The organism is Serratia montpellierensis (genome assembly GCF_020858655.1).
In the GTDB taxonomy this organism is placed as follows: domain Bacteria; phylum Pseudomonadota; class Gammaproteobacteria; order Enterobacterales; family Enterobacteriaceae; genus Serratia; species Serratia montpellierensis.
The window spans coordinates 168,462-226,132 of sequence record NZ_VOSN01000018.1 but is presented as its reverse complement, the minus strand read 5'-3'; the positions used below and the strand labels follow the sequence as shown (position 1 = coordinate 226,132).

The 57,671-nt window shown below is 60.1% G+C and carries 50 protein-coding genes (1 of these 50 only partly in view); 13 read left to right on the top strand and 37 right to left on the bottom strand.

Annotation, left to right across the window (positions count from 1 at the left end; genetic code table 11):
* Window positions 1–60 precede the first annotated feature (60 nt).
* The 3 genes from nrdA (at window position 61) to yfaE (ending at window position 3,811) form a co-directional block, all read left to right on the top strand.
* Window positions 61–2,349 carry a class 1a ribonucleoside-diphosphate reductase subunit alpha gene (nrdA, locus tag FUU19_RS19415; RefSeq protein ID WP_141967620.1) on the top strand — a complete coding sequence of 763 codons (2,289 nt, stop codon included), beginning with the start codon at window positions 61–63 and terminating at the stop codon, window positions 2,347–2,349.
* Between the two features lie 67 nt (window positions 2,350–2,416).
* Window positions 2,417–3,547 carry a class Ia ribonucleoside-diphosphate reductase subunit beta gene (gene nrdB, locus FUU19_RS19410; RefSeq protein WP_019453694.1) on the top strand — a complete coding sequence of 377 codons (1,131 nt, stop codon included), beginning with the start codon at window positions 2,417–2,419 and terminating at the stop codon, window positions 3,545–3,547.
* A 3-nt stretch (window positions 3,548–3,550) separates the two neighbouring features.
* Complete coding sequence (gene yfaE / locus FUU19_RS19405; protein ID WP_025303642.1) at window positions 3,551–3,811, top strand: class I ribonucleotide reductase maintenance protein YfaE; 261 nt, start codon at window positions 3,551–3,553, stop codon at window positions 3,809–3,811.
* A gap of 59 nt (window positions 3,812–3,870) precedes the next feature.
* Here yfaE and FUU19_RS24705 read toward each other — a convergent pair whose 3' ends face one another.
* Entirely contained in the window at window positions 3,871–4,023 is a 153-nt protein-coding gene (locus FUU19_RS24705) for a Hok/Gef family protein (protein WP_004935921.1), read from the bottom strand.
* Window positions 4,024–4,253: 230 nt separating this feature from the next.
* Complete coding sequence (locus tag FUU19_RS19395) at window positions 4,254–5,075, bottom strand: AraC family transcriptional regulator (protein WP_197768153.1); 822 nt, start codon at window positions 5,073–5,075, stop codon at window positions 4,254–4,256.
* 116 nt (window positions 5,076–5,191) lie between these two features.
* Here FUU19_RS19395 and FUU19_RS19390 point away from each other — a divergent pair, with 116 nt between their 5' ends.
* Window positions 5,192–6,400 (top strand): FAD-dependent oxidoreductase, encoded by a 1,209-nt coding sequence (locus FUU19_RS19390; protein WP_230507319.1) that lies wholly within the window; start codon window positions 5,192–5,194, stop codon window positions 6,398–6,400.
* A 3-nt stretch (window positions 6,401–6,403) separates the two neighbouring features.
* Here FUU19_RS19390 and FUU19_RS19385 read toward each other — a convergent pair whose 3' ends face one another.
* The gene (locus FUU19_RS19385; RefSeq protein ID WP_230490660.1) at window positions 6,404–7,600 is read right to left on the bottom strand and encodes a nicotinamide mononucleotide deamidase-related protein YfaY; all 1,197 of its coding nucleotides are present in this window, start codon (window positions 7,598–7,600) and stop codon (window positions 6,404–6,406) included.
* A gap of 245 nt (window positions 7,601–7,845) precedes the next feature.
* Here FUU19_RS19385 and tyrP point away from each other — a divergent pair, with 245 nt between their 5' ends.
* A complete protein-coding gene (gene tyrP / locus FUU19_RS19380) occupies window positions 7,846–9,054 on the top strand; it encodes a tyrosine transporter TyrP (protein ID WP_004935940.1) in 1,209 nt (402 codons plus the stop codon).
* A 41-nt stretch (window positions 9,055–9,095) separates the two neighbouring features.
* Here the strand turns inward: tyrP and FUU19_RS19375 are convergent, their stop codons facing one another.
* The 3 genes from FUU19_RS19375 to FUU19_RS19365 form a co-directional block, all read right to left on the bottom strand.
* Entirely contained in the window at window positions 9,096–10,091 is a 996-nt protein-coding gene (locus tag FUU19_RS19375) for an ABC transporter substrate-binding protein (protein ID WP_230490659.1), read from the bottom strand.
* A 7-nt stretch (window positions 10,092–10,098) separates the two neighbouring features.
* Window positions 10,099–12,276 (bottom strand): TonB-dependent receptor, encoded by a 2,178-nt coding sequence (locus FUU19_RS19370; RefSeq protein ID WP_430726490.1) that lies wholly within the window; start codon window positions 12,274–12,276, stop codon window positions 10,099–10,101.
* A 200-nt stretch (window positions 12,277–12,476) separates the two neighbouring features.
* The gene (locus FUU19_RS19365) at window positions 12,477–13,016 is read right to left on the bottom strand and encodes a YfaZ family outer membrane protein (protein WP_141967611.1); all 540 of its coding nucleotides are present in this window, start codon (window positions 13,014–13,016) and stop codon (window positions 12,477–12,479) included.
* A gap of 338 nt (window positions 13,017–13,354) precedes the next feature.
* Between FUU19_RS19365 and katA the strand changes: the two genes are divergently transcribed.
* Window positions 13,355–14,791: a catalase KatA gene (gene katA / locus FUU19_RS19360; protein WP_230490657.1), complete on the top strand. Its 1,437-nt coding sequence runs from the start codon at window positions 13,355–13,357 to the stop codon at window positions 14,789–14,791.
* A gap of 44 nt (window positions 14,792–14,835) precedes the next feature.
* Here the strand turns inward: katA and menE are convergent, their stop codons facing one another.
* The 8 genes from menE to idnO form a co-directional block, all read right to left on the bottom strand.
* Window positions 14,836–16,221, bottom strand: coding sequence for an o-succinylbenzoate--CoA ligase (gene menE / locus FUU19_RS19355; protein ID WP_230490656.1), 1,386 nt, complete (start codon window positions 16,219–16,221; stop codon window positions 14,836–14,838).
* Window positions 16,209–17,192 carry an o-succinylbenzoate synthase gene (menC, locus tag FUU19_RS19350; RefSeq protein ID WP_230490655.1) on the bottom strand — a complete coding sequence of 328 codons (984 nt, stop codon included), beginning with the start codon at window positions 17,190–17,192 and terminating at the stop codon, window positions 16,209–16,211. Before menC ends, menE begins: the two co-directional genes overlap by 13 nt.
* Entirely contained in the window at window positions 17,192–18,049 is an 858-nt protein-coding gene (menB, locus tag FUU19_RS19345; protein WP_230507310.1) for a 1,4-dihydroxy-2-naphthoyl-CoA synthase, read from the bottom strand. The genes menC and menB overlap by 1 nt, the downstream gene beginning before the upstream one ends.
* Before the next feature lie 11 nt (window positions 18,050–18,060).
* Complete coding sequence (menH, locus tag FUU19_RS19340) at window positions 18,061–18,831, bottom strand: 2-succinyl-6-hydroxy-2,4-cyclohexadiene-1-carboxylate synthase (RefSeq protein ID WP_141967605.1); 771 nt, start codon at window positions 18,829–18,831, stop codon at window positions 18,061–18,063.
* Window positions 18,828–20,504 (bottom strand): 2-succinyl-5-enolpyruvyl-6-hydroxy-3-cyclohexene-1-carboxylic-acid synthase, encoded by a 1,677-nt coding sequence (gene menD, locus FUU19_RS19335; protein WP_230490654.1) that lies wholly within the window; start codon window positions 20,502–20,504, stop codon window positions 18,828–18,830. Before menD ends, menH begins: the two co-directional genes overlap by 4 nt.
* 380 nt (window positions 20,505–20,884) lie before the next feature.
* Window positions 20,885–21,196 carry a stress response protein ElaB gene (gene elaB / locus FUU19_RS19330; RefSeq protein ID WP_025160172.1) on the bottom strand — a complete coding sequence of 104 codons (312 nt, stop codon included), beginning with the start codon at window positions 21,194–21,196 and terminating at the stop codon, window positions 20,885–20,887.
* Window positions 21,197–21,277: 81 nt separating this feature from the next.
* Window positions 21,278–22,309 (bottom strand): L-idonate 5-dehydrogenase, encoded by a 1,032-nt coding sequence (gene idnD / locus FUU19_RS19325; RefSeq protein ID WP_141967599.1) that lies wholly within the window; start codon window positions 22,307–22,309, stop codon window positions 21,278–21,280.
* A 22-nt stretch (window positions 22,310–22,331) separates the two neighbouring features.
* Entirely contained in the window at window positions 22,332–23,096 is a 765-nt protein-coding gene (gene idnO, locus FUU19_RS19320; protein WP_033635314.1) for a gluconate 5-dehydrogenase, read from the bottom strand.
* 268 nt (window positions 23,097–23,364) lie between these two features.
* On the opposite strand from idnO, the gene FUU19_RS19315 reads away from it, so the two are divergent.
* Window positions 23,365–24,348, top strand: a complete 984-nt coding sequence (locus FUU19_RS19315; RefSeq protein ID WP_141967597.1) for a LacI family DNA-binding transcriptional regulator — start codon at window positions 23,365–23,367, stop codon at window positions 24,346–24,348.
* On the opposite strand, the gene FUU19_RS19310 is transcribed toward FUU19_RS19315, so the two are convergent.
* Together FUU19_RS19310 and FUU19_RS19305 are read right to left on the bottom strand one after the other, a co-directional pair.
* The gene (locus FUU19_RS19310; RefSeq protein ID WP_141967595.1) at window positions 24,328–24,837 is read right to left on the bottom strand and encodes a DUF1097 domain-containing protein; all 510 of its coding nucleotides are present in this window, start codon (window positions 24,835–24,837) and stop codon (window positions 24,328–24,330) included. The genes FUU19_RS19315 and FUU19_RS19310 overlap by 21 nt on opposite strands.
* A 130-nt stretch (window positions 24,838–24,967) precedes the next feature.
* The gene (locus FUU19_RS19305; protein ID WP_230490653.1) at window positions 24,968–26,203 is read right to left on the bottom strand and encodes an MFS transporter; all 1,236 of its coding nucleotides are present in this window, start codon (window positions 26,201–26,203) and stop codon (window positions 24,968–24,970) included.
* Window positions 26,204–26,492: 289 nt separating this feature from the next.
* On the opposite strand from FUU19_RS19305, the gene FUU19_RS19300 reads away from it, so the two are divergent.
* A complete protein-coding gene (locus FUU19_RS19300; RefSeq protein ID WP_230490652.1) occupies window positions 26,493–27,368 on the top strand; it encodes a LysR family transcriptional regulator in 876 nt (291 codons plus the stop codon).
* Between the two features lie 59 nt (window positions 27,369–27,427).
* Here FUU19_RS19300 and nuoN read toward each other — a convergent pair whose 3' ends face one another.
* The 14 genes from nuoN to lrhA form a co-directional block, all read right to left on the bottom strand.
* Entirely contained in the window at window positions 27,428–28,885 is a 1,458-nt protein-coding gene (nuoN, locus tag FUU19_RS19295) for an NADH-quinone oxidoreductase subunit NuoN (RefSeq protein WP_033635324.1), read from the bottom strand.
* A gap of 6 nt (window positions 28,886–28,891) precedes the next feature.
* The gene (gene nuoM, locus FUU19_RS19290; protein WP_202669895.1) at window positions 28,892–30,421 is read right to left on the bottom strand and encodes an NADH-quinone oxidoreductase subunit M; all 1,530 of its coding nucleotides are present in this window, start codon (window positions 30,419–30,421) and stop codon (window positions 28,892–28,894) included.
* 95 nt (window positions 30,422–30,516) lie between these two features.
* Window positions 30,517–32,364 carry an NADH-quinone oxidoreductase subunit L gene (gene nuoL, locus FUU19_RS19285; RefSeq protein ID WP_043140059.1) on the bottom strand — a complete coding sequence of 616 codons (1,848 nt, stop codon included), beginning with the start codon at window positions 32,362–32,364 and terminating at the stop codon, window positions 30,517–30,519.
* Window positions 32,361–32,663 carry an NADH-quinone oxidoreductase subunit NuoK gene (nuoK, locus tag FUU19_RS19280; RefSeq protein ID WP_004936014.1) on the bottom strand — a complete coding sequence of 101 codons (303 nt, stop codon included), beginning with the start codon at window positions 32,661–32,663 and terminating at the stop codon, window positions 32,361–32,363. Before nuoK ends, nuoL begins: the two co-directional genes overlap by 4 nt.
* The gene (gene nuoJ / locus FUU19_RS19275; protein WP_197834072.1) at window positions 32,660–33,217 is read right to left on the bottom strand and encodes an NADH-quinone oxidoreductase subunit J; all 558 of its coding nucleotides are present in this window, start codon (window positions 33,215–33,217) and stop codon (window positions 32,660–32,662) included. Before nuoJ ends, nuoK begins: the two co-directional genes overlap by 4 nt.
* A gap of 13 nt (window positions 33,218–33,230) precedes the next feature.
* Window positions 33,231–33,773 carry an NADH-quinone oxidoreductase subunit NuoI gene (gene nuoI / locus FUU19_RS19270; protein ID WP_025160170.1) on the bottom strand — a complete coding sequence of 181 codons (543 nt, stop codon included), beginning with the start codon at window positions 33,771–33,773 and terminating at the stop codon, window positions 33,231–33,233.
* 14 nt (window positions 33,774–33,787) lie between these two features.
* Complete coding sequence (nuoH, locus tag FUU19_RS19265) at window positions 33,788–34,765, bottom strand: NADH-quinone oxidoreductase subunit NuoH (RefSeq protein WP_004936022.1); 978 nt, start codon at window positions 34,763–34,765, stop codon at window positions 33,788–33,790.
* On the bottom strand, window positions 34,762–37,500 hold the full coding sequence (gene nuoG, locus FUU19_RS19260; RefSeq protein WP_130017836.1) for an NADH-quinone oxidoreductase subunit NuoG: 2,739 nt from the start codon (window positions 37,498–37,500) through the stop codon (window positions 34,762–34,764). Before nuoG ends, nuoH begins: the two co-directional genes overlap by 4 nt.
* A gap of 77 nt (window positions 37,501–37,577) precedes the next feature.
* Window positions 37,578–38,924: an NADH-quinone oxidoreductase subunit NuoF gene (nuoF, locus tag FUU19_RS19255; protein ID WP_015378579.1), complete on the bottom strand. Its 1,347-nt coding sequence runs from the start codon at window positions 38,922–38,924 to the stop codon at window positions 37,578–37,580.
* Window positions 38,921–39,472, bottom strand: a complete 552-nt coding sequence (gene nuoE / locus FUU19_RS19250; protein WP_141967590.1) for an NADH-quinone oxidoreductase subunit NuoE — start codon at window positions 39,470–39,472, stop codon at window positions 38,921–38,923. The genes nuoF and nuoE overlap by 4 nt, the downstream gene beginning before the upstream one ends.
* A 2-nt stretch (window positions 39,473–39,474) precedes the next feature.
* Window positions 39,475–41,271 carry an NADH-quinone oxidoreductase subunit C/D gene (gene nuoC / locus FUU19_RS19245; RefSeq protein ID WP_025303662.1) on the bottom strand — a complete coding sequence of 599 codons (1,797 nt, stop codon included), beginning with the start codon at window positions 41,269–41,271 and terminating at the stop codon, window positions 39,475–39,477.
* Between the two features lie 96 nt (window positions 41,272–41,367).
* On the bottom strand, window positions 41,368–42,042 hold the full coding sequence (locus tag FUU19_RS19240; protein WP_004936039.1) for a NuoB/complex I 20 kDa subunit family protein: 675 nt from the start codon (window positions 42,040–42,042) through the stop codon (window positions 41,368–41,370).
* A gap of 15 nt (window positions 42,043–42,057) precedes the next feature.
* Window positions 42,058–42,495: an NADH-quinone oxidoreductase subunit NuoA gene (gene nuoA / locus FUU19_RS19235; protein WP_025303663.1), complete on the bottom strand. Its 438-nt coding sequence runs from the start codon at window positions 42,493–42,495 to the stop codon at window positions 42,058–42,060.
* A gap of 708 nt (window positions 42,496–43,203) precedes the next feature.
* Complete coding sequence (gene lrhA / locus FUU19_RS19230; protein ID WP_197834071.1) at window positions 43,204–44,148, bottom strand: transcriptional regulator LrhA; 945 nt, start codon at window positions 44,146–44,148, stop codon at window positions 43,204–43,206.
* 856 nt (window positions 44,149–45,004) lie between these two features.
* Between lrhA and FUU19_RS19225 the strand changes: the two genes are divergently transcribed.
* Together FUU19_RS19225 and yfbR are read left to right on the top strand one after the other, a co-directional pair.
* Window positions 45,005–46,219, top strand: a complete 1,215-nt coding sequence (locus FUU19_RS19225) for a pyridoxal phosphate-dependent aminotransferase (protein ID WP_025303665.1) — start codon at window positions 45,005–45,007, stop codon at window positions 46,217–46,219.
* Window positions 46,220–46,326: 107 nt separating this feature from the next.
* Window positions 46,327–46,926 carry a 5'-deoxynucleotidase gene (gene yfbR / locus FUU19_RS19220; RefSeq protein ID WP_025303666.1) on the top strand — a complete coding sequence of 200 codons (600 nt, stop codon included), beginning with the start codon at window positions 46,327–46,329 and terminating at the stop codon, window positions 46,924–46,926.
* A gap of 27 nt (window positions 46,927–46,953) precedes the next feature.
* Here the strand turns inward: yfbR and FUU19_RS19215 are convergent, their stop codons facing one another.
* The 4 genes from FUU19_RS19215 to yfbV all read right to left on the bottom strand — a co-directional run bounded on the left by FUU19_RS19215 (window position 46,954) and on the right by yfbV (window position 50,651).
* Entirely contained in the window at window positions 46,954–48,786 is a 1,833-nt protein-coding gene (locus tag FUU19_RS19215; RefSeq protein ID WP_230490650.1) for an SLC13 family permease, read from the bottom strand.
* Between the two features lie 97 nt (window positions 48,787–48,883).
* Window positions 48,884–49,540 carry a sugar phosphatase gene (locus tag FUU19_RS19210; RefSeq protein WP_230507307.1) on the bottom strand — a complete coding sequence of 219 codons (657 nt, stop codon included), beginning with the start codon at window positions 49,538–49,540 and terminating at the stop codon, window positions 48,884–48,886.
* A gap of 17 nt (window positions 49,541–49,557) precedes the next feature.
* Window positions 49,558–50,052 (bottom strand): YfbU family protein, encoded by a 495-nt coding sequence (locus FUU19_RS19205; protein ID WP_016926898.1) that lies wholly within the window; start codon window positions 50,050–50,052, stop codon window positions 49,558–49,560.
* Window positions 50,053–50,195: 143 nt separating this feature from the next.
* Window positions 50,196–50,651 (bottom strand): terminus macrodomain insulation protein YfbV, encoded by a 456-nt coding sequence (yfbV, locus tag FUU19_RS19200; protein ID WP_004936061.1) that lies wholly within the window; start codon window positions 50,649–50,651, stop codon window positions 50,196–50,198.
* 358 nt (window positions 50,652–51,009) lie between these two features.
* Between yfbV and ackA the strand changes: the two genes are divergently transcribed.
* The 3 genes from ackA to FUU19_RS19185 all read left to right on the top strand — a co-directional run bounded on the left by ackA (window position 51,010) and on the right by FUU19_RS19185 (window position 55,303).
* A complete protein-coding gene (ackA, locus tag FUU19_RS19195) occupies window positions 51,010–52,212 on the top strand; it encodes an acetate kinase (RefSeq protein ID WP_025303669.1) in 1,203 nt (400 codons plus the stop codon).
* A gap of 74 nt (window positions 52,213–52,286) precedes the next feature.
* Entirely contained in the window at window positions 52,287–54,449 is a 2,163-nt protein-coding gene (gene pta / locus FUU19_RS19190; RefSeq protein ID WP_147824055.1) for a phosphate acetyltransferase, read from the top strand.
* A 335-nt stretch (window positions 54,450–54,784) separates the two neighbouring features.
* A complete protein-coding gene (locus tag FUU19_RS19185; protein ID WP_230490648.1) occupies window positions 54,785–55,303 on the top strand; it encodes a hypothetical protein in 519 nt (172 codons plus the stop codon).
* 76 nt (window positions 55,304–55,379) lie between these two features.
* On the opposite strand, the gene FUU19_RS19180 is transcribed toward FUU19_RS19185, so the two are convergent.
* The 3 genes in view from FUU19_RS19180 to FUU19_RS19170 are tightly spaced (at most 12 nt apart) and all read right to left on the bottom strand, a layout consistent with a single transcriptional unit that may run on beyond the window.
* Entirely contained in the window at window positions 55,380–56,342 is a 963-nt protein-coding gene (locus tag FUU19_RS19180) for a transketolase family protein (RefSeq protein ID WP_197834069.1), read from the bottom strand.
* The gene (locus FUU19_RS19175; protein WP_230490647.1) at window positions 56,335–57,186 is read right to left on the bottom strand and encodes a transketolase; all 852 of its coding nucleotides are present in this window, start codon (window positions 57,184–57,186) and stop codon (window positions 56,335–56,337) included. The genes FUU19_RS19180 and FUU19_RS19175 overlap by 8 nt, the downstream gene beginning before the upstream one ends.
* Window positions 57,187–57,198: 12 nt before the next feature.
* Window positions 57,199–57,671, bottom strand: the 3' portion of a protein-coding gene (locus tag FUU19_RS19170) for a PTS ascorbate transporter subunit IIC (protein ID WP_004936074.1). The gene runs 907 nt beyond the window's last position; only the last 473 of its 1,380 coding nucleotides appear in the window; its start codon lies off the right edge, out of view — the gene reads right to left on this strand; its stop codon occupies window positions 57,199–57,201.

Genomic DNA, 57,671 nt, shown 5'->3' with positions numbered 1-57,671 from the left:
TACTGAGCAGAGCGACTACACTTCTGCTTAGGGGCACCATACGGACAGGTAAAACACCACATGAACCAAAGTCTGCTTGTAACTAAACGCGATGGCCGTAAAGAGCGCATCAATCTCGACAAAATCCACCGGGTCATCGATTGGGCCGCAGAGGGATTACACAACGTCTCGGTTTCTCAAGTAGAGTTGCGTTCACACATTCAGTTTTATGACGGCATCAAAACCGCCGACATTCACGAAACCATCATCAAAGCCGCAGCCGATCTGATCTCCCGCGACGCGCCGGACTATCAGTACCTGGCCGCTCGCCTGGCGATCTTCCACCTGCGTAAAAAGGCTTATGGCCAATTCGAGCCGCCGAAGCTGCTCGCGCACGTGAGCCGCATGGTCGAGATGGGCAAATACGATAAACATCTGCTGGAAGACTACAGCGCTGAAGAGTTCGAGCAGATGGATTCCTTTATCGATCATTGGCGCGACATGAATTTCTCTTATGCCGCCGTCAAGCAGCTGGAAGGCAAGTATCTGGTGCAGAACCGCGTCAGCGGCGAGATCTACGAAAGCGCCCAGTTTCTGTACATGCTGGTGTCCGCGTGCCTGTTTTCCAACTACCCGCGTGAAACCCGTCTGGACTACGTCAAACGCTTCTACGACGCGATTTCCACCTTCAAGATTTCGCTGCCTACGCCGATCATGTCCGGCGTGCGCACCCCAACCCGCCAGTTCAGCTCCTGCGTGCTGATCGAGTGCGGTGACAGCCTGGACTCCATCAACGCCACCTCCAGCGCCATTGTGAAATACGTTTCGCAACGCGCCGGCATCGGCATCAACGCCGGCCGCATCCGCGCGCTGGGCAGCCCGATCCGTGGCGGTGAAGCCTTCCATACCGGCTGTATCCCGTTCTACAAACACTTCCAGACCGCCGTCAAATCCTGCTCGCAGGGCGGCGTACGCGGTGGCGCGGCAACGCTGTTCTACCCGATGTGGCACCTGGAAGTGGAAAGCCTGCTGGTGTTGAAAAACAACCGTGGCGTTGAAGGCAACCGCGTGCGTCACATGGACTACGGCGTGCAGCTGAACCGTCTGATGTACCAGCGTCTGATCAAGGGCGAAGACATCACCCTGTTCAGCCCGTCCGACGTGCCGGGGCTGTATGACGCGTTCTTCGCCGATCAGGACGAATTCGAGCGTCTGTACACCCAGTACGAGAAAGACGACAGCATTCGCCAGAAGCGCGTGAAAGCGGTTGAGCTGTTCTCTCTGATGATGCAAGAGCGCGCCTCTACCGGCCGTATCTACATCCAGAACGTCGACCACTGCAACACCCACAGCCCGTTCGATCCGCAGATCGCGCCGGTGCGTCAGTCCAACCTGTGCCTGGAAATCGCCCTGCCGACCAAGCCGCTGGAAGACGTCAACGACGAAAACGGCGAGATTGCGCTGTGCACCCTGTCCGCCTTCAACCTGGGCGCGATCGACAGCCTGGACGATCTGGAAGAGTTGGCAACCCTGGCGGTGCGTTCACTCGATGCCCTGCTGGATTACCAGGATTATCCGATCAAGGCTGCGCACCGTGGCGCGATGGGCCGCCGCACCCTGGGCATCGGCGTCATCAACTTCGCTTATTACCTGGCGAAGAACGGCGTACGCTACTCCGACGGCAGCGCCAACAACCTGACGCACAAAACGTTCGAAGCCATTCAGTACTACCTGCTGAAAGCCTCCAACCGTCTGGCTCAGGAACAAGGCGCTTGCCCGTGGTTCAAAGAGACCACTTATTCGCAGGGTATCCTGCCGATCGACACCTACAAGAAAGACCTGGATGCTGTCTGCAACGAGCCGCTGCACTACGACTGGGAAACCCTGCGTAAAGAGATCCAGGAAACCGGCCTGCGCAACTCGACGCTGTCTGCCCTGATGCCATCGGAAACCTCTTCGCAGATTTCCAACGCCACCAACGGCATTGAGCCGCCGCGCGGCCACATCAGCATCAAGGCGTCGAAAGACGGCATCCTGCGCCAGGTGGTGCCGGAGTATGAGCGTCTGAAAGACAACTACGAGCTGCTGTGGGAAATGCCGAGCAACGACGGCTATCTGCAGCTGGTGGGGTTGATGCAGAAATTCATCGACCAGTCGATTTCGGCCAACACCAACTACGATCCGACCCGCTTCCCGGGCGGCAAGGTGCCGATGAAGCAGCTGTTGAAAGACCTGCTCACCACCTACAAGTTCGGTGTGAAAACGCTGTACTACCAAAACACCCGCGACGGAGCGGAAGACGCCCAGGAAGATTTGCAGCCTGCCAAGGCCGGCGATGACGACTGCGAAAGCGGCGCCTGCAAGATCTAAAGTTTGACCTAGCGGGCCGGAATTTTCCGGCCCCTTCATTTAGCCACGTTACGATGGATTCAGGCTTATGGCTTACACCACTTTTTCTCAGACCAAAAACGACCAGCTGCAAGAGCCGATGTTCTTCGGCCAGTCGGTAAACGTTGCGCGTTTCGACCAGCAAAAGCATGAAATCTTCGAAAAGCTGATCGAAAAACAGCTCTCCTTCTTCTGGCGCCCGGAAGAAGTTGACGTCTCCCGCGATCGCATCGATTACCAGGCGCTGCCGGAGCACGAGAAGCACATCTTCATCAGCAACCTGAAGTATCAGACGCTGCTGGATTCCATCCAGGGTCGCAGCCCGAACGTCGCCCTGCTGCCGCTGATCTCGATCCCTGAGCTGGAAACCTGGGTGGAAACCTGGTCGTTCTCCGAGACCATCCACTCCCGTTCCTACACTCACATCATCCGCAATATCGTCAACGATCCGGCGCTGGTGTTCGACGACATCGTCACCAACGAAGAGATCAAGAAGCGCGCGAAAGACATTTCCGGCTACTACGACGATCTGATCGAGATGACCAGCTACTATCACCTGCTGGGTGAAGGCACCCACCAGGTGAACGGTAAAACCGTCACCGTCAATCTGCGTGCGCTGAAAAAGCAGCTGTACCTGTGCCTGATGAGCGTGAACGCGCTGGAAGCGATCCGCTTCTACGTCAGCTTTGCCTGCTCCTTCGCGTTCGCCGAGCGCGAACTGATGGAAGGCAACGCCAAAATCATCAAGCTGATCGCCCGCGACGAAGCGCTGCACCTGACCGGCACCCAGCACATGCTGAACCTGATGCGTTCCGGCGCCGACGATCCGGAAATGGCGGAGATCGCCGAAGAATGTCAGCAGCAGTGCTACGATCTGTTCGTGCTGGCCGCCCAGCAGGAAAAAGAGTGGGCGGAATACCTGTTCCGCGACGGCTCGATGATCGGCCTGAACAAAGACATCCTGTGCCAGTATGTGGAGTACATTACCAATATCCGCATGCAGGCGGTCGGCCTCGGTCTGCCGTTCGAAACTCGTTCCAACCCGATCCCGTGGATCAATGCCTGGTTGGTGTCCGACAACGTGCAGGTGGCGCCGCAGGAAGTGGAAGTGAGCTCCTACCTGGTTGGCCAGATCGACTCGGAGATCAACGCCGACGACCTGAGCGACTTCGAACTGTAAGCGATGGCGACGCCAATCGTAACGCTGCGCGCCGCCGGCACGCAGCTCTCCTGCCCCAACAGTGAAAACTGCCTGCTCGACGTGCTGGAACTGCACGACGTGCAGGTGGAGTACCAATGCCGCTCCGGCTATTGCGGTGCCTGCCGCCTGAAGCTGGTGAAAGGTGAAGTGACCTACCGCCAGCAGCCGCTGGCGTTTATCAACGCCGGCGAGATCCTGCCCTGCTGCTGTATGCCGCTGACGGATATCGAGCTGGAAATGTAAAGTCGGGTGCCGGAAACCGCGCCTGGAGACCAGAAGGCGGGGTTGCCCCCGCCCTATGATTACCGCTTCACCTCACACGCCAACCTGATCAGGATAGTGATATTTTCCTGGTAGATTTTCAGCTCGCACAGCGAGTCTCTTATCATCCAGATAAATAACAAAACCGTAATACATACAACGGTTAGCGAGTGAAACACATGCCTTAAGCGCATGCTTGCCTCCTTGCTGTGAAGGGGCTACCATAACGGTGTCTAGGCGTTAGGGCAGCCCCATTCTGATTGAGAGTCAGTTTGGGGCTTTCATCTATCCGCCTTGTCACACAATGCCCAAGACGAACAGTCTCAAGCACCCGCCAAAAGAGTAACAGCATTCCCTCGCCGCGAATATCCCCTATAAGATTATGATTAATCAGGGATATATAACTATCCTCAAAGTATTTCGCTTAGCGCCCCTTTCCTGCCGATGCGGAAAAATAACGCGCCGGAGAATCGCCAAAGGCTTTGCGAAACATGGCGATAAAATTGCTCGGCGAGGCATACCCCAGCGTTTCCGCAATCTGCAACACCGTTTCACCTTCGGCCAGCTTCGCCAATGCATATGACAACCGAGCCTGCTGGCGCCACTGGGCAAAACTCAGCCCCGTTTCGCCTATCATCAGCCGGCGCAGGGTACGCGGTGACATCGCCCCCCATTCGGCCCAGGCTTCCAGCGAACGCTCGCTCCCCGGCTGCGCCAGCAAGGCCTGCAGAACGCCGGCCAGGCGCGGATGGGACGACATCGGCAAATGCAGTGGTTCCGTCGGCGCCAAACGTATCTCGTCCCGCATCACCTGCGCCATGCGATCCTGCTCCAGGGTGAGCGCGCTGCGCTTGTCCCAGCCTTCTGCTCGCTGAGCCAGCGCCTGCAGCACGGCGCTAATGCCGATGACGCAGGGTACATTCGACAGATCGTTGCAGGCCTCCGGCGCCAGCAGCAAACTCCAGCCGCTCAGCGCGCCGCAGACCTGCACCCGGTGCTGCGTCGCCGGTGGGATCCAACCCGCCCGCTGCGGCGGCAGCACCCAATCGCCGTGCGCCGTGCGTACATGCAGCAAGCCGCTTTCGACGCACAGCAGCTGCCCGCGCACATGCTGATGCCAGTCGTATTCGCGCGTGCCCAACCGATACTCCCGGCCTGCCGCGTCGCGGCCGCCAAGGGCGATCAGCCAGGGGCCCGCCTGCCATTCGCTGCAGTCAGCGTCGGCGAAGTGAGGGTTATCGTTCATATTGGCCACTTATCACTATTTTTAGTCCAGATACCGTTATATCAACCTTTTCCTGCGCCGACATAATGAAATGCTTCCGGCCGCTCCCGTTTGTGGCCACTGACTCACGAGGGAACATGATGACAACACTCAGCATTGGCATTATCGGCGCCGGACCCGGCGGTCTGTGTCTGGCTCAGGGGCTGCGCCGCTTCGGCATCCACGCCACGGTGTTTGAACGTGACACCACACCGCAAGCGCGCGAGCAGGGCTACCGGCTACGCATCGATCCGACGGGCCAGCAGGCGCTGGCCGCCTGTCTGCCGCCGGCGCACTTCCGGTTGCTCTGCGCCGGCAGCGCGCAAAACAGCGGCGAGAGCAATCTCTGGGATCCGCAGCTTGCCCTGCTCAACGCCCGACGCCCTGAGCACTGGCTGCCCTCCAGCCAGCGGCAGGCACAGGAACCAAGCGGCGATCTCGGCGTTCATCGGCAAACGCTGCGCGAAATCCTGCTCGCCGGTCTGCAAGATCGGGTGCGCTTCGGCTATACCCTGCGTGAGTTTGCACAAACGTCACAGGGTGTGGAACTTCAGTTCGCCAACGGCGGGCAAGTACAGGTCGATGTGCTGATCGCCGCCGACGGCGTCAACTCGCTGGTCCGGCGGCGCTGCCTGCCCGAGGCGGGGCCCGAAGACAGCGGCGCGGTCACCCTCTACGGCAAAACGCCGCTCGACGCGGCGACCCGGGCCCAATTGGCCCCCGAATTGTTGCGCGGCGTGTCGGTCGTCTTCGCCGACGGCTTGTCGCTGGTGATTGAACCGATGCGCTTTCAGGCGCCCATGGCGCAGTTGGCGGCCGACTACGCGCCCGATTGCCGCCTCACCCCGGTCGACGACTATCTCTATTGGGCCTGTATCGGATCGGCTGAACGGCTCGGCGGGCCGGCACGGGCGGAGGGCAGCGCTGCGCTGCAGACGCGTGTACGGCATATCTCGCAGGGATGGGCGCCCGCCTTGCAAACGGCGTTAGCGCTGGCGGATCCCCAGTCACTCAGCGTGCGGGCGGTGCAGGTCACGAAGGCGATGCCGGTGTGGCACAGCGAACGCATCGCCTTTCTCGGCGACGCCGTGCACGCCATGAGCCCGGCGGGCGGGCTTGGCGCCAACACCGCCTTGGCGGACGCCGCCAGCCTGGCGACGCATCTGGCGCAAGCCGGCAGCGCCGCGCAGGCGCTCAGGGACTACGGTCTGGAACTGCACGTACGGGGCGCCGCGGCGATACGCCTGTCACGGCTGGCGTCCGAACGGCTGCAGCAAAGCCGTGACGCCGGCAACTCGGCGCCATGACCGTCACTCGATAATTTCCACTACCTCCAGCCAGGCGTTTTTACCGCACGCCTGGCCCCCATTCAGCCAGCGGCGCAGCATATCCAGCGCCAGCATCGCCACCGACTCCTGACGCAGCCGCAGGCCGTGGCGCGACGCACGATAACGCACGGTCTGGCCAATACCGCCGCGCGGCGTGTGCAGCGCAATGCTCACCTGCTCATCGCGCATGGCGCTGACCGCCAACGCCAACGGCGCACCGGTCAACTCCGCCAGCGAGCGGGCGCGGGCCAGCGTCGTTTCCAGCGCTTCGATACAGTGCGCCGGCAGCAGCTCACCCCCCGCCAGTGGCGCGCCCTCGCTTTGCAGCTGCAGATTGATCAACCCGCCGCTGAATTGCTCGCTCAACGCCAGCTTCAGCCCTTGCTGACTCAGCCGCTGCGTTAACAACGCCGGCAACCCGACGGTGCCTTCAAAAATGCAGTTGTCCCCCGCCACTTCGCGCACGCGCCGCCATGCCTGCTCCATTTCCGCACGCCGGCTTTCCGGCCCGGTCAGCTTCAGTTCGATAATCGGGCTGGACGAGCGGTAACCCAGCACCACTTCCGGCGGCAGCGGCATGCCATCCAGCTCGGCGGCCAGATCGCTCTCGGAGGTGCCGAACGTCGTCAGGCGCAGGCACAGCGGCGGCGCCGGTAAGGTGAAGCGCTGGCGCAGGCGCGGCACGATCTGCTGTTCGACCATCACTTTGAATTCCGACGGCACGCCGGGGGTGAAGAACATCTGACATTTGTTCAGTTGCAATGCGAAACCGCAGGCGGTACCCACCGGGTTATCCAGCATTTCCGCGTTGGCCGGGATCTGCGCCTGCTTGCGATTGGAAGGGGCCATCGGCCGCCCACGCTCGGCGAAATAGGCTTCCATGCGCGCCAGCCAGTCGGCCCGTTCGACCAGCTCTACGCCACAGGCTTTCGCGGCGGCCAGCGCGCTGAGATCGTCACTGGTCGGCCCCAGGCCGCCGTTGACGATCAGCACATCGGCAATATGGCTTCGTTCCTGCAGGATCTCGATCAACGCAGAGAGGCTGTCCCCGACCGTTTCACGCCCGCTCATCGGCACCCCCTGCTGGAACAGGTAGTCCGCCAGCCAGGCGGCGTTGGTATCAATAATTTGCCCGTGCAGCACCTCATCGCCGGTGCTGAGCATCTCCACCCTTAACATTGATCTCTCCCACATTTTTTGGTCATTCCACTATAGAAGCCCGTAAATAACTTTTCACTAGCCGCCTGCGGATAATTTCAGCCATGGCTCCGTTTCTCATGTGCCATGCCGGCCCGCGAGATGTAAACATTAGTGTACGGCGTGCGTAACGTCGGTTTGACACAAATTAGGGCTTCCACTATCCTGCCATCCTCATAAATCGTTACCTATAATTTTCAAAATCTTTCGGCTGGTAGAGAAAAAACGTGAAGAATCGCACTCTTGGCAGTGTTTTTATCGTGGCGGGCACCACCATTGGCGCCGGAATGCTGGCGATGCCGCTGGCGGCAGCCGGCGTCGGTTTCGGCGTCACGCTGGCCTTACTGGTCGGGCTGTGGCTGTTGATGTGTTACACCGCGCTGTTACTGGTGGAGGTTTACCAGCATGAGCAGGCGGATACCGGTCTGGGCACGCTCGCCAAACGTTATCTCGGCGGCGGCGGCCAGTGGCTGACCAGCTTCAGCATGATGTTCCTGATGTACGCCCTCACCGCCGCCTATATCAGCGGCGCCGGCGAATTGCTCGCCACCAGCATCAGCCAATGGACGTCGCAGGACTTCCCGGTGTCGCTCGGCGTCCTGCTGTTCACCCTGGTGGCCGGCGGCGTGGTGTGCATCGGCACCCACTCGGTCGACTTGTTCAACCGCATCCTGTTCAGCGCCAAAGTGGTGTTCCTGGTGGTGATGCTCGGCCTGATGTTGCCGAATATCCACCAGACCAATCTGATGACGTTGCCGCTGGAGCAAGGCCTGGCGCTGTCGGCCATTCCAGTGATCTTCACCTCTTTCGGCTTCCACGGCAGCGTGCCGAGCATCGTCAACTACATGGGCGGCAACATTCGCAAACTGCGTTGGGTGTTTATCATCGGCAGCGCGATCCCACTGATCGCCTATATCTTCTGGCAGCTGGCGACGTTGGGCAGCATCAGCTCCGACACCTTCGTCGGCATCCTGGCTCAGCAGGCCGGGCTAAACGGCCTGTTGCAGGCGGTGCGTGATGCAGTAGCTTCACCGCACGTTGAACTGGCGGTGCACCTGTTCGCCGATCTGGCGCTGGCGACCTCGTTCCTCGGCGTCGCGCTCGGGCTGTTCGATTTCCTGGCCGACCTGTTCAAGCGTCAAGATAACGTGCGTGGCCGCCTGCAAACCGGCGCCATCACCTTCCTGCCGCCGCTGGCCTTCGCGCTGTTCTATCCGCGCGGCTTCGTGCTGGCGCTGGGATTCGCCGCCATCGCCCTGTCGGTGCTGGCGCTGCTGCTGCCTTCCTTGCTGGTGTGGAAAACCCGCCAAAAACATCAGGCGCAGTACCGTGTCTGGGGCGGTACGCCGGCGCTGGCGTTGGTGTTTGTCTGCGGGGTAACGGTGATCGCCATTCAACTGGGCATCGCCAGCGGCATGCTGCCGGCGGTGGGGTAACAGATAACAGATTCGGGGGCCGTTTCGGCCCCCGAATCTGTTCAAGCGGGTGGATTAAGAATAGCGTCAATCTGCGCCGCAGTGAGCGACAGACCGAAAAAGTCCCGATAAAAACCTCTCGTCTCTTCCCGCATGTCAATGTCGGCAAAACGCGCCGGGTACAGCGTTTTCGCCAACCATAAAAACTGCAGCGCCTCTTCGCTGGTCTCGCGACACCACCAGAACATCCCCTTGGGATTGACCACGACCCGATGCCGCAAAACGGCATCGATGCCCTGCCATTGCGCAGACGTGCGTATCTCTTCGGCATCGCGCCTGTTCATCGCCACGATCACCTGCGGATTGGCGGCCACGATCTGCTCCAGCGCCACTTCGCCCGCCCCCTCTTTTTTCAGGCCAAACCACGTTTCCGCCACGTTGGCGGCGCCGGCCAGATCCATCCAATCCTGGTTAAGCGACGGCCGCCCTGAGGTGGTCAGCGGATTGCCCATGCTGTGATAAACGCGAATGCGCTGCCCTGGCGGCAAATCCTTCAGCCGCTCGGCGACGCGCGCCACATTACGAGAAAAATAGCGCTCGTAAGCCAACGCTTTTTCCTGCGCATCCGGCCCCAGCGCGGCCCCCGTTTTTAACACTCGCTCGCGCAGCGCCGCCATCGAATTGGCTTTAAACGCCAATACGCGCACCCCAGCCCGTTCGAGTAAATCCAATTGCGGCACTTTCATGCTGTCAGGCACAAACAGCAGCCGAGTGCCAAGCGCGATGATTTGTTCCGGATTCAACGCTTGCCCACTATTCACACTCACTACCGGAACGGCGTCAATACGCGGCAGGCTTTGGCGAAACAGCGGGATCTGTTTCGCAACATTCGAGGTGCCGACGATGTTATCGCCATAACCCAGCATCGCGATGATGGCGTTTTGCGCGGGCCACGGCGAGGCAATGCGCATTTCGCTCGCAGGCGGTGCAGCCCACAAACTGCCGTGCAACAACACGCCAGCCAACAGCCCCCATACGGGCAACGATACGATTCTCATAGCGCCCTCAGAAGTCGAACGTGACAGATGCGCGCACTTCACGGCCGTTGCCGAGAAAGGCGCTCGACGAACCACCATTGCCATCCGTGCCCGACGGGAAAATAGAGGCCCAGTAATGTTCGTTAGTGACGTTATTAACCGCCAGCCGCCAGGTCGCAGGCACAGAATGAATCCGGGTAACGTAGCGGGCCCCCAGGTCCAGCGTGGTGTAACTGTCAGCCCAGGTGCTGTTGGTGTCGTTCGCCGCTCGCTTGCCGGTATAGTGCACGTTGGCGCTATAGACCCATTGCGGCATCGACGGCAAGCTGTACTCCACCAGCATATTGGCCTGCACCTTCGGCACACCGACCACGCGTTTGTCGCGTGTGCTGTCGGAAACCGTCTCTTTCAGTTGCGGATCGAGCAGAGTGACGCCGCCAAAAAGGCTCAGCCCGTCACCCACGCGCCCAGCGGCCGTCAGCTCCAGGCCATTGTTCACCTGTTCGCCTTGCTCCTTGTACACACGGTCTTCGGCGTCAACATAAGCGAATGGCCGCTTGAGGCGGAACAACGCGGCGCCGAGGTTCATTTCCCCGACGTCGGCTTTCAGGCCCACCTCATACTGCCGGCTGCGGTAGGGTTTGAGCGTCTGCCCTTCGTTCTTCACGCCTTCCCCCAACGGGGCCGTACCGCCTTGTTCCAACGAGTCGGCATAGCTGACATAGGCCATCAGCGTCGGGGTGATTTTGTACATCAACGCCGCATTCGGGCTCAAACCCTGCTGATTGTCTTCTTCGATTTTCTTGCCGTCAGCGCTGTAATTCCGCGTCTGCAACCAGCTTTCGCTTAAATACAGCATCGCCGACCACTGCGGATTGAATGTCAGCGTATCGCCGAACGTCACGCTCTGCTGGCTGTTCTCGCTGGATTTATAGCGCGCGCCGTTCTTGGGGATGTTTCCGTCGCCCGGCTCATGCAGCGCCGACGGATGGTACATATTGTCGATGCCCAAATCATAGCGCCGGCTGGCCCCCTTGCCGCTGTAGATAGACCAGACGTAGCCCGTCGTAGCGAGCGCCAACTCATGCCCCACCGAACCGGTATCGACATGGCCGTTCAACGCCAGCGTATTGCTCAACACCCGAAATCGCCCCGAGGCGCTGGAGTCGCTCATCGACCGTTTGATATCGCCGCTGCCGTTGATCAGAGTGCTGGATACCGAACGCATGGCGCGATCTGCCTGTTGCCACCCTATGCCGCCCGTGACTGACCAATCGTCATTGAAGTAATGAATCAGGCGCGTACTGAGGGTGTCGGTGGTTAAATCGTTGCCCGCCGTCTCGAGCGCCAGGTGTTTATTCTGCGGATTAGGGGCGGAGGGCAACGGAACATTCGGCCCATAGCTGAAGCCGCCGGGGTAACCCTTTTGCAGAAACTCGTAATGGCTGGCGTCCAGTTGCAACTGCGTGCCCGGCTTGATATTCCAATCGAACGCCACGGCCAACAGCCGTCGGCGCAAGGTACTGTCGTCAACGCTGCCTTCGCCCTCTTCGTTGAGGGCATTGATGCGATAGCCAAACGTATTGTCGTCGTCGAGATGGCCGCCGAGATCGACGTGGCCGCTGAAGGCGCTGCGGCTCTGATACCCGAGTGTCACCTCGCGTAACGGTTGCGGCGTCGGGCGTTTCGCCACAAAGTTGAACTGCCCGGCCGGGCTCGCAGGGCCATACAACGCGCCGGTCAGGCTGTTGAGCACGTCCAGCCGTTCCAGCATTTCAACGGGAAAGGCCGTGGTGGAGACAATGTTCAACCCATCCAGGCGGCTGTTCGCCACCACACTGCCCTGCATGCCGCGGCTTTGAGGCCGCCCGACGTCCATGCCGCCGCGAGCCTGCATCTGCGTACTCGGTGAATATTTCAGCAATTCGGCGACGCTTTTCGCCTGCTGATTATTGATCATCGGTTGGGTCACGGTGGTGGAAGAATAAGGCGTATCGATCCAGGCCCTGGTACCCAGCGGCCCGAGTTCAATCTCCGGCGTTTTAAAACCGGCGCCGGATGCGCTTTCCGTCGCGGGGGATAACGCGTGGCCGGTGACGGTCAACACCTCGTCACGATCGGCCTGCGCCGCAGCGGTATAAGGAAAGAGTGAGGCAAGCAGCGGCATCAGCGCCGCCAGTGGATTTCGGTAAGTCATGACGTCCATATCGTTATATAAATATTTATATTACGTATTTTACGGCATGTGCCCCCTTATGGCGATGCCGATCGTCGAGTCTTTAAATTATTTAATCTTTTGCCATTCAGAGTCCGGATGGATTTCCCGTTGATGGCACAAATAAAAATCCCCCGGCCAATGACCGAGGGATTCGAAAAACGCGATGGGCCGCAGCCCGTCAGCCGGCCTTAGAAGCTCAGGCCGACACCGACATAAGGGCCATCGGCCAGCGTATTGTCGCGGCGCCCATCTTTGCCTTCCATCTTCATGTAACGGTAGCCCACGTCCACGCTCAGCGGACGGAACTTCCAGCGCAGGCCGCCGCTGGCTTCGTTATAGGCTTTCACACCGCTGGTGAAAGAGTCAGGCGCAAAGTACCCTTCGCCGTGCAGGCTGAAGTAACGGTTAATTTCCCACTCCAGGCCGCCGCCCAGCGCGACCGCCCCGCCGCTCTTCCCGTCTTTCGGGCTGAGGTACAGCGCTTTGGCGCCGACGGTCGCCGTCAACGGACCCAGCGGCACGCCGAAGTTCAGGCCCACGCTACCGACGTTGCCGTCGTGGTCGCTGCGCGCCCAGTTGCCGGTCAGGCCCAGACCTGAAGAGCCGGTGCTCATGCCGACGCCCAGGTTGGTGTAGTGTTGCCCGGCTTCGCCCGACACGCTGATGGCGTTCGCCGCGCCGGTCACAAACAGCAATCCTGCCGCGCACGCGACCCAAGTCTTTTTCATCATCTTTCCCTCTGGTTTGTCATCCGTACCGAATGATCGAATCAACGCATAATAATAACGTCCCGAGTCTATACCAAAGCGCAATGAGTATTTAAGGGATAAAAGCGAAAAAATTCTTCAATAATCAAATAAATGTAAATGTTTGCAAACAAGGCTCTATATTCGTCAAGGCGATGCCAACGATAACCGAGACCTATTTGCCGCCGCTCGGCAATAGAGCTACAACTAGTAGTGGCTTTGACCAAGGTCAGGGGAAGAAGCCCCGCCAAAGGACTATGCTGATGAACGCTTAAACCGCCCGAGTCTTTACTTAACTGCACTACGATAAGGAGCAAGTGATGAGCAAGAAAGGACTGACCACCGCAGCCGGCGCCCCGGTTGTCGATAACAATAACGTGATCACCGCAGGCAAACGCGGCCCAATGCTGTTGCAGGACGTGTGGTTCCTGGAAAAACTGGCCCACTTCGACCGTGAAGTTATCCCCGAACGCCGCATGCATGCCAAAGGATCCGGCGCCTACGGCACCTTTACCGTTACCCACGACATCACCCGCTACACGCGCGCCAAAATCTTCTCCGAGGTCGGCAAACAGACCGACATGTTTATCCGCTTCTCCACCGTCGCCGGTGAGCGCGGCGCCGCCGACGCCGAGCGCGATATTCGCGGCTTCGCCATGAAGTTCTATACCGAAGAAGGCAACTGGGATTTGGTGGGTAACGATACGCCGGTGTTTTATCTGCGCGATCCGCTGAAATTCCCCGATCTCAACCACGTGGTGAAACGCGATCCGCATACCAACCTGCGCAACCCAGTCTACAAGTGGGACTTCTTCTCCCACCTGCCGGAGTCGCTGCACCAGCTGACCATCGACTTCAGCGATCGCGGCATTCCGAAATCCTACCGTCACATGCACGGTTTCGGCAGCCACACCTTCAGCTTTATCAATGCCGCCAACGAACGTTTCTGGGTGAAATTCCACTTCCGCTGCGAACAAGGCATTGAAAACCTGATGGATGAAGAAGCGGAAGCGATCATCGCCAAGGATCGCGAAAGCTCACAGCGCGATCTGTTCGACGCGATCAAACGCGGCGACTTCCCGCGCTGGAAGCTGCAAATTCAGATCATGCCGGAACACGAAGCCTCGCAGACGCCGTATAACCCGTTCGATCTGACCAAGGTGTGGCCGCACGGCGACTACCCGCTGATCGACGTCGGCTATTTCGAGCTGAACCGCAACCCCGACAACTACTTCTCAGAGGTTGAGCAGGTGGCGATGAACCCCGCCAACGTAGTGCCGGGCATCAGTTTCTCGCCGGATAAAATGCTGCAGGGCCGCCTGTTCTCCTATGGCGATGCGCACCGCTACCGCCTGGGCGTCAACCACCACCAAATCCCGGTTAACGGCGCCAAATGCCCGTTCCACAACTACCATCGCGACGGCGCGATGCGCGTGGACGGCAACAGCGGCAACGGCGCCACCTACGAACCGAACAGCTTCGGCCTGTTCCAGGAGCAGCCGGACTTCAGCGAGCCGCCGCTGAGCATTGAGGGCGCGGCCGACCACTGGAATCATCGTGAAGACGACGATTACTACAGCCAGCCGCGCGCGCTGTTCAACCTGCTGAGCGCCGAAGAGCACCAGCGCATGTTCACCCGCATCGCCGGCGAACTGTCGCAGGTGCCGGAACACATTCAGCGCCGTCAGGTCGAGCTGTTCGCCAAGGTGCACCCGGACTACGGCGCCGGCGTCGCCAAGGCGTTGGGGCTGAAATAATCCCCCTGCCATCATTCACTCAGCCGCCCTTACGGGCGGCTTTTTTATGCCTGAGAGAGACGCTGCGCCACCCACTGCTGCAACTGGCAGCGCGAAATCTTGATGCCGCCGTTTTTCAGCTCGTCAGGCAGCGGGAGCAATGCCGCCGGGCGTTGGAAATTGGCCAGCTTATCCTGCGACCAGGCAAGCAACGCCGCCAGCGACAGCGAAGGATCGCCGTCGATTACCGCCACCGGCCGCTGGCCGAACTCGGCGTCCGCCACCGGCACCACAAACGCCTGCGATATCTGCGGGTGCGCCGCCAGCACGCGTTCGATATCCTCCGGCTGTACCCCTTCACCGCCGCTGAAAAACAGATTGTCCAGCCGGCCGAGAATACGCAGTTCTCCCTCGGCCATCGCGCCGCGATCGCGGGTCGCAAACCAGCCTTGTTCATCGGCCAGCGGCTGTAGATGACCATGACGCCAGTAGCCGAGTGCCAGGCTGTCGGCGCGGATCCAGACCTCTTCATCCACCAGTTTTACCTCACGGCCGCCGAGCGGCAGGCCGACGCCCGGCCGCGCATCGGCGCGCTTGGCGCAGACCGTGGAGGCCAGTTCGGTCAGCCCGTAGCCGCACCAGCAGCGGATCCCCGCCGCTTCAGCCCGTTCGGTCAGCGCCACCGGGATCATCGCGCCGCCGAGCAGCACCTCTTTCAGCGTCATGCCCGTCAGCGGTTGCGCCAACAGCCGCCAGAGCTGCGTCGGCACCAGCGAGGCGTGCGTGCAGCCTGCCAATGCCTCGGCCAGCGGGTGCATCTCGCGCACCGCCAATCGGGCGCCCGCCGCCAGCCAGCGCCAGACGATGCCCTGGCCGGAGACGTGAAACAGCGGCAGTGACAGCAGCCAGCAATCTTCGCGCTGAAAATCCATCAGCCGCAACACCCCGGCGGCGCTGGCCAGATGGTTGGCGTAGCTGTGTGCGGCCGCCTTCGGCATGCCGCTGGAGCCCGAGGTCAGCGTCAGCGTCGCCAGACGCTGCACATCCCACGTAGGCAGGTTCGGCCAGCGCGGCTCGGTCGAGGGCGGCGTCAATCGAATCACCTCTTCCGGCAGCGCCGGCAAAGGATCCGGGCCGAAGGCAAAAGTGATGTCCAATTCGGGCACCAGCTGCGCCAGCAGCGGCGTCGGTAAGGCGGGATTGAGCGGCAACAGGCGCGCGCCGCATTGCAGCAGCGCCAGATAGCCCAACAACAGCGGATAGCTGTTTCTGCCGCACAGCACCACACCGCAGCCCGGCTCCACGCCCTGGTGCTGGAAATCCGCCGCCAGCTCATCCACCTGCTCTTGCAACGCCAGCCAGCTCAGCGGCCGTTCGCCGAGCAGCAGCGCCGTCGCCTGCGGCTGAAGGCGCGCCCAGTGTCGCCACGGCCAATCGCTTAACGGCGCCACAGGCACTCCAGCGCCGAAACATCCAGCAGCGGCAACGCGCTGCCCGGCCAAGGCCGCAGCACCTGCGCCTGCATCAACCCCAGCGTATCCAGCCCCGGCACGGTGTCCGGCGTCAGCCAGCGGGCGATGCGCGCCAGCTGGGTCAACCCCAGGCTGGACTCGATGCTGGAACTGATCACCGCCGTCAGCCCCGCCGCGTGCGCCTGTGCCACCAGCGCCCGGCAGCGCGCCAGGCTGCCGACCAGCGTCGGCTTGATCACGATGGCCGCCACGCCCGGCTCGGCCTGCACCACAAAGTCCGCCTCACGCACGCTCTCATCCCAGGCGATAGCAATGCCGGTCGCCCGGGCGAAATCGCGCGATTCATCACGGGTCTTGCAGGGCTCTTCCAAAAAGGCGATGCGATCGCGCCAAGCCGGGTTGACGTATTTGGCGAAGCCGTCGGCTTTGGCGCGGGTCCAGCTGCGGTTGGCATCCAGCCGCAGCCGCAGATCCGGCAGCGCCTCCAGCAGCACGTTGACGATCATGCCGTCGCGCACCGCTTCATACAGCCCCACCTTCACTTTCGCGACTTTCTCGCCCGGCAAGGCGCTCAATATCTCGAACAGCTCGTCCGGATCGCCGGTGCACAGCGGCGCCTTGCGGAAATCCGCCTGCGTCGGCAAGCGCTGATCCAACTCGGCCTGCGCGCAGCTGAGCCCAAAGGCCACCGAGGGCAGCGAGCTGTCATCCGGTTCGTTGCCCGTCAACCACGCCTGCAGCCACGCCAGCGCGGCCTGTTCGGCCTGCTCCAGCGTTTCCCGGCTGAATTCCGGCAGCGGCGCGATCTCGCCCCAGCCTTCACGCTCGCCCTGACGCAGCTGCACCACCCATCCGTCACGCGTTTTCAACCGCTGATTGCGCAGCACCACGCCCGCCTCCATCGGCAGGCTGTAACGGTAAAGTGCCGCGCTGCGGTTTACCCCGCTCATTACGGGTTACGCTTGAATTTGCTGAAGTCCGGCTGGCGCTTCTCGTTAAACGCGTTACGCCCTTCCTGCCCTTCGTCGGTCATGCAGAACAGCATGGTGGCGTTGCCCGCCAGCTCCTGCAAACCGGCCTGGCCGTCGCAGTCGGCGTTCAGCGCCGCCTTCAGGCAGCGCAGCGCCATCGGGCTGTTCTGCAGCATTTCGCGGCACCAGCGCACCGTCTCTTTTTCCAGATCGGCCAGCGGCACCACGGTATTAACCAGCCCCATGTCCAGCGCGGCGGCTGCGTCGTACTGGCGGCACAGGAACCAGATTTCGCGCGCCTTCTTCTGGCCAACGATGCGCGCCATGTAAGACGCGCCCCAGCCGCCGTCGAACGAGCCTACTTTCGGGCCGGTCTGGCCGAAGATGGCGTTATCCGCCGCGATGGTCAGATCGCACATCATGTGCAACACGTGGCCGCCGCCGATCGAATAGCCCGCCACCATCGCCACCACCGGTTTCGGGCAGGTGCGGATCTGACGCTGGAAGTCCAGCACGTTGAGGTGATGCACGCCGCTGTCGTCGCGATAGCCGCCGTAGTCGCCGCGCACTTTCTGATCGCCGCCGGAGCAAAAGGCCTTATCGCCGGCGCCGGTCAGAATAATGACGCCGATGCCGTCGTCGTAACGGGCGTTGGCCAGCGCGTCGATCATCTCTTTGACCGTTTGCGGGCGAAACGCATTGCGCACCTGCGGCCGGTTAATGGTGATTTTGGCGATGCCGTCGGCGGACTTGTGATACAGAATGTCTTCGAAATCGCCGGTGCAATCCTGCCAGGCAATGGCGGCATACAGGTGTTCTTCATTCGGATAAAGCATGTTCGGTTCCTTTAACCAGGGTTAACGAGAAAGGTCTGCAGCTCGGCGACGAAATCCTGCGGATTGGCCAGATGCGCGTTATGACCGGCCTGCGGCACGATGCGCAACGGCAACCCGGCGTCGCGCGCCAGCCGTTGAAATTTGGGGTCGTTCTCACCGCACAGCACCTGCAGCGGCACAGTCAGTTGGCTCAGCTGCGGCGCCAGATAAGGCTGCCGCCCGAGCGACGTGGCTTCGAGCATGTCGGCGATCGCCGGGCCGCTGTTGACCGAGCGCGCGGCGATCAGCGCCTGACGGTGCACGTGGCTGAGTTCTTTGAATACCGGCTGCTGATACCAGTCCGCCAGGACTTCGGCGATCGGCTCACTGCGAAAACGCGCCGCCCACAGCGCATCCTGCTCGCAGCGTCGGCGGCGCTGTTCTTCGTCCTCCAGCCCCGGGTTGCCACCCTCGACGATCACCCCTTGCAGTCCGGCATGGCGGCCGTAGCAAGCGTGATACATGGCGATGCGCCCGCCAAGCGAGTAGCCCACCAGCCAATAACGTTCGATATTGCGCAGCTGCAGCGTAGCGGCGATTTGCGCGCTGATGTCGTCGAAGCCGCGGCAGGTCACCGCCACGGAGTCGCCGTGGCCGGGCAGATCGATGGCCAGCGATGGCCATTCCGGGCAGCGCGCGGCGATCACCCGCCATTCATTGTTGTTGCCGAGCAGGCCGTGCAGCCACACCAGCCACGGGCGGCCCGCTTCGCCCTGTTGCAAAATTCGCGTCGCCAGCATCATTGCACCGCCATCTGTTGCACCAGGAATTGCAGACTCTCTGCTCCTGCGCTCGGCGGCACCTGCAGTTCTATCAGCGTGGCGCCGCCGCGCCGCCAGCCTTGCTCAACCGCCTGTTGCAGCTGGCTCCAGTTTTCCGGCCGCGCGTAGCCCAGTTGGAACATCGCCGCCGCGTGGCTGAACTCGACGTTCTGCGGCATGCAGTAAAAGCGCTGACGATCTTCTTCCGGCGTCGGCAACAGCGAGAAAATTTGGCCGCCGTTGTTATTGACGACGATCAACACCGTCGGCGCCGAGCTCTGGCGCAGCAGCGCCAGCGCATTGAGGTCATACAGTGCGGAAAGGTCGCCCACCACCGCCAACGTTGGCCTGGCGGTGGCACGCTGTACGCCGGCAGCAGTGGAGATCAAGCCGTCGATACCGCTGGCGCCGCGGTTGCTGAATACCGGGTAGGCGACGGGCAATGGCGTTAACGCGTCGATCAGTCGCACCACCAGGCTGTTGCCGAGAAACAGCTGGCCGTTCTCCGGCAGCAGTTCCGGCAGACGGTGCGCCAGCTGCGCTTCGCCAAAGTTATCGTGCAGATGCGTGGATGCCGCCGTCAGCGCCTTATCCGCCAACGCCGCCAGCCCGGCGGCCCACGGCGCGCGCGGCTGCGCCGGGTGCTGCGCCAACCACTGCGCCACGTCGGCGCGCAGGCGCCGCCCCCGGTGCTGAGCCGGATCGAGCCGCCCCGGCAGCTCGTCGATGACCCAATACTCTTCCGGCCGGCACTGCGCCTGCCACTGCAGCAGGCGTTTGCCGGTCAGACTGCCGCCGAACTGCACCACCAGTTGCGCGTCTTGCAATACGCGTTGCGCCTGCGGATGCGCGAGCCACAAATCGGCGCAGGGCAGCGGTTGCCCGGTCTGCGACAGCACGTCGCCGATCAACGGCCAGCCCAGCATTGCGGCCCATTCAGCCACCTGAGCGCCCTCTTGCGCGCTCATGCGCCCGGCCAGCACCACGCCGCGTTTCTGCCGCCAGAAGAACCAGTCCGGCTGCGGCACTGGCGCCGCATGCGCCTCGCTTTCCTGCAGCCACGGACGATCGCTCTGCCACCAGTCGCCCAGCGCGGCGGACCAATCGGCATAGTGACGTTCGTCGCCGCCATACAGCGGTTCGGCGAACGGGCAGTTGATGTGCAAAGCGCCGTGCTGCAGGCGCGCCATCGCGCTGTCGACGCTGGAGGCCAGCCACGCGGCCGGAATATCCGGCGTAGGACGCGGCAGATCGATCGCCAGCGTCGGGTGGCTACTGTAGAGGCCGTTTTGACGGATCGCCTGATTGGCGCCGCAGTCGATCAATTCCGGCGGCCGATCGGCGGTGAGAAACACCAGCCGCTCACCGGTCAGGCCGGCTTCAATCAACGCGGGATAAAGGTTCGCCGCCGCGGTGCCGGACGTGACGATCACCGCCACCGGCTCACGCGCCGCCTTCGCCAGCCCGAGTGCCAGATGGCCGAGCCCGCGCTCATCAAAATGGGTATGGCAGATAAACGATCGGTTGGCCGCGGCGGCCAGCGTCAGCGGCGTGGAGCGCGATCCCGGAGCGATACAAACATGCCGCACCCCATGGCGGGCCAGCGCCTCGAGCAGCACAGCCGCCCACCGGCGATTAAAAACACTTGTCGACATAGTTCGCTCACAAGTCAGTTAGCAGAGATCGTCCCCGACGCAGCCGACGGACGCCGCGCCTGTAGTTACGCTCTGTATTATATGAGGTGTTATTTTCACGGCTTTTGCGCCAGCGCAAGAACGCCGTATATCCCTGAGTGTTTACACCAGATAATTATTTGATTTAGAACAAAAAATAAACAATAAAAACACAAATACTTTACACTTGCGGCGACGCCGGCTCAATCCGTCCATACAAAAACAAGGGAAATAAAGGCGCTCCGACGACGGCTAGCGGGAAGTATAGGCGGGATAAGGGAAAGCCAGCGGGGAAACAGCGAGAGGAACAACACAGTCTGCAGAAAAGCACGAGGCGGCCTGCGCCGCCCCGATGCCGTGATTTACTTGCGGGCCAGCAGCAGCCCCAGCACCAGCCCGACGGTGGCGCCGATGCCTACGCTGTGCCAGGGTTTATCCCGCACGTAGTCGTCGGTGCGGTGCACCGCTTCTTTGGCGCGCGCGTAGTAGGATTCACCGGTGTTCGCCCAGCGCGCCTTGACCTCACTCAGCGCCTGCTCGGCGTGCGACTTGATGTCGACGTAAGCCTGATCTGCGCGGTCGCCGGTGTATTGCAGCACTTCTTCCAGCGTCTCGGTCAGCATTCTCAGATCGTCATCCAGGGTAGTTTGCTCAGCATCCGTATGTCTTGCCATCGTGAGATCTCCGTGGTTGAAAAATTAAGCGTTCCTACACTATAGACAAGGATCGCCGCCTGCGGCCATCGGACTTTTACCCTAAAACACCAATTGCACCTTGGCGGCCTGGCGCTTATCGCCGGCAAACTCCAGCGCCTGCGCCAGCTGCCCACTGGCGAACTCCGCCGACAGCAACGGCAGCGGATCGACCACGCCGTCGGCCAGCCACGCCACCGCCAGCGCAAACTCCGCCACGAAGCGGAAGGATCCGAGCAGGTTCAACTCCTTGGCGATCAACAACATCAGCGGGAAATCGGGGAAGCTGCCGCCCATGCCCACCTGCACCACGGTGCCTTTGGCGCGGGTGATCTCCAGGCAGCGCTGCAGCGACTGCGGGTGCCCCGCCACTTCGAAGGCGACGTCGAAATACCCCTTGTCCTGCTGATAATCGCTAACATCGTCGTCCGCGGCATACAGGCACCGACCGGCCCCCATTTGCCTGGCGATCGCCAGGCAGCGCGGGCTGAGATCGGCACAGACAATCTCGGCGGCGCCCAGCGCTTTCAGCGCCGCCACCAGCAGGCAGCCGATCGGGCCAACGCCGGACACGAAGACCTTTTTTCCCGTCACGTCGCCGGGCTGTTTCGCTGCGTGTATCGCTACCGCCAGCGGTTCGGCGAACACCATCACCCTGTCGTCGCGATCGGCGCCGTAAGGGACACACTGCGCGCTATCCACCACTTTGTATTGGGTAAAAGCGCCGTCAACGTGCGGAAAATACATCGCGCTGCCGAAAAAACGCATCTCGACGCATTGATTGCTTTGCTGCGCCAGACAGTATTTGCACTGCCCGCAGGGTTTGCTGGGATTGAGCGCCACCTTCTGCCCGACCGGCAGCCGCGGTGAATCGCTGGCGACCACCTCGCCGATCACCTCATGGCCCAGCACCATCGGCTGACGCACCTGAAAATTGCCGACCTTGCCTTCCTGAAAGTAATGCAGATCCGAGCCGCAGATACCGCCACGGCTGATTTTCACCAGCGTTCCCTGCCCCCGGTAATCCACTTTTTGCGCGATCACCGCCACGTCTCGTTTGCCATTGACCACGCAGGACTGGGTTTGAATTTTCATCTCAAGACTCCACGAAAAAAGGTTACACCGCCGCCGACATGCCGCCATCGACAAACAGCAGCTGCCCGTTGACGAAGGCGGAGGCGTCGGCGGCCAGGAACACCGCCGCGCCGATCAGCTCCTGCGGATCGCCCCAGCGCGCGGCGGGTGTGCGTTGGGTCAGCCAGGCGGTGAAGGCCGGATCGTCGGCCAGCGCCTGCGTCATCTCGGTTTTGAAATAGCCGGGGGCAATGCCGTTGACCTGAATGTTGTAGCGTGCCAGCTCCACGCACATGCCGCGCGTCAGCATTTTCACCGCCCCCTTGGACGCCGCATAAGGGGTGATGGTGTCCCGCCCCAGCTCGCTTTGCATCGAGCCGATGTTGACTATCTTGCCGCGCCGGCGCGGCACCATGTAACGCGCCACGGTTTGCGACACAATGAAGACCGCCTTCTGGTTGACGGCGATGATGTCGTCCCAGTCTTGCTCCGGAAACTCGGTGAACGGGTGGCGGCGCTGGATGCCGGCGTTGTTGATCAAGACGTCAATCGCACCGATATCCGCTTCGATACGGTCGATGGCGGCATGCACCGCCTGGGAATCGGTGACGTCGAACGCCGCCGCATCGGCACGCAGGCCCTCTTCGCGCAGGCGCTCGGCGGCGTGCCGGGCATGTTCTTCGGTGGTGGCGTTGACCAGAATATGTGCGCCTTGCTGCGCCAGGCCGCGTGCCAGCAGAAAACCGATGCCGCGCGAGGCGCCGGTGATCAAGACGATTTTATTATCCAGTGAAAACAGATTGTTCATGGTGATTCCCGGCCATCAGGCCTCCAATCGGACAGGCCTCTATCTCAGCCGATTGTTACCGGTAAAAACGTGATGGAAATCACTGAAAATCATGTTACGAAACCCTGTTACCCTTAACGTGATCTCACGCAGGCAGCACGCGGGTAAAAATCAGCTATCCGATTGAAAAATGGCTATTTTCAATAGAGGTGCATTCATTGTTATCGCCAAATCGATTTGTTAACATACCGCTATCCGCCCTTGCCGCGCCGCCCGTGAAGGCCACCGAATGAAACACCCCCGCGTTACGCTACAGGACATCGCACAATTGGCCGGCGTGACCAAAATGACCGTCAGCCGCTTCCTGCGCACGCCGGAAAAAGTGGCGGCCGGTACCGCCGAACGCATTGCGCAGGTCATGCGGGAGCTGAACGTCACCGGCGCCGATGCCGCACAGGCCGGCAGAAAACCGCGTCTCGGCGTGCTGGTCCCCTCCTTCAACAACCAGATCTTCGCCGATCTGCTGGCCGGCATCGAATCCGTTACCCAAGCGCGGGGTTACCAAACGCTGGTGATGAACTACGATTACAGCCCACAACGGGAAGAAGAGCAGATCGCACAGCTGTTGAGCTACCCGATCGCCGGGCTGATCCTCACCGATTCTGCGCATACCTTGCGCGCAGAGACCTACCTCGGCGCCGCCAAAATCCCCCTCGCGCAGGTGATGGATCTCGACGCGCCGCCGGGGCGGATTGCGGTGGGGTTCGATAATGAACAGGCGGGATATGACATGACCGAAGCGCTGCTCGCCAGCGGCAAACGGCATATTGTTTACTTTGGCGCCATGTCGGACGCCCGCGACAATAAACGCTATCGGGGGTACTGCCGCGCCATGGCGGCTCAGGGGCAAACGCCGCGTCAGATCGCGCCGCATCGGGTCTCTTCGGTTTCGATCGGCGCCGACATGCTGGCGATGGCGCGCGAACGCTACCCGCAGCTCGACGGTATCCTGTGCACCAACGACGATCTGGCGGTGGGCGTGTTGCAGGCCTGCCTGCGTCTCGGCGTGCGCGTGCCGCAGGAGGTTGCGTTATCGGGATTTCACGGCCTGGATATTGGCCAGGCGACCACGCCGAGCATCGCCAGCGTGATCACGCCGCGCTTTGACATGGGGAAAACCGCCGCCGAAATGCTGCTGTTGCGGATCGCGGGCGAACCTTGCGCCGAGCGCCACGATCTGCATTACCGCCTCTCACTCGGCGGCACCGTTTGAGCCGGCATTCGGGCCCATCGGCGGCGTAGCGCGGGCTTTTTCGCTGCGCGCCGCCCACCATAGACCGCTGTTTTTCATCGTATAGCCGAACAGCAGGCCCACCAGCAGGGAAAGCGTCACCAGCGGCCAATCGCCGCCGCCGGCGAAGGTCGCACAGGCGCCGATAAAGGTGCCGGGCACAAACCCCAGCCACCGTTGTTTAGCCTGAATGCACATCAGGAACGCCACGATGCCGGTCAGCAGATACCCCAGCAGATTCCACTGCGGCGCCAGTTCGCTGCCGTGGATGATCGCCATTGCCCAGAAGACGCCGCTGCAGCAGGTCAACGCGCCGATCAGCAGCCCTTTCAGCCCGCCCTGCGGGCAGGCGAAATACGCCGTGCAGCCGAGAAAACCGGCCCAACCGATCAGCCCCAGGCTGACGGCAACCCAGCCCCAAACGCCGGAGAGGATCCCGGTAGTAACGGCAATGGCGAAAAGAACGTTCATAAAGTGACCCGCGGCAAAAAGAAAGCGCGCAGTTTACCCGAAAGACGGTCATTTCATGTGATTAAAATCACAATATAAATGCAATTAAAGAATAATTAATTAAATAAAAGAGACTTCAATCACAAAATCATTAACGTGGGAACCCTACACGAGCCGTCTTCCATGCCAACAACAGGCACACCACGGTGCTGCCCAGGAACAGCAAATGGGTTGCCTGACGCAGATCGACGCGATCGACCACCACGCCCAGCACGATAGGCACCCAGTTGGCGATATAAGCGATAACGTAAAACAGCGAAAGCAAACGCGCATGGCTGGCCGGCGGTGAAATCAGGTTTACCAGGGTCGCGCTGCCGACGAAAATGGCGCCGTAAGCATAGCCGGCCACCACCAGCCCCACAGCCGCCAGCCACAGTGAATGCCATTGGATCGCTGTGGCGAATACCACCGCCGCCAGCACCTGCGCCAGGCAACCGAACAACAGCGAATGGCGGGCGTTAAGGCGGCGGCTAAGGATCTGGCTGATACCGGCGATCAACAGATACACCGCAATCGCATAGCCAAAGACGCCACGAGCGTGCAGGCCTAACAGCGTTTCCGCCACGCTGGGACCGATAGCCAAAATGCTGGCGGCCAGGGCCCAACAGATAAATAAAGCCCCTGCACACACAAAGAATTTACCGCCGGTGGTGCGCAAGCCATCGAGCAGCGAGCTTTTTTCTGTCTCGACCGACGCAACATGGCTCGGCGCCGTAACCACGCCACGCGGCCACGAGAACATCACGCCCAACGCACCCACGGCGGCAATGACCATGATGAAAACGAATGGCAGCGTCGTGGGATGGAAGCCGGTCTGCAAGGCGATGCCGCTGAAGATCGGGCCCAGCGCCAACCCTGTGGTAAAGGACAGCGTCGCGATCAACGCCGCATTTTTGCCGCCGTCCCGCGGCCCATACCGCACCAACGCAATGTTCGCCGCACCGGTCAGCGCCCCGGTACCTACCCCGGCCAGCAGCCGCGCCATGAGCATCATGACAAAGGTATCGGCCCGCGCGAACAGCAGCGCACCGCTCAACACCACCAGCAATGCCGGCACGATCATGCTGCGCAAATCCTTCACTTTGCCGACCAGATTACCGACGCCGAACAAAGAGATCAGCACGCCGGCGGCGTAGGCGCCGTAAACGACGGTCAGGCTGACGGAGCTCAGCGCAAACTGCTGCTGATACAGCGGATAAAGCGGCGTCGGCGCGCTGCTGTTCAGCAATGCCGACATCAAAGCCAGCGCCAGGAACCATAAAATGGCCCTGTGCGACGCCTGAGCATTTTGCGGCGCCGCGATCTGGCTGCCGGTATTTTCTGACATGTTTCAACTCCCAAAGTCGGCAGACGGTGGCCTGCCATCGACATCTTTCCTCACCCGGCGGACCGGGAACGGCGCTTATCATAGCGTTACGGCGACGAGCGAAGTATCGTCAAGAATGAATCACCCTGATGCATTCTTGCATCACCGGAGAAATAACCGCCGATGTGCAGGCCGCTAGCCGTCTTTCTCTCCCCCCGGGCAGAACAACGCTTTATGATAGAAGCCGTTATTATTCGCCTGGCTCGGCCTGTGCCCCACGGCGCCGACAAATCTGCAGAGAGGAAATGGCATGATGAATTGGGACGACGCGCGCTTCTTTTTGGCCGTTGCGCGCTGTGGCACGCTACGCAAAGCCGCCAGCCAGCTGAATGTCGATCAGGCGACCGTCGGTCGACGGCTCTCCGCTTTCGAAGATGCGCTCGGCTCCAAGCTGTTTATCCGCACGCCGAAATCCTTCGCACTCAGCACGTTGGGGGAAGAAATGCTGGCGGACGTGATGAGGATGGAAAATGCGGTGCAGGCGATCAACCGTAAAGCCGCCAGCGGCGATGACAGCCTGCACGGCCACGTGCGCATCGCCACCACCGATACCCTGGCTGAAGCCTTCGTGATGCCCGCACTGCAAGATCTGCGGGAACGCTATCCGGCCATCACCGTCACGCTGCTGACGGCACTGGACATCACCGATATCGCTTACCACAGTGCGGATCTGGCGATCCGCGGCGCCCGCCCCGATGACGATGAGCTGATCATCAAACGCTTAGCCACCATCGAAATGGGCCTGTACGCCACCCGGCACTATTTGGCGCGGCGCGGCATGCCGGTCAGGGGCGAGCAGCTGCGCGGCCACGATCTGTTGATGTTCCCGCGCGAACTGGTGCCGCGCCACTGGAGTAATTTCTGCGGCGAGACTCTGCACGAGCCCAATGTCGTGCTGCAATGCAATTCGCAGCTGTTGTTACGTTCCGCCACCCGCAGCGGGCTGGGCATCGGCCTGCTCTCCGTTTTTTTGGCGGACAAAGACCCGGAGCTGGTGCGCCTGTTCCCGGAGAACAAAGACTGGGTGGATATCTGGCTGGTGTTGCACCCCGATTTGCAACGCGCCGCCCGCGTGCGCGCGGTGGTGCAGGCGCTGGAAACATCGTTTAGCGCCCATTACGGCTGAGTGCCGCTTCCCCATAAAAAAAGGTCGCCGAAGCGACCTTTTTACCGTCTGAAGCATTATCAGAACGTCGGCTGTGCCATCTGCACCAGCGAAATCAGCGGCTGCGGATAGACACCCAACAGCAGCACCAGCGCGGCGGAAATCAGCACCACGACGCCACCGGCGGTCAACGCCCAGTTGTTCGGGGTATCGCGCTGCAGCGATTCCGGCGCGCTGAGGAACAGGCTGACGGTCACGCGCAGGTAGTAGTACAGGCCGATGGCGCTGCCTACCACGACTGCGCCGGTCAGCCACCACAGGTGTGCGCTGACGCCCATCGCGATCACGAAGAACTTACCGATAAAGCCCAGCGTCATCGGGATACCGGCCAGCGACAGCATCATCACCGTCATCACCGCGGACAAGATTGGCTTGTGCCAGAACAGACCACGGTAAGAGAACAGCGAATCCGCATCCGGGCCGCGGTACGGGCTGGACATCAGGCTGACCACGCCGAAGGCGCCCAGGCTGCTGAACAGGTAACCGGCCAGGTAAACGCCGGCGGTTTCCAGCGACAGCTGATGGGTTTGCACCGCAATCAGCGCCACCAGCAGGTAGCCCAGGTGAGCGATCGACGAGTAGCCCAGCAGACGCTTGATGTTGGTCTGGCTGATGGCCATCAGGTTACCGAACAAGATAGAGCAGAACGCGATGATCGACAGCACCATGCGCAGCGCTTCGTTGTCGGCGGCCGGGGCATACAGGAACAGACGCATCACGACCGCGAAGATCGCAATCTTGCTGGCGGTCGCCAGGAAGGTCGAGACCGGCGCAGGCGCGCCCTGATACACGTCCGGCGTCCACAGTTGGAACGGCACCAGCGACAGCTTGAAGCCCAGACCGACGATCATCATGCCCATACCGGCCAGGATCAGCGGCTGGTGCATCATGTTTTCCTGCAGGCTCTTGCCGAGGCCGGCCAGCGACAGATCGCCGGATTCAGCGTACAGCAGCGCCATGCCGAACAGCAGGAACGACGACGCGGCGGCGGACAGCAGCATGTACTTGATGGCGGCTTCCAGCGGGCGCTTCTGGCGGTAGGCGTAGCCCACCAGGCCGAACAGCGGCAGCGAGATCAGCTCGATACCGATGAACAGCGAAGCCAGATGGTTGGCGCTCGCCAGCAGGATGCCCCCCATGGCGGCGATCAACACCAGCAGGTAGAACTCTTCGCGGTTATCCGGATAGCCGACCAGCCACGGATAGGCGAAGGTGCAGGTCGCCAGGCTCGCCAGCAGCACCAGCCCGGTGTAGAACATCGAGTAACCGTCAACCCGCAACAGCGGGGTGACGTCCATTGGGCCTGCCTGGCCGACAAAGTACAGCGAAAGCAGCGCCAGGTTGAGACCGATCACGGTCAGGGTGGCGTTGATAAAGTGGTCGCGTCGCCACGCAATGCCTAGCATCACAACCACCACCGTCAATCCGACGATCAACAGCGGCAGCAGTGCGATCAGTTGTTGAGGAGTTATTGTCATGGCGAATTACGGCCTTGTTGTTGAAATTGCTGAAACTGACGAACCAAACCAGTGTTGCACGTTGCTCATCGCCGCGTTGGAAGTATCCAGAATCGGCTGCGGGTAAACCCCCAGCAGAACCAGCAACACCACCAGCAGCAGAATGATGAACAGCTCGCGCGCGGTCATGCCCTGCAGCGGCTGGTCGGATTTAGGCGCACCGTAGTAAGCGCGCTGCATCATGATCAGCGAGTAAACCGAAGCGAACACCAGACCGAAGGTGGAGATCACGGTGATCACCGGTACCACCTGGTAGCTGCCGAACAGAATCATGAATTCGCCGACGAAGTTACCGGTACCCGGCATCCCCAGCGTAGCCACGGCGAAGAACAGCGACAGCGCAGGGATGAACTTGATACGCCCCCACAGGCCGCCCATCTGACGCATGTCACGGGTATGCAGACGCTCATACAGCTGGCCGCAGATGATAAACATACCGGCGGCGGACAGGCCGTGCGCGATCATCTGGATAACCGCACCCTGGTAAGCCAGCTGGCTGCCGGTGTAGATGGCGATCAGCACGAAGCCCATGTGCGATACCGAGGTGTAGGCGATAAGACGCTTGATGTCGGTCTGCGCGAACGCCATCCAGGCGCCGTAGAAGATGCCGATCACGCCCAGCCACATGGCGATTGGCGCAAACTCCTGCGAAGCCTCAGGGAACAGCGGCAGGCTGAAACGCAGCAGGCCGTAGGCCGCGGTTTTCAGCAAGATGCCCGCCAGGTCGACGGAACCTGCGGTCGGTGCCTGGCTGTGCGCGTCCGGCAACCAGCCGTGCAGCGGCACCACCGGCATTTTCACCGCGAAGGCGATGAAGAAGCCCAGCATCAGCAGATATTGCACGTTGTGGGACATCGGCGTTTGCAGCAGGTCTTCGTAATCGAAGGTCCACACGCCGGTGGCGTTGTAGTGCACGAACACCAGGCCCAGGATTGCAATCAGCATCACCAGACCGCTGGCCTGGGTGTAGATGAAGAACTTGGTCGCCGCGGTGATACGGGTTTTACCGTCCGACGCCTTGTGCCCCCACAGCGCGATCAGGAAGTACATCGGCACCAACATCATTTCCCAGAAGAAGAAGAACAGGAACATGTCGATGGCGAGGAACACGCCGATAACGCCGCCCAGGATCCACAGCAGGTTGAGGTGGAAGAAGCCCTGATACTTCTGGATTTCACGCCAGGAACAGAGGATCGCCAGCACGCCCAGCAGACCGGTCAACACCACCATCAGCAGCGACAGACCGTCCAGCGCCAGGTGGATGGAGATGCCGAAGCGCGGGATCCACGGCAGCAGGAATTCGCTCTGCCACTGCGGAATGCCTTTCGGCGTGGTCAATGTATAGCCGCCCTGCATCCACAGCTGCAGAGAGAGCGCCAACGTCAGCCCCATTGCGATCAGCGCTATCCAGCGCGGCACCTTAGTACCGAAGCGCTCAAGCTGCCAGCACAGCAGACCGCCGATAAAGGGGATAAGAATTAGCCAAGGTAATAGCATGGCGTTTTGTGTCCCTTATACGAATAATTTCAAACTTTGTACGTAGCGCCTGCCCGGCGCTACGCCCGAAAAATGCGTCTGTTTAAATTATTCAATTAAACCAAAATCAACAGAGCCAATACGACCACTGCACCCACACCCATAGACGCTATATACCAACGCACCTGACCGTTCTCGCTCACCGTCAGACCGCGGTTCCCCCAGCGGGAGAAGACGGCCGGCAGGTTCATCAGCGAGTTCAGCGGATCGCGCTGCAGCAGCTTCGCAATGCCCAGGTACGGCTTGACGAACACTTTGTCATACAGCCAGTCGAAGCCCCAGGCATGGAACCACCAGGTCGAGAAGAAGCGCCCCGGCGCGCTGTTGGCGATGCTGTTGACCAGGCTACGTTTGCCCAGCCACAGCGCGGCCGCCAGCAGAATGCCGACGATAGCCACCACGCCGGAGGTGATTTCAAGCGTCAGCACGCTGCCGTGCGCCAGCTCGGTCGTATCCGGCAGCACGCCCTGCAACGGCGGCACGATCATCGCGCCGACGAAGGTGGACAGCACCAGCAGAACCAGCAGCGGCAGGTGGTGAGTGATGCCTTTACCGGCATGCGCTTTGATTTTCTCTTCGCCATGGAACACGATGAAAATCATACGGAAGGTGTACAGCGAGGTCATGAACGCGCCGACCAGGCCGGCCACCATCAGGTTGATGTGGCCGTTGGCCATCGCGCCCGCCAGGATCTCGTCCTTACTGAAGAAGCCGGCCGTGACCAGCGGCAACGCAGACAGCGCAGCGCCACCCACCAGGAAGCAGACGTACACCAGCGGGATGCTCTTGCGCAGGCCGCCCATCTTGAAGATGTTTTGCTCGTGGTGGCAAGCCAGGATCACCGAACCAGACGACAGGAACAATAGCGCCTTGAAGAACGCGTGGGTCATCAGGTGGAAGATCGCCGCGTCCCATGCCTGCACGCCCAGCGCCAGGAACATGTAACCGATCTGGCTCATGGTGGAGTAAGCGAGCACGCGCTTGATGTCGGTCTGCACCAGCGCGGCGAAGCCGGCCAGCAGCAGAGTGACCGCACCGACGATGCCCACCAGGTGCAGCACTTCCGGCGCCATCAAGAACAGGCCGTGCGTACGGGCGATCAGATAGACGCCCGCGGTCACCATGGTCGCCGCGTGGATCAGTGCGGAAACCGGGGTTGGGCCCGCCATCGCGTCCGCCAACCAGGTTTGCAACGGCAACTGCGCCGATTTACCGACCGCGCCGCCCAGCAGCATCAGGGTCGCCCAGGTGATGGCCGTGTCGCCCACCGCCAGTTTCTGCGGCGCCAGGATCATCAGCTCGCGGATGTTCAGCGTGCCCAGCTCGTTGTAGAGGATGAACAGTGCGAACGCCAGGAACACGTCGCCCACGCGGGTCACGATAAAGGCTTTCATCGCCGCCGCGCCGTTGGCCGGATCTTTGTAGTAGAAACCGATCAACAGGTAGCTGCACAGGCCCACGCCTTCCCAACCCAGATACATCAGCAGCAGGTTGTCCGCCAGCACCAATACCACCATGCTGGCGATAAACAGGTTGGTGTAAGCGAAGAAGCGCGAATAGCCCTCTTCACCGCGCATGTACCAGGAAGCGAACATGTGGATGAAGAAGCCGACGCCGGTGACCACCGACAGCATGGTCAGCGACAGGCCGTCCAGCACCAGGGTCACGCCGATATTGAAGTTGCCGACGGCCATCCAGGTCCACAGGCTTTGCTCGAACAGCTGCACGCCGGCGGCTTTCTGGGCGAGGAAATCCATCGCCACATACACCGTGACCAGCGCAGCCAGGCCGATAGAGCCCACGCCGACGGTGGCCGCCGTGTTCTCAGACCAACGACCGCGGGAAAATGCCAACAGCAGGAACCCGATCAGCGGTAGCAGAATTGTTAAATATAATAGGTTCATCCGCGCATCTCACTGACAGTATCAATATTCAGGGTATGACGACGACGGTAGAGCTGCAGCAGCAGCGCCAGGCCGATACTGGCCTCGGCTGCCGCCAGGCTGATCGCCAGGATGTACATCACCTGCCCGTCCGCCTGGCCCCAGTAGCTTCCCGCCACGATAAACGCCAACGCCGCAGCGTTGATCATCACTTCCAGGCTGATCAGCATAAACAGCAGGTTGCGGCGCACCAGCAGCCCGGTCAGCCCGAGCACAAACAGGATAGCCGCCAGGATCAGGCCGTGTTGAAGAGGGATCATGCTTGCTCCTCCGATTTTCTTCTCGCCATTTCGCCACTCGCCGGCGCGTTGCTCAGCACCTCGCCAGGCTTGTGTTCGCGGCCGATATGGAAGGCGACAACCAAACCTGCCAGCAGCAGCATTGAAGCCAGCTCAACCGCCAGTACGTAAGGCCCGAACAGGCTGATGCCCACCGCCTTCGCGTCGACCATCTCGCCGCTGATACCCTGATCGGATACGCTGCGAATAGCGATAATCAGCACCACCAGCAGCGCCAGCGACAGCAGGCCAGGTCCGATCCACACCGTCGGCTTCATCCAGTCGCGCTCTTGCTGCTGCACGTTGCCGAGGTTCAGCATCATCACCACGAACACGAACAGCACCATAATGGCGCCCGCATAGACGATGATTTCCAACGCGGCGGCAAAGTAGGCGCCGAGAGAGAAGAAGACTGCCGAGATCGCCAATAACGAGACGATCAGATACAGCAGCGCATGCACAGGGTTGGTATGGGTGATCACGCGAATCGTCGCGGCCACCGCAATCAAACCTGCCAGGTAAAATGCAATTTCCATGCTTGCTGGCTCCTTAGGGCAACAGACCTTTGACGTCGATCGGTTTGGCTTCGTTTTCGGCTTCGCCTTTGGCTTTGCCGTCAATCGCCATACCGGCCATCCGGTAGAAGTTATATTCCGGATATTTACCCGGCCCCGAGATCAACAGATCTTCTTTTTCGTACACCAGATCCTGACGCTTGTACTCACCCAGTTCGAAATCCGGCGTCAGCTGGATAGCGGTAGTCGGGCAAGCCTCTTCGCACAGGCCACAGAAAATGCAGCGCGAGAAGTTGATGCGGAAGAACTCCGGATACCAACGGCCGTCTTTCTGCTCTGCTTTTTGCAGCGAGATACAGCCGACCGGGCAGGCAACCGCACACAGGTTACAGGCGACGCAGCGCTCTTCGCCGTCCGGATCGCGCGTCAGCACGATGCGACCACGGTAGCGCGGCGGCAGGTAAACCGGTTCTTCCGGATACATCTGGGTTTCGCGCTTGGCGAAGGCATGCATGCCAATCATCCAAATGCTGCGCACCTGGGTGCCGAAACCAACCACTAACTCTTTCAATGTCATGGTTTATTCACCCCTTATTGAGCGTTGTACAAAATGACCGCGGCGGTTGCCAGCAGGTTCAGCAGCGTCAACGGCAGGCACACTTTCCAGCCGAAGGACATCACCTGGTCATAACGCGGGCGCGGCAGCGCGGCACGGATCAGGATGAACATCATCATGAAGAAGGCCGTTTTCAACGCGAACCAGATGAATGGCGGCAGGAACGGACCCTGCCAACCGCCGAAGAACAACGTCACAATCAGGGCGGACACGGTGACGATACCGATGTATTCCCCCACGAAGAACAGACCGAACTTCATGCCGGAATATTCGATGTGGTAACCGTCGGCCAGTTCCTGCTCGGCTTCCGGCTGGTCAAACGGGTGACGGTGACACACCGCCACGCCGGCGATCGCGAAGGTCACGAAGCCGAAGAACTGCGGGATGACGTTCCAGACGTGCGCCTGGGATTCAACGATGGCCTGCATGTTGAACGAATCCGCCTGCATCACCACGCCCATCAGCGACAGGCCGATGAACACTTCGTAGCTCAGGGTTTGCGCGGAGGCGCGCATCGCGCCCAACAGCGAGTATTTGTTGTTGCTCGACCATCCGGCGAACAGCACGGCGTACACCGCCAGGCCGGCCATCATCAGGAAGAACAGAATACCGATGTTGAGATCGGACACCGCCCAGGTCGGGCTGACCGGAACGATGGCAAATGCCAGCAACAGGGAAGTAAAGGCGATCATCGGCGCCAGAGTGAAGATCACCCGGTCGGAGAATCTCGGTACCCAGTCTTCCTTGAAGAACATTTTGATCATGTCGGCGACCAGCTGCAGCGAGCCGCCCCAGCCTACGCGGTTCGGTCCGTAGCGGTTCTGGAACAGGCCGAGCAGGCGGCGTTCGCCGAAGCTCATGAATGCCCCGCACGCCACGACCACCAACAGGATCACGACCGCTTTAAGAATGGCGATCAGAATGTCGATCACCTCAGGGGTAAACCAGCTCATCGTGCCGCCTCCCGCAGATTGTCTACCTTAGCACCCACCAAGATCGGCGGGATCCCTGGCAAGCCGAGCGGCAAACCAACCTGGCCCTGGGTCAGGGTTTCACTCAGACGCACCGGCAGACGCAGGGTCTGGCCCGCACAGCTGAACTCCACCAGGCTGCCCGCGTTGACGCCAAGCGTCGCCGCGTCGGCCGGGTTGACCATCACGTAAGCTTCCGGCATGCGCTGCTGGATCACGTGAGAGCGCTGCGACATTTCATCGCTGCCGAACAGGTGGTAGTACGGCGCGACACGCCAGCCGTCGACCGGGTTGAACGCGGCCGGCACGCGGTCGAAGTAACCGAGGCTGCCCTCCCCCGCTTCGATCAGGCGCACACCCGGATCGCCGTGGCGCAGTTTGCCGCCCACTTCGGCCTGGAACTTGTTCCATGCCTGCGGTGAGTTCCAGCCTGGCGCCCAAGCGAACGGGATCTGCTGACGATCGGCCAGCGGGCTGTTGTTCCCTTCCATCGAGAAGGCAAACATGGTGTCTTTATCCTGCGGCTGACGCGGCTCGTGCACGCTGATGTTGGCGCGCATGGCGGTACGGCCGCTGGAGCGGTGCGGCGAACGCGCCAGCTTCTGACCGCGGATGCGGAAAGTCGCGTCCGGCGCGGCGTCGACGATGCCCTGCAGCTGCGGCAACGCGGCAACGCAAGCGGCGATCACGTCATCGAGCTGGGTCCAGTCCACGTGGCGGCTGGTGTAGGTAGAGTGCAGCGAGTGCATCCAGCGCCAGCTTTCCAACATCACGGTGAACTGATTCTTCTTGGCGTCGTCGTAGTAAGCCGGATCGTATACCTGGAAGAAGCGCTGCGCGCGGCCTTCCTGGTTGATCAGCGTACCGTCGCTCTCGGCGAAGCTGGCCGAGGAGAGGATCAGGTTGGCTTTGTCCATGATCGCGGTGCGCTGGTGGTCGGCGACGATCAGGTTGTTGACCTTGGCCAACGCTGCGTCCACCTGCGCCGCCGGCGCATGACGATAGAGATCGTTTTCCATCACGATGGCGGTGTCGGCTGCGCCGCTCGCCAGCTGTTCCAGCGCCTGATCGAGCGAACCGCCGCCGATCATCGCCAGGCCCATGCTGTTGGCAGCGCCCGCCACGAAGGTGATGCCGACATCGGAACCGCGGCCCTTCAACGCTTTGGCGATGTTGGCCGCCGCTTCGATGATGGCTTCGCTGCCGGCGTTGCTGCCGGTCACGATCAGCGGTTTGCGTGCGCCGGTCAGCGCCTGCACGATGATATCGACTTTCTTGTTCAGGCCGTCGGCCAGATCGTTCACCGCCGGCGCTGCGCTATCCAGCGCGTGCGCGATGGCGAAGCCGAAGCGTGCCTGCTCGTCCACCGGCGCGCGGTAGTTCCAGGCGGCGATGTCGTCCAGGCGGGTGTTGTCGACGTTAGTAGTGAACAGCGGGTACTTGGCGTGCTGACCGATGTTCTGCACCGCCGCGATCTGCCAGTCGGCCACGCGTTGCGCCGCCGCCATCGCGCGAGCTTTCCCCTTGACGGCCTGGCGCACGGACAGCGCGATACGCGCACCGGTTTGCGTCAGGTCTTCGCCCAGCACCAGCACTGCGTCGTAATCTTCGATCTCACGCAGCGCCGGCGTATGGACGCCGCCGTTTTTCAGCACGTTCAGCATCAGCGCCAGGCGTGATTGCTCTGCCTGAGCGATACCGGTGTAGTAGTTCTCGGCGCCGACCAGCTCGCGCAGTGCGAAGTTGCTTTCTAGGCTGGCGCGCGGGGAGCCGATGCCGATGGTTTTCTTCGCCTGACGCAGGATGTCCGCCGCGCCCTGCATCGCCTGCTCGGCGTTCAGGGTGATCCAGTCATCGCCGCGCAGCTGCTGCGGTTGACGCGGACGATCTTTCTGGTTGACGTAGCCGTAACCGAAACGACCGCGGTCGCACAGGAAGTAGTGGTTCACGCTGCCGTTGTAACGGTTTTCGATACGGCGCAGCTCGCCATAGCGTTCGCCCGGGCTGGTGTTACAGCCGATGCTGCACTGCTGGCAAATGCTCGGCGCGAACTGCATGTCCCATTTACGGTTGTAGCGTTCGGAGTGCGTTTTGTCGGTGAATACGCCGGTCGGGCACACTTCCACCAGGTTGCCGGAGAACTCGCTTTCCAGCGTGCCGCTTTCCGGGCGACCGAAGTAGACGTTGTCGTGCGCGCCGTACACGCCGAAGTCGGTGCCGTCCGCATAGTCTTTGTAGTAACGCACGCAGCGGTAGCAGGCGATGCAGCGGTTCATCTCGTGCGAGATAAACGGCCCCAGCTCCTGGTTGTTGTGGGTACGCTTGGTGAAGCGGTAGCGGCGGAAGCTGTGGCCGGTCATTACCGTCATATCCTGCAGGTGACAGTTACCGCCTTCTTCACAAACCGGGCAGTCGTGCGGGTGGTTGGTCATCAACCACTCGACCACGCTTTCACGGAACTGCTTCGCTTCGCCGTCATCGATGGAGATGAAGGTGCCATCGGATGCCGGGGTCATACAGGACATCACCAAACGGCCGCGCGTATCTTCCGCGTTTTGGTATTGCTTTACCGCACATTGGCGGCAAGCGCCGACGCTTCCCAGCGCCGGATGCCAGCAAAAGTAAGGAATATCAAGCCCGAGGGAAAGACAAGCCTGCAGCAGGTTGTCCGCTCCGTCTACCTCATACTCTTTGCCGTCTACATGAATCGTAGCCATAGTCAGCATGCTTCCAAGTGGCCTGCCTTGCGGCAGGCGTTAATCAAAAATTCTGGCCGTGTTCGGGCGAGTTCGGCTTACCAGCGCTGCTTCAGCAGATTGTTCGGCTGAATGCCGCCAATCGCATGGGCGTTGCCGAAGTGCTGCACGGCGATACCCGCCTCGAACTCTTCACGGAAATATTTAATCGCGCTTTGCAGTGGCTCTACGGCACCTGGCGCGTGGGCGCAGAAGGTTTTGCCCGGGCCGAGGGAACGGCACAGCTGTTCGAGGGTTTCGATATCCCCCGGCTGCCCTTCGCCGTTCTCCAACGCACGCAGGATCTTCACGCTCCACGGCAGGCCGTCGCGGCATGGCGTACACCAGCCGCAGGACTCGCGAGCGAAGAACTCTTCCAGGTTGCGCACCAGCGGCACCATGCCAATCTCGTGGTCTACCGCCATCGCCAGCGCGGTGCCGAGACGGCTGCCGGCTTTGCCGATCGCGCCGTATTCCATCGGCAGGTCGAGGTGATCGGCGGTCAGGAAGTCGGTCCCCGCACCGCCCGGCTGCCAGGCTTTGAAACGCAGACCGTCGCGCATGCCGCCGGCGTAGTCTTCCAGGATCTCGCGCGCGGTGGTGCCGAATGGCAGTTCCCAGACGCCCGGATTTTTCACCCGGCCGGAGAAGCCCATCAGCTTGGTGCCTTTGTCTTCACTGCCGGAGATGCCGGTGTACCACTCCACGCCGTTCGCCAGAATGGCCGGCACGTTGCACAGGGTTTCGACGTTATTAACGCAGGTCGGCTTACCCCAGACGCCGGCGCTGGCCGGGAATGGCGGCTTGGAACGCGGGTTGGCGCGGCGGCCTTCCAGCGAGTTGATCAGCGCAGTTTCTTCGCCGCAGATGTAACGGCCGGCGCCGGTGTGCACGATCAGCTCGAAATCAAATCCGGTGCCGAGAATGTTCTTGCCCAGATAGCCGGCTTCGGTGGCTTCCGCGATGGCGCGACGCAGGTGCGCTGCCGCTTCGATGTACTCGCCGCGCAGGAAGATGTAGCCGCGGTAGGCTTTCAGCGCGAACGCGGAGATCAGCATGCCTTCCACCAGCAGATGCGGCAGCTGCTCCATCAGCAGACGGTCTTTATAGGTGCCCGGCTCCATCTCATCGGCGTTACACAGCAGGTAACGGATGTTCATGGATTCGTCCTTCGGCATCAGGCTCCACTTCAAACCGGTGGAGAAGCCCGCGCCGCCGCGGCCCTTCAGCCCGGAGTCTTTCACCAGGCCGACGATCTCGTCCGGGGCCAGGCCTTTGAGGGCCTTTTCTGCGCCGGCATAGCCGTTTTTACTGCGGTATTCGTCCAGCCACAGCGGCTGCTTGTCATCGCGCAGACGCCAGGTCAGCGGATGCGTTTCGGGAGTGCGTACAATGTGCTTGGTCATTGATACTGCTCCAGTAGCGTCTCGATATCTTCAGGCTTCAGCTGACTGTGAGTGTCCTCATCAATCATCATGGTCGGCCCTTTATCGCAGTTGCCCAGACAGCAGGTCGGCAGCAGCGTGAAGCGGCCATCAAAGGTGGTTTGACCCGGTTTGATGTTCAGCTTCTTCTCGATAGCGGCCTGAATGCCCTGGTAACCGGTGATGTGACAAACAACGCTGTCACAATAACGGATCACGTGACGTCCTACTGGCTGACGGAAAATCTGGCTGTAGAACGTGGCCACGCCTTCTACGTCGCTGGCGGGGATGCCCAGCACTTCCGCGATGGCGTAAATCGCACCGTCCGGAACCCAGCCGCGCTGCTTCTGCACAATTTTCAGTGCTTCGATGGAAGCGGCGCGCGGATCCTCGTAATGGTGCTTTTCGTGCTCGATCGCATCACGTTCTTCCGCGCTCAGTACAAATGCATCAACGCCGCTCTGAGGAGCGGCTGCATTGATGGGCTCGAGCGCATCATTGACTGCGTGATTGTCTTTTTGAGAGTGCATAGTTAGCGGTCCACATCTGACATTACAAAATCGATACTACCCAGATAGACGATCAGGTCGGAAACCAGGCTGCCTCGGATGACCGATGGGATCTGCTGCAGGTGCGCAAAGCTCGGCGTACGTACCCGGGTGCGGTAGCTCATGGTGCTGCCGTCGCTGGTCAGGTAGTAGCTGTTGATCCCTTTGGTGGCTTCAATCATCTGGAATGATTCGTTGGCTGGCATCACCGGGCCCCAGGAAACCTGCAGGAAGTGGGTGATCAGCGTTTCAATGTGCTGCAGCGTACGCTCTTTCGGCGGCGGCGTGGTCAGCGGGTGATCGGCCTTGAACGGGCCTTCCGGCATGTTGTTCAGGCACTGTTCGAGGATGCGCAGGCTCTGGCGCAGCTCTTCCACCTTCAGCATCACGCGGGTGTAGCAGTCGCTGTTGCCATCGCCCACCGGCACTTCGAAGTCGAAGTTCTCATAGCCGGAGTAAGGACGCCATTTACGCACATCGAACTCGACGCCGGTGGCACGCAGGCCGGCACCGGTCACGCCCCACTCCAGCGCTTCTTTGGCGTTGTAAGACGCTACGCCGATGGAACGGCCTTTCAGGATGCTGTTCTTCAGCGCCGCTTTCACGTAGGAGTCCAGACGCTTCGGCATCCAGTCGAGGAATTCACGCAGCAGACGATCCCAGCCGCGCGGCAGATCGTGCGCGACGCCGCCGATGCGGAACCAGGCCGGGTGCATACGGAAACCGGTGATCGCTTCCACCAGATCGTAGATTTTCTGACGGTCGGTAAAGGCGAAGAACACCGGGGTCATCGCGCCGACGTCCTGAATGAAGGTGGAGATGTACAGCAGGTGGCTGTTGATGCGGAACAACTCGGACAGCATCACGCGGATGGTGTCGACGCGCTCAGGCACCTTGATGCCGGCCAGCTTCTCGACCGCCAGCACGTAAGGCATTTCGTTCACACAGCCGCCGAGGTACTCGATACGGTCGGTGTACGGAATGTAGCTGTGCCAGGATTGACGCTCGCCCATCTTCTCGGCGCCACGGTGGTGATAGCCTATATCCGGCACGCAGTCGACGATCTCTTCGCCGTCCAACTGCAGAATGATGCGGAACGCACCGTGCGCGGACGGGTGGTTCGGGCCGAGGTTGAGGAACATGAAGTCTTCGTTCTCGGTGCCGCGCTTCATGCCCCAGTCTTCCGGCTTGAAGGTCAGCGCTTCCATCTCCAGATCTTCTTTCTGCTTGGTCAACACGAAAGGATCGAATTCGGTGGCGCGCGCCGGGTAGTCCTTACGCAACGGGTGCCCTTCCCAGGTCTGCGGCATCATGATGCGCGACAGGTGCGGGTGGCCGTCGAAGGTGATGCCGAACATCTCCCAGGTTTCGCGCTCGTACCAGTTGGCGTTCGGGAACACCTTGGTCGCCGTCGGCACATGCAGGTCTTTTTCAGACAGCGCCACCTTCAGCATGATGTCGCGGTTGCGTTCGATGGAAATCAGATGGTAGAAAACGGAGAAATCCGCAGCGGGCAGGCCGTCGCGGTGGGTGCGAAGACGTTCGTCCACGCCATGCAGATCGAACAGCATGACATACGGCTTCGGCTGTTTTCTCAGGAACGTCATTACTTCCAGCAACTGGTCAGGTTTAACCCATACCACAGGCATGCCGGTACGGGTGGCCTGAACAGTAAAGGCTTCCGGCCCAAAACGGTTGCGCAGTTCGCCGATCACCGGGTCGTCAAGGTGATCTCGGGTCTGCCAGGCAGGCAAGGCGTCGTGCGTCGTCAAATCTGTCATAATTTTTTTTCACCACACTAAAGGGTTATTCGCCGCAAGTTTCACTTTTCGCTGTGTTAACCAATAGCGCACTAAGATGGACGTTAAATGAACGTCTTAAATCTCGTCAGGCGTCCGGAGGTTGGTCACCGCGATGCGCTCGCCGTGTTTACGCTCTCTTTCAGACTGCATATTGGCGCGGTAAACGCCCTGATCGCCGACAACCCACGACAGCGGGCGACGTTCTTTGCCGATGGATTCCTGCAGCAGCATCAGCGCTTGCATGTAGGCTTCCGGACGCGGCGGACAGCCGGGAATGTACACATCGACCGGCAGGAACTTGTCCACGCCCTGCACCACGGAATAGATGTCGTACATGCCGCCGGAGTTGGCGCAGGCGCCCATCGAGATCACCCACTTAGGCTCCAGCATCTGCTCGTACAGGCGTTGGATGACCGGGGCCATCTTGGTGAAACAGGTACCGGCCACCACCATCAGGTCAGCCTGACGCGGGGAGGCGCGCAGTACTTCCGCACCGAAACGCGCCACGTCGTGAACGGCGGTAAACGACGTCACCATCTCCACGTAACAGCACGAAAGGCCGAAGTTATACGGCCAAATAGAGTTTTTACGCCCCCAGTTCACCATGTCATGCAGCGCATGTTCGAGTTTACCCATGTAAACCGTGCGGTGGACCTGTTGTTCCAGGGGATCGGCGACGATCTCCTGTTTTTGCAGGGGATAACGGTCGTTCTCACCGTTCGGGTCTATGCGGGTGAGCGTATAGTCCATCTTAATGCCTCGCTGTTACTGCGGATGACTGTTGGTGTTAGTGATCGTGCTCGGTTTGCTGCGGCGTTGGGAACGCGCCGGAGTCCAATCCAACGCGCCGATGCGCACCAGATAAACCAGACCGGCCAATAGCACCAAAATGAAAATGGCGGCTTCGATAAAGCCTACCCAACCGCTCTCGCGAACCGAGACCGACCAGGCGTACAGGTATAAGGCTTCAACGTCGAAAATAACGAAGAACATGGCCACCAGGTAGAACTTGGCGGACAAGCGCATGCGCGCCGTACCGACCGAGTCGATGCCTGATTCAAACGGGGTGTGTTTGGCGCGCGCCCGGGCTCTCCCGCCCAAGAAGAACGCACCCAGCAGCATTAAGCCGCAGAGCCCGATAGCCACGACGAGAAATACGGCGAGCGCCCAGTGATGAGCGATAACTTCAGTGGTTGTTGACATACTCTATGCTTACTCATCAAAAGTGGCGTCGATCGCACTGCTCTTGTCACCGGCAGTTAGTGCGCCACATCGATTTAAGGGAAGGATAAATAACCACACAAACAAACTGCTTTTACAGCGAGTTAGGCAGCGTTTTTCTGTGGGCTTTTTACTCCTTTCTATAACCTTTTGTCAACTTTGACAAAAGTATCTACACACTAGTTTACATACGTATCATTTGATTAACATTTGATGCGCCAGGGACAGGCTAAATCGTGTCAGTTAATTTTTGTGTAGAAACAGATAGATATAAACCAACATGCACATTTCAGTTTTACTATACCATTGTCTCAGGAATTCCCTGTTCTTCCACTCACTACCTAGGGGTATTTTTTTGATCCAGGACACGTTTTCAGCATAAATCCTCAAAAAAAGTGTGGCCCTTTAACAATTTTCCTCAAATTAAGCCGCAAAAACGGCCGCTATAAGCTAACAAAATAACCCTGCTATTACCATGCCTTTAACCCATTCAATCTCATTGCTCAAAAAACAAACTCAACGTCTTAAACCCGGCCAAACTCTCTTTTCAGTAACGCTTAAAAGTTAATAAAACAGCCAACTCATAACAAAATCGTCATTAAATCCCTATAACAGTAAAAATCGCCAAAAAAAGGACAAAAAAAAACCTCCGCCGAAGCAGAGGTTTTCATCAGATCTAACGCCGCGGCGTTATTCTTCTTCGTCCACCAGGCTGGCGTCATCCTGATCGCCCTGGAGACCGTTTTCCGCGCCGTTGAAGCCATAACCGTCATTGCCGCCCTGCATTGCGCTGAAGATGGCCATCGCCAGCTCATTGCTGCACTGCGCGTTTTTGCACAGCGCATACTGGGTATCCGGCAGCGGCGGCAAACCTTCCACCGCCCCCAGCACCCGCAGATCGGGGCTCATCATCTCGATCGGCCGCGCGGTCACGCCCAGGCCGGCCTTACAGGCCGCCCGCACCGCGGACAGCGTGGAGGCGACGTAGGCGATGCGCCACGGGATACCGGCTTCGTCCAACTGTTTGATCGCCAGCGCGCGGAACGGGCTTGGCTCATCCATCACCACCAACGGGATCGGTTCGCCCGCCTGATAGTGGTAATCGGCGGCGCAGTACCACAGCGTCGGCGATGTGCGCAGCACGATATGAGGATGTCCGGCCGGATCGGCCGTGGTCACCGCCAGATCGATCTCGCCCTCTTCCAGCAGATCGACCATCGTCGTGCTGCGCTTTACGCGCACGTCAATGGCCAACTTTGGATAGATGGCGGTCACGCGGTTCAACAGGAAAGGCAGAATGGTATCGGCGGTGTCGTCGGAAGCGCCGATGGTCAGAACACCTTTAATATTGTTGTACATCAGCGAGGTACAGGCTTCGTCGTTAAAGCGCAGGATCTTCCTGGCATAACCGAGAAGCTGAATACCATGCTCAGTCAGGAGTTTGTTACGCCCATGGCGGGCAAACAGTTCTTTGCCGACCAGTTGCTCTAATCGCTGCATTTGTTGACTGACGGCTGATTGAGTACGGCATACGGCGACAGCCGCCGCCGCAAAGGTATTCAAATCAGCAACCGCAACAAAGGTTCTTAGCAGATCGAGGTCGAGATTAAGTATCGGACGATTTGCAGTTGTCATAGTGTATTCTTCACTTTTTTAAATTCTAATTTACGAACTACTACCCTGGTGTGTTTCTCAGACGCCGTTGAAAAGGACGGAGCCTGTTATGACAGTACCCCACTCATAAGTGGAGGGCAAAAAAATTACTTATGATTCGTTACCTCTATCGCTTTTTAAAATGCGATCTATCGATGCTGCTTATAGAACGCGGGGGGCTGAATACCGGTGAAAAGGGAAAACCCCCACCGAACCTGAGATTTTACTCATTCATACTGCCTAATTTCCACTCCATTCGTGCTACTGAGAACCCTTATCAACCGGCCTTCAGACTGCATTCCAGAGCAAAAAAGATAAATAATTAACGGTACCGACTTCGTGTTACTACTCAATGAATTTAATAAATTCAATCAGTAAGATTTTTGCTTTAAATAATAATCTTATAACCACATAAACAATGCTTAAGGTAAAATATAAAGTAAAGCTAATGTAAATATGTCATTTTCCTTAGTGTGGTGCGCGAACCGGCACCCCGCTATCAGACTACTCCGGTATTATCGTTCCTTTACAGTTTATTGAAGCCTATTCTCCCTTTCGGCTTATCAGTTCACTGCTGCCGGCCGCGATCGCCGGCACGTCGCGTTTATCGATGCGGGATTTATCAGAACAAAACCCTAGTAAAATTATAGTTCATGAAATTATGAACCACAAAATAACTTTACCTTTGCTTATCATAACTAAAATCCCCCGTTACGACATGCATTTGCACCAAAGGCGTGCAAAACCCTTCAAAAGCAACTACGCCAGGAGTACATTGGGCGAGTTGCGGCGTCCCACGGTAGGAGCGCCCCTATCCCAGCAAAAGGCTCAACTTTTTATGTCCCCCATTGAGAAATCCAGCAAACTGGACAACGTCTGCTATGACATTCGCGGCCCGGTGCTTAAAGAAGCTAAACGTCTTGAAGAAGAAGGCAACAAAGTCCTGAAACTGAACATCGGCAACCCTGCCCCGTTCGGTTTCGACGCCCCGGACGAAATCCTGGTCGACGTGATCCGCAATCTGCCCACGGCGCAAGGCTACTCCGATTCCAAAGGCCTCTTCTCGGCGCGTAAAGCGATCATGCAGCACTACCAGGCGCGCAACATGCGTGACGTGACCGTTGAGGATATCTACATTGGCAACGGCGTCTCGGAGCTGATCGTCCAATCCATGCAGGCGTTGCTCAACAGCGGCGACGAAATGCTGGTGCCGGCGCCGGACTACCCGCTGTGGACCGCCGCGGTATCGCTGTCCGGCGGCAAGGCCGTGCACTACCTGTGCGATGAGCAGGCCGGCTGGTTCCCGGATCTGGACGACATCATCAGCAAGATCACCCCGCGCACTCGCGGCATCGTGATCATCAACCCGAACAACCCGACCGGCGCGGTTTACAGCAAAGCGTTGCTGGAACAGATCGTCGAGATCGCCCGTCAACACAACCTGATCATCTTCGCCGACGAGATCTACGACAAGATCCTGTACGACGACGCCGAGCACCACTCGATCGCCGCACTGGCGCCGGATCTGCTGACCGTGACCTTCAACGGCCTATCGAAAACCTACCGCGTGGCGGGCTTCCGTCAGGGCTGGATGGTGCTGAACGGGCCGAAGAAGCACGCCAAAGGCTATATCGAAGGGCTGGAGATGCTGGCTTCGATGCGCCTGTGCGCCAACGTGCCGATGCAGCACGCCATTCAAACCGCGCTGGGCGGTTATCAGAGCATCAGCGAATTCATTCAGCCCGGCGGCCGGCTGTACGAACAGCGCAATCGCACCTGGGAACTGCTCAACGATATCCCGGGCGTCTCTTGCGTGAAGCCACAGGGCGCGCTGTATATGTTCCCGCGCATCGACGCCAAGCGCTTCAACATCCACGACGACCAGAAGCTGGTGCTGGATCTGCTGCTGCAGGAAAAAGTGCTGCTGGTGCAAGGCTCCGCGTTCAACTGGCCTTACCCGGATCACGTGCGTATCGTCACCCTGCCGCGCGTAGACGAACTGGAAATGGCGGTCGGCAAGCTGGGCCGCTTCCTGGAAGGTTACCACCAGTAATCGCCTGGGGCGCAGCGCCTTGCTGCGCCCTTCTCTCATTGCCCGGTTGCAAAATTCGCCGTCACTGCTTCACAATGGGGCCCTCACTTGCCGTTAAAGAGAGCACCATGAGCCAGAGCCATTTCTTCGCCCATCTGTCCCGCCTGAAACTGATCAACCGCTGGCCACTGATGCGCAACGTGCGTACCGAGAACGTCTCCGAACACAGTCTGCAGGTGGCCTTTGTCGCCCATGCGTTGGCAGTGATCAAGAACCGCAAATTCAACGGCAACCTCAATGCCGACCGCGTTGCGCTGTTGGCGATGTATCACGACGCCAGCGAAGTGATCACCGGCGACATGCCGACGCCGATCAAGTACTACAATCCGCAGATCGCCCACGAATACAAGAAGATCGAAAAGATCGCCCAGCAAAAGCTGCTGGACATGATCCCTGCGGAGCTGCGCAACGATTTTCGCACCATTCTCGATGAGCACTACTACAGTGAAGATGAAAAGCAGGTGGTCAAGCAGGCGGACGCGCTGTGTGCCTACCTGAAATGCCTGGAGGAACTCTCTGCCGGCAACAACGAATTCACCCTGGCCAAGGCGCGGCTGGATAAAACCCTGGAACAGCGCCGCAGCCCGGAAATGGACTATTTCATGGACGTGTTCATTCCCAGCTTCAGCCTGTCATTGGACGAAATCAGCCTCGACAGCTCGCTGTAACCCCGCGGGCGCAGCCTCGCTGCGCCGCTAAAAGCCGTAGAGCCATGGCACCACGATCACACTGACCGCCATCACCAACAGGGTGAACGGCACGCCGAGACGCACGAAATCGCCGAACTTGTAATTGCCCGGCCCCAGCACCAGCGTGTTGACCGGTGAAGAGACCGGCGTCATAAAGGCGGCGGACGCGGCGATGGCGATGATCATCGCGAACGGGTATGGCGAGACGCCCATTTCGCGCGCGGCGGCAATGGCGATCGGCGCCATCAGCACCGCCGTCGCGGTATTGGAAATAAACAGGCCAATGGTGGCACACAAGACGAACAGGCACAGCAGCATCACGCGCGGCCCCGCGCCGCCGGCGACGTCCATCAACCCGCGGACGATCAGATCCACGCCGCCGGTCTTTTGCAGCGCCTGCGCGAACGGCATCATGCCGACGATCAAAATGATGCTCGGCCAATGGATCGACTTATAGGCGCTCTCCATGTCGATACAGCGGAACTTGCCCATCAGCAGGCAGGCGATCAGCGCCGCGATCGGGTTGGGAATTTCGTCGGTCAGCATCATCGCCACCATCAACGCCAGGCAAAACAGCGCGTGCGGCGCCTGGGTGATCGCCGGCGCCACTTCGTCCACTTCGGCCGGCAGGTTGAGCACGATAAAGTCGTGGGTTTTGGCCTGCAGCTGACGAATCGCCTTCCAGTCGCCGATCACCAGCAAAATGTCGCCCAGCTCCAGCGGCTCGTCCACCAGCTTGCCGCTCAGGGTCTCGCCGTGGCGGCGGATGCCCACCACATTCAGATCGTAGCGGCTGCGGAACGCCGCTTCGCGCAGGCTTTTGCCCAGCAGCGCCGAGTCCGGGATCAGCGACACTTCGGCCATGCCGACGTTGCGCGACTGTTCAGAGAAGTAATCACCGCGCAGCACCATCGGCTCCAGCCGCTGCTCGCCGCAGAATTCGCGCAGATCGACCTGGCTGTCCGACATGTCGATCAAGAGGACGTCGCCCTCGCGCAGCTCGGTGCTGCCGGAGGCGCTGACCATCACCCGCCGGAAGCGTTTCCAGCGCTCGATGCCCACCACGTTGGCGCCATAGCGCGCACGCAGGTGCAGTTCATCCAGCGAACGCCCGATCAGCGGCGAAGCGCTGCGGACAGCCAGCCGCCGCGCGCGGCCGGTCAGCTTGTAGTCGCGGATCAAATCGCGGAAGGTGCGGCGCTGCCAATCATCGCCGGCTTTGCCCGTGTCGCCGCTGCCCAGCCAACGCCGGGCGATCAGCATGTAGCCGACGCCCAGCGCCAGCACCACCAGGCCAATGGGCGTCACGCTGAAGAAACCGAAACCATGGATGCCTTCCCGCACCAGTTCGCTGTTGACCACCATGTTGGGCGGCGTGGCCACCAGCGTCATCATGCCGCTGATAAGCCCAGCGAAGCTGAGCGGCATCATCAGCCGCCCCGGCGCGATCCTCATTCTGGCCGTCACGCTGAGCACCACCGGGATAAAGATCGCCACCACGCCGGTCGAGCTCATGAACGCGCCCAGCCCGGCGACCGTGACCATCAGCAGCATCAACATTTTGGTTTCGCTGCTGCCGGCCACTTTCACCAGCCAGTCGCCCACCTGATAGGCCACGCCGGTGCGCACCAACCCTTCGCCGATCACGAACAGCGCGGCGATCAAAATCACGTTGGGATCGCTGAAACCGACCGTCGCTTCCTGCAGGCTGAGCGTGCCGCTCAGCACGAAGGCGATGATCACCAACAGCGCCACCACATCCATCCGCAGCTTGTTGGTGGTAAACAGCACGATGGCAATCAGCAGTAAACTCAGCACCCACAGTAATTCGCTGTTCAAAACGGCCTCATCCGACAAATGTCCAAGGGTCTAAAAAATAGCATAAAAAAACCCCGCCGAAGCGGGGTCTAATCAATTAGGGTGAAGATAATGCCGCTCAGGCCAGCCGGCGAACGATCGCACCCTGCGCCGTTTTATCAACGGCAATCTGCGCCAGCGAATCCAGCCGCAGGTCGACCTGCTCCAGCTTCGGCGCATCCGCCGGCGCGTTGACCGCAATCACCTGGCAGCCCGCCGCCAGGCCGGAGAGAATGCCGGCCGGCGCGTCTTCAACCACCACGCACTCGTGCGGCGCGAGCCCCAGGCGCTCGGCGCCCAGCAGATAGGCATCGGGCTGTGGCTTACCGTGTTTAACCTGCTCGGCGGTGATGAACACCGCCGGCTGCGGCAAACCGCCGGCCTGGCGGCGAGCGCCGGCCACCGGCACCGAACCGGAGGTGACGATCGCCCAAGGAATGCCGAGCGCGTTCAGGCGCTCCAGCAGCGCAATCGCGCCCGGCAGCGCGCGAACGCCGTCGGTATCCTGCGCTTCGACCTGCTCCAGCAAATCGAACTCGCGCTGAATTTCCGCTTCGCTTTCGCCCGGCATAAAGTGGCGCAGAGAAGTAATGGCCTGTTTACCGTGAATGAAGTCCAGCACCGCGTGCGGATCGACGCCGCGGCGCTCGGCCCAGTGCGTCCAGGCGCGCTCTACCGCCGGCAATGAATCCACCAGGGTGCCATCAAGATCGAACAGAAAACCCTTACACTCCACAGAAAACCTCTTTTTAATCAAGCATTGATGATTTGCGCTATCTCAACGGCGCTCAGGTGATACTGGCGCGGACAGGCCAGCCAGATCGCCAGCATACGCTGGTATTTTTCCCACATTTTGGTTTGGGCGTTGAAACCGTGGCTGCCGGAATCGAAGTGAGTATAGCGCCCCTCGGTGCTGACCAGGAAACGCACGTAGCTCAGGTAGCGGGCCTCGGTGGCGGCATCAAAGCCGAGAAACGCCAGGCGGCGCTCGTCCAGATCCTGCTTCTCTTTCAGGTTGCCCCAGGAAACCTGCAGCGCATGATGCATCTCCATCACGTTGATGATGGTGCGGCACACCTCTTCGCTCAGTTCGCCGAAGTCGCGATCCAGTTCGCGCATTTGCAAACCGAAGCCGCGTTCGACGATGGTTTGCAACCGGCGATAACGGTCGCCGTTGTCCGGATCGAGCAGGGTCATCATCTTGTACTGGTTCGACAGGATCAGCCGCTGGGCGTTGGTCATTTCCATCAGGATTTCCTCATTTCTGTGTGATGGCGGGAGCATCGCACAGCGCAAGAACGCAGGAAATCACAACTCGACCGTTCTTTGATTTAAACCGGGGTTATTGGCGCTTTGACGAGAAAGGCCGCATCAGCGCGGCCTTTTTTCATTTACAGATCGTCGAGGAAGGTTTTGTCCAGCTGCTTGAAAGCACGCTTGAGCAGATCGGCCAACGTCTGATAGGTCGGCGTGCCTTCGAGTGGCGCCACCGCCTGCCCGGCTTCCGTCAGCTTGTTGCGCACCTCATGGAACCATTGCAGCAGCGTCGGCGGCAGCGGCGTGACCGAACGGCGCCCCAGCCACCACAAGCCCTGCATCGGCAGGCTGCAGGCGAACAGCGCGGTGGCGATCGCCGGGCCAAGCTGGCCGCCGAGCGCGATCTGCCAGGTCAGCGTGAAAATCGCCAACGGCGGCATAAAACGGATAGCGAAACGGGTGGCACGCGCAACGCGGTTCTCCGGAAAGACCGGTGCCAGACGTTTGTCCGACGGCCAGGTTTTCATATAATGCTGCCCGCGCTGGAAGACCTGAAACCAGCTTACGGAACCGGACGGTTTGCTCGTCATTGCGTACCTCAACGTCACGTAAAGAAACTAAAAGCGTGCTGCCAGAGACCATACTAAAAAATTTGAAGCTTTAAATTTATTTTGTGTTTGCACCGGGCTATCGGTATCCTAAGCCGGCCTTGTGGCCGGTAGAAGATGACGTAAATTTTGTCAACTTTTAGCCCTATAAAAATCAAGATTATTTAAACCGCAGAGAAATCATCGGTTTTTCCATCATCCTGTGATTTGTGCACTTCACATGATGTTAATCATAAATGTCATCGGCACTATGCGCTACGCTTGTTGTCTGATTGACGATTAATTCACCACGTGTTTTCGATTTTCTTTTAACAACACGACTATTTAAGTAGGTACTTCCATGTCGAGTAAGCTAGTACTGGTTCTTAACTGCGGCAGTTCTTCTCTGAAATTCGCCATCATCGATGCCGTTAACGGCGACGAATTCCTCTCCGGTTTGGCCGAGTGTTTCCACCTGCCTGAAGCTCGCATCAAGTGGAAAATGGACGGCGCCAAACACGAAGCTGCCCTGGGGGCCGGCGCTGCACACAGCGAAGCGCTGAACTTCATTGTTAATACTATTCTGGCACAAAAACCAGAGCTTTCTGCGCAGCTGACCGCTATCGGCCACCGCATCGTGCACGGCGGCGAGAAGTTTACCGCTTCCGCCGTGATCAACGACGAAGTTCTGCAGGGTATCAAAGATTCCGTGCCGTTTGCACCACTGCACAACCCAGCTCACCTGATCGGCATCGCGGAAGCGCTGAAATCCTTCCCTAACCTGGCTGACAAGAACGTTGCCGTGTTCGACACCGCGTTCCACCAGACCATGCCGGAAGAATCTTACCTGTACGCCCTGCCGTACAGCCTGTACCGCGACCACGGCGTTCGCCGCTACGGCGCGCACGGCACCAGCCACTTCTACGTGACTCAAGAAGCCGCGAAGATGCTGAACAAGCCGGTAGAAGAAGTGAACGTGATCACTTGCCACCTGGGCAACGGCGGCTCCGTTACCGCAGTGCGCAACGGCCAGTGCGTTGATACCTCCATGGGTCTGACCCCGCTGGAAGGCCTGGTGATGGGCACCCGCAGCGGTGACATCGATCCGGCTATCATCTTCCACCTGCACGATTCTCTGGGCATGAGCGTTGACCAGATCAACAAGATGCTGACCAAAGAATCCGGCCTGCTGGGCCTGACCGAAGTCACCAGCGACTGCCGTTACGTTGAAGACAACTACGACAGCAAAGCCGACGCCAAACGCGCCATGGACGTGTTCTGCCACCGTCTGGCCAAATACGTCGGCGCCTACAGCGCGCTGATGGAAGGCCGTCTGGACGCGGTGATCTTCACCGGCGGCATCGGCGAGAACGCCGGCATGGTGCGTGAGCTGACCCTGAACAAACTGGGCCTGCTGGGCTTCGAAATCGACCACGACCGCAACATGGCCGCTCGCTTCGGCAAATCCGGCGCCATCACCAAAGACGGCAGCCGCCTGGCGCTGGTGATCCCAACCAACGAAGAGTTGGTCATCGCGCAGGACGCATCCCGCCTGACCGCGTAATGCTCTCAAAACACCGTCAGCCCAGGCTGACGGTGTTGTTTTAGCCTCATGTTAATCGTGAAGAGGACTATTCTGTGTCACGTACTATTATGTTGATCCCCACCGGCACCAGCGTCGGCCTGACCAGCGTCAGCCTGGGTGTCATCCGCTCCATGGAGCAAAAAGGCGTTCGTCTGAGCGTGTTCAAACCTATCGCTCAACCGCGCACCGGCGACAACGCGCTCGACCAGACCACCACCATCATCCGCAGCAGCAACTCCACCATTACGGCGGCCGAACCGCTGCGCATGGACTACGTTGAGGGCCTGCTGAGCTCCAACCAGCAAGACGTGCTGATGGAAGAGATCGTGGCGCGTTACCACGAGAACACCAAAGACGCGGAAGTGGTGCTGATCGAAGGCCTGGTGCCGACCCGCAAGCATCAGTTCGCCAACGCGCTGAACTACGAGATCGCCAAAACCCTGAACGCCGAGATCGTCTTCGTGCTGGCGCTGGGCAACGACTCCCCGGCGCAGCTGAAAGAGCGCATCGAACTGGCGCGCACCAGCTTCGGCGGCAGCAAGAACAAAAACATCACCGGCGTTATCATCAACAAGCTGAACGCACCGGTCGACGATCAGGGCCGCACCCGTCCTGACCTGTCCGAAATCTTCGACGACTCCACCAAAGCCAGCATCGCCCACGTCGATCCTGCGCAGCTGTTCGCCAACAGCCCGCTGCCGGTTCTGGGCTGCGTGCCGTGGAGCTTCGATCTGATCGCCACCCGCGCCATCGACATGGCTCGCCACCTGAAGGCCCGCGTGGTCAACGAAGGCGACATCATGACTCGCCGCGTGAAGTCCGTGACCTTCTGTGCGCGCAGCATCCCGCACATGCTGGAACACTTCCGCCCAGGCTCTCTGCTGGTGACCTCCGCAGACCGTCCTGACGTGCTGGTCTCCGCCTGCCTGGCGGCGATGAACGGCGTGGAAATCGGCGCTATCCTGCTGACCGGCGGCTATGCTATCGACGAACCGATCAGAAAGCTGTGCGAACGCGCCTTCCAGACCGGCCTGCCGGTGTTCATGGTCGACACCAACACCTGGCAGACCTCGCTGAGCCTGCAGAGCTTCAACCTCGAAGTGCCGGCGGACGACCACCAGCGCATCGAGAAAGTGCAGAACTACGTAGCCAGCCACATCAACACCGAGTGGATCGACTCGCTGACCGCCACCTCCGAGCGTTCACGCCGCCTGTCTCCACCGGCGTTCCGTTACGAGCTGACCGAGCTGGCGCGTAAAGCCGGCAAACGCATCGTGCTGCCGGAAGGCGACGAGCCGCGTACCGTGAAAGCGGCGGCCATCTGTGCCGAACGCGGCATCGCGGAATGCGTGCTGCTCGGCAACCCGGACGAGATCCAGCGCGTCGCGGCAGCGCAGGGCGTTGAGTTGGGCAAAGGCATCGAAATCGTCGATCCGGTCGCCGTACGTGAAAACTACGTGCCGCGTCTGGTTGAGCTGCGCAAGAGCAAGGGCATGACCGAAGTGGTCGCGCGCGAGCAGCTGGAAGACAACGTGGTGCTCGGCACCCTGATGCTGGAACAGGGCGAAGTCGACGGCCTGGTCTCCGGCGCGGTTCACACCACCGCCAACACCATTCGTCCGCCGTTGCAGCTGATCAAAACCGCGCCGGGCAGCTCGCTGGTGTCCTCCGTGTTCTTCATGCTGCTGCCTGACCAGGTACTGGTCTACGGCGACTGCGCGATCAACCCGGATCCGACCGCCGAGCAGCTGTCTGAAATCGCCATCCAGTCTGCGGATTCCGCCGCGGCCTTCGGCATCGAGCCGCGCGTAGCGATGATCTCCTACTCCACCGGTAACTCCGGTGCGGGCAGCGACGTTGAGAAAGTGCGCGAAGCGACCCGTCTGGCGCAGGAAAAACGCCCGGATCTGATCATCGACGGCCCGCTGCAGTACGACGCCGCCATCATGGCCGACGTTGCCAAGTCCAAGGCGCCGAACTCACCGGTGGCCGGCCAGGCGACCGTGTTCATCTTCCCGGATTTGAACACCGGCAACACCACCTACAAAGCGGTACAGCGCTCCGCTGACCTGGTTTCCATCGGCCCGATGCTGCAAGGCATGCGCAAGCCGGTGAACGACCTGTCGCGCGGCGCACTGGTTGACGATATCGTCTACACCGTCGCGCTGACGGCGATCCAGTCTTCCCAGGCTGACGCTGCCGCCGCCAAGGCCTGATAGCCCATTAATGCCACGCCCCGTCCTGGACGAGGTTATGGATAATGAATATTGGCGTAAAACAATAAAGCACTGCTCAAGCATATTGAGCGGTGCTTTTTTTATTCTGAAGCCAGAATCATTTTTTCTCCTCCGGAGGAACCTCGCCGCCTCCCCCGCGCTTAGCTTGCACCAATTTATTTATAAACAAATAAATAGCTACGGCATCACCGGCGAGTCATTTCCATTCCACCTTAAGATAAGAATACTCTTAATTAAAGGTCCGGCTTATTCTGATGACAGGATCTTGTGCTAGACACTATGCACACTCATAAAAAAATCTGAAGGTTTACCCTATGGCACACACTGGTCAATCCGTTGAGAAAATAGCCAAGACGCTCATTAACAATGCCATTAATTACGATTCCTACCTCTGGAGGATCGACCGGCTCGGCCCCACAACGAACAGAATGCTGGCGCTGGCTTTTTCTCTGACGAGAGGAAAAAGAGAGGTGTCGGGATTAACTCGCTTCGTGGGTCACAGCGCAGGCATCACGCATGACGCCTCCCTATTTGACCGATATATTGCAGAACTGCAGGCGAAGGAGAAAAAAAGCCAGCGGCTGATTCTCCCGTGGAGCGGTAAAAAGGAAGTTGAAGCGCGGCCCTTTACCGCGTGCGCCGAAGCCCATGTGTGGCTTGAACTTTATGCTCGCAACCTGCATCCGCGTCATTACTACTGCGTAGCTTTTAACGGGGATGGGAGAATCGCACCCTGTTGCAATAACTGCAAAATGTGGGTTCACAATGCGTTTTTCGGCGTGGTCACGCCGAATACCGAATATAACAACCGACACACCTATTCTCCGCGTTAAGGCACGCGCGTTGCCTCAACGACGTTACATGGCCTTATCAGGCAACGCCGGTCATTGACCGGCGTCTTAGTCTTTCCTAACGATGTGCCAACAGCTGCCCGGCAGCCTCCAGAATATGCTCGGCGGTCAGGCCGTACTCCTGCTGTAAAAACGCCTGGGTGCCCACCTGACCGTAACGCTCCTTCACCCCCACGCGCCGCATCGGCGTCGGGCACTCTTCCGCCAGCACCTCCGCCACTGCGGATCCCAGCCCGTTATGAATGCTGTGGTTTTCACAGGTGACGATGCGTCCGGTCTTGGCCGCGTAGGTTTTGATCAGTTCACGGTCGATAGGCTTGAGGGTGAACATATCGATCACCGCCGCGCTGACGCCCTGCTGCGCCAGCATCTGCGCCGCCTTCAGCGCCTCCGCCACCATGATACCGTTGGCGATCAGCGTGACGTCTTCGCCGTCGCGCAGCAGGTTGCCCTTGCCGATGGTAAAGCGCGAGCCTTCCTGGTAGATGCGCGTCGCCTGCTTGCGGATGGTGCGCACCCAGTAGAAACCGCGCAGATCCATCAACTGGCGCAGAATGTCGGCGAACATGGTGGCGTCGGTCACTTCCAGCACCACCGAATGCGCCAACCCGCGTACGATGCCCATGTCCTCGAACGACATGTGGGTACCGCCGTTGTGGCAGGCGCTCACCCCCGCATCGGAGGCGATCACCTTGACGTTGTTGCGCTGATAATCCAGCGACATGAACAGCTGATCGAAACAGCGGCGGCTGGCGAAAGCGGTAAAGGTATGCACGAACGGCACCCGGCCGGTGAGCGACAGCCCGGCGGCGACGCCAATCACGTTGGCCTCCATGATGCCGCAGTTGATCACGTGCTGCGGGTGATCCTTGTGCACGCCGTCCATCGCCATCGAGCTCATCAAATCCGCCTCCAGCGCGATGATCGGCGCGCCCGCTTCAATCTGCCGACGCACCGCGCCGGCATAGACTTTGCGCATTTCGACGGCGTCGTTTTCCAACTGCGTCACTACGTTAAACATGGGCAGCCTCCAGTTCGGCGATGGCTTTTTCGATTTCCAGCTGCACGTCCGGCGTCAGGCGCAGGTGGTGTGAGTTCGACAGGTTTTCCAGATAGGTCACGCCCTGCCCTTTGATGCTGTCGAGCACGATCGCCAGCGGCTGCTGTTCACCGCCGCGCGCCGGCGCCACCGCCGCCAGCAGCGCCGCGATGTCGTCGCCCTTGATGGTCTGCACCTCAAAGCCGAAAGCGCGGAACTTGGCGGCCAGATCGAACGGTTGGATCACCTCGTCCAGCGCACCGTCTAGCTGTTGCTTGTTGTAATCGATGAACAGCGTCAGGTTGTTCAGGTTGTGGTGGGCGATAAACTGGAACGCCTCCCAGCACTGCCCTTCGTTCAGCTCACCGTCGCCGAGGATGCTGAACACCCGGTTACGACGCCCCGCCAGCCGATGGGATAACGCCATGCCGGCGGCGATCGACACGCCCTGCCCCAGTGAACCGGTGGTGGCGTCCACGCCGCGCGTGCGCAATCGGTCCGGGTGGCTAGGCAGACGCGTGCCGTTCTGGTTGAGGGTCTTCAGCTCCGCCAGCGGGAAGTAGCCCTTGATCGCCAGCGTGCTGTACAGCGCCGGGCCGGCGTGCCCCTTCGACAGCACGAAGTCATCGCGCTCCGGCCAGTCCGGATCCGCCGGATCGATACGCATCACGCTGCCGTACAGCACCGCCAGCGTCTCCACCACCGACATGCAGCCGCCGTAGTGGCCGAAGCCCAGCCCGGTCAACGCCTTCAATGTTTCCAGGCGGATCGCGCGCGCCAGGGTCTGCAGCTCTTCAATTTCCGTTTCGCTCGTTGTGTAGTTCATCAGTCTGCCTCGTTATTTCTCGACGCGGTCAGCGGCCGGCGCGCCTTTGCGTTTTCCCAGGAAGTTATGCGCCACCAGCAGCGCGAACACGGCGACGATCGCCAGCATGATCATCTCCTTCGACATAAAGCGCGCCATGTTGCCCAGCAAGATGCCGATCGCGCCGAAGTCGGCGTCGGAGAAGGTGGTGTTGGCAAAGCCCAGCGCCCCCAGCACCGGCAGCAGCAATACCGGCAGGAAGGTGATCAGCAGCCCGTTGGCGAAGGCGCCCAGCATCGCGCCGCGCCGCCCGCCGGTGGCGTTGCCGAACACCCCGGCGGTAGCGCCGGTGAAGAAATGCGGCACCACGCCGGGCAGGATCAGCACCATTTTCAGCTGCCCCAGCAGGAACAGCCCGGCCAACCCGCCAAGGAAGCTGAACAGGAAGCCGATCAGCACCGCGTTGGGGGCATAGGGATAGACCACCGGGCAATCCAGCGCCGGCC

Bases quoted from the DNA above. Each gene is read 5' to 3' on its own strand.
- nuoL (WP_043140059.1), bottom strand. From the start codon at position 32,364: ATGAACCTATTATATTTAACAATTCTGCTACCGCTGATCGGGTTCCTG.
- FUU19_RS19310 (WP_141967595.1), bottom strand. From the start codon at position 24,837: ATGAACGTTCTTTTCGCCATTGCCGTTACTACCGGGATCCTCTCCGGC.
- FUU19_RS19305 (WP_230490653.1), bottom strand. From the start codon at position 26,203: ATGTCAGAAAATACCGGCAGCCAGATCGCGGCGCCGCAAAATGCTCAG.
- FUU19_RS19240 (WP_004936039.1), bottom strand. From the start codon at position 42,042: ATGGACTATACGCTCACCCGCATAGACCCGAACGGTGAGAACGACCGT.
- ackA (WP_025303669.1), top strand. From the start codon at position 51,010: ATGTCGAGTAAGCTAGTACTGGTTCTTAACTGCGGCAGTTCTTCTCTG.
- nrdB (WP_019453694.1), top strand. From the start codon at position 2,417: ATGGCTTACACCACTTTTTCTCAGACCAAAAACGACCAGCTGCAAGAG.
- FUU19_RS19365 (WP_141967611.1), bottom strand. From the start codon at position 13,016: ATGAAAAAGACTTGGGTCGCGTGCGCGGCAGGATTGCTGTTTGTGACC.
- yfaE (WP_025303642.1), top strand. From the start codon at position 3,551: ATGGCGACGCCAATCGTAACGCTGCGCGCCGCCGGCACGCAGCTCTCC.
- nuoM (WP_202669895.1), bottom strand. From the start codon at position 30,421: ATGCTATTACCTTGGCTAATTCTTATCCCCTTTATCGGCGGTCTGCTG.
- nuoG (WP_130017836.1), bottom strand. From the start codon at position 37,500: ATGGCTACGATTCATGTAGACGGCAAAGAGTATGAGGTAGACGGAGCG.
- idnO (WP_033635314.1), bottom strand. From the start codon at position 23,096: ATGAACAATCTGTTTTCACTGGATAATAAAATCGTCTTGATCACCGGC.
- katA (WP_230490657.1), top strand. From the start codon at position 13,355: ATGAGCAAGAAAGGACTGACCACCGCAGCCGGCGCCCCGGTTGTCGAT.
- yfbR (WP_025303666.1), top strand. From the start codon at position 46,327: ATGAGCCAGAGCCATTTCTTCGCCCATCTGTCCCGCCTGAAACTGATC.
- nuoI (WP_025160170.1), bottom strand. From the start codon at position 33,773: ATGACATTGAAAGAGTTAGTGGTTGGTTTCGGCACCCAGGTGCGCAGC.
- FUU19_RS19180 (WP_197834069.1), bottom strand. From the start codon at position 56,342: ATGTTTAACGTAGTGACGCAGTTGGAAAACGACGCCGTCGAAATGCGC.
- menC (WP_230490655.1), bottom strand. From the start codon at position 17,192: ATGAGCGGGGTAAACCGCAGCGCGGCACTTTACCGTTACAGCCTGCCG.
- menB (WP_230507310.1), bottom strand. From the start codon at position 18,049: ATGCTTTATCCGAATGAAGAACACCTGTATGCCGCCATTGCCTGGCAG.
- nuoH (WP_004936022.1), bottom strand. From the start codon at position 34,765: ATGAGCTGGTTTACCCCTGAGGTGATCGACATTCTGATCGCCATTCTT.
- FUU19_RS19370 (WP_430726490.1), bottom strand. From the start codon at position 12,276: ATGGACGTCATGACTTACCGAAATCCACTGGCGGCGCTGATGCCGCTG.
- FUU19_RS19390 (WP_230507319.1), top strand. From the start codon at position 5,192: ATGATGACAACACTCAGCATTGGCATTATCGGCGCCGGACCCGGCGGT.
- elaB (WP_025160172.1), bottom strand. From the start codon at position 21,196: ATGGCAAGACATACGGATGCTGAGCAAACTACCCTGGATGACGATCTG.
- FUU19_RS24705 (WP_004935921.1), bottom strand. From the start codon at position 4,023: ATGCGCTTAAGGCATGTGTTTCACTCGCTAACCGTTGTATGTATTACG.
- nuoF (WP_015378579.1), bottom strand. From the start codon at position 38,924: ATGACCAAGCACATTGTACGCACTCCCGAAACGCATCCGCTGACCTGG.
- menH (WP_141967605.1), bottom strand. From the start codon at position 18,831: ATGATGCTGGCGACGCGAATTTTGCAACAGGGCGAAGCGGGCCGCCCG.
- FUU19_RS19205 (WP_016926898.1), bottom strand. From the start codon at position 50,052: ATGGAAATGACCAACGCCCAGCGGCTGATCCTGTCGAACCAGTACAAG.
- FUU19_RS19225 (WP_025303665.1), top strand. From the start codon at position 45,005: ATGTCCCCCATTGAGAAATCCAGCAAACTGGACAACGTCTGCTATGAC.
- lrhA (WP_197834071.1), bottom strand. From the start codon at position 44,148: ATGACAACTGCAAATCGTCCGATACTTAATCTCGACCTCGATCTGCTA.
- FUU19_RS19385 (WP_230490660.1), bottom strand. From the start codon at position 7,600: ATGTTAAGGGTGGAGATGCTCAGCACCGGCGATGAGGTGCTGCACGGG.
- nuoN (WP_033635324.1), bottom strand. From the start codon at position 28,885: ATGACAATAACTCCTCAACAACTGATCGCACTGCTGCCGCTGTTGATC.
- FUU19_RS19375 (WP_230490659.1), bottom strand. From the start codon at position 10,091: ATGAGAATCGTATCGTTGCCCGTATGGGGGCTGTTGGCTGGCGTGTTG.
- yfbV (WP_004936061.1), bottom strand. From the start codon at position 50,651: ATGACGAGCAAACCGTCCGGTTCCGTAAGCTGGTTTCAGGTCTTCCAG.
- FUU19_RS19300 (WP_230490652.1), top strand. From the start codon at position 26,493: ATGATGAATTGGGACGACGCGCGCTTCTTTTTGGCCGTTGCGCGCTGT.
- nuoC (WP_025303662.1), bottom strand. From the start codon at position 41,271: ATGACAGATTTGACGACGCACGACGCCTTGCCTGCCTGGCAGACCCGA.
- FUU19_RS19395 (WP_197768153.1), bottom strand. From the start codon at position 5,075: ATGAACGATAACCCTCACTTCGCCGACGCTGACTGCAGCGAATGGCAG.
- idnD (WP_141967599.1), bottom strand. From the start codon at position 22,309: ATGAAAATTCAAACCCAGTCCTGCGTGGTCAATGGCAAACGAGACGTG.
- menD (WP_230490654.1), bottom strand. From the start codon at position 20,504: ATGTCGACAAGTGTTTTTAATCGCCGGTGGGCGGCTGTGCTGCTCGAG.
- nuoE (WP_141967590.1), bottom strand. From the start codon at position 39,472: ATGCACTCTCAAAAAGACAATCACGCAGTCAATGATGCGCTCGAGCCC.
- nuoK (WP_004936014.1), bottom strand. From the start codon at position 32,663: ATGATCCCTCTTCAACACGGCCTGATCCTGGCGGCTATCCTGTTTGTG.
- FUU19_RS19175 (WP_230490647.1), bottom strand. From the start codon at position 57,186: ATGAACTACACAACGAGCGAAACGGAAATTGAAGAGCTGCAGACCCTG.
- nuoJ (WP_197834072.1), bottom strand. From the start codon at position 33,217: ATGGAAATTGCATTTTACCTGGCAGGTTTGATTGCGGTGGCCGCGACG.
- FUU19_RS19315 (WP_141967597.1), top strand. From the start codon at position 23,365: ATGAAACACCCCCGCGTTACGCTACAGGACATCGCACAATTGGCCGGC.
- FUU19_RS19185 (WP_230490648.1), top strand. From the start codon at position 54,785: ATGGCACACACTGGTCAATCCGTTGAGAAAATAGCCAAGACGCTCATT.
- nuoA (WP_025303663.1), bottom strand. From the start codon at position 42,495: ATGTCAACAACCACTGAAGTTATCGCTCATCACTGGGCGCTCGCCGTA.
- nrdA (WP_141967620.1), top strand. From the start codon at position 61: ATGAACCAAAGTCTGCTTGTAACTAAACGCGATGGCCGTAAAGAGCGC.